At 54.2% G+C, this 55940-nt stretch carries 59 protein-coding genes, 2 tRNA genes and 3 pseudogenes (2 of these 64 only partly in view); 40 read left to right on the forward strand and 24 right to left on the reverse strand.

Going from position 1 to position 55940, the window contains the following annotated elements; genetic code table 11:
• The 5 genes and pseudogenes from BH712_RS03915 to BH712_RS03935 form a co-directional block, all read right to left on the reverse strand.
• A protein-coding gene (locus tag BH712_RS03915) for a YbcN family protein (RefSeq protein ID WP_006808972.1) crosses the window boundary here: on the reverse strand, positions 1 to 374 show its 5' portion. 82 nt of this gene lie to the left of the window's left edge; 374 of the gene's 456 nt are visible here — the first part of the coding sequence; it begins with the start codon at positions 372 to 374; the stop codon falls past the left edge of the window.
• A gap of 178 nt (positions 375 to 552) precedes the next feature.
• Positions 553 to 795 carry a hypothetical protein gene (locus BH712_RS03920; RefSeq protein ID WP_006808973.1) on the reverse strand — a complete coding sequence of 81 codons (243 nt, stop codon included), beginning with the start codon at positions 793 to 795 and terminating at the stop codon, positions 553 to 555.
• A complete protein-coding gene (locus BH712_RS03925; protein ID WP_006808974.1) occupies positions 792 to 1040 on the reverse strand; it encodes a DNA polymerase III subunit theta in 249 nt (82 codons plus the stop codon). The genes BH712_RS03920 and BH712_RS03925 overlap by 4 nt, the downstream gene beginning before the upstream one ends.
• On the reverse strand, positions 1040 to 1222 hold the full coding sequence (locus BH712_RS03930; RefSeq protein ID WP_006808975.1) for a hypothetical protein: 183 nt from the start codon (positions 1220 to 1222) through the stop codon (positions 1040 to 1042). Before BH712_RS03930 ends, BH712_RS03925 begins: the two co-directional genes overlap by 1 nt.
• Before the next feature lie 33 nt (positions 1223 to 1255).
• Positions 1256 to 1555: pseudogene (locus BH712_RS03935) on the reverse strand (hypothetical protein); the annotation flags it as partial.
• Between the two features lie 168 nt (positions 1556 to 1723).
• Here BH712_RS03935 and BH712_RS03945 point away from each other — a divergent pair.
• From BH712_RS03945 to add, 5 genes and pseudogenes are all read left to right on the forward strand, one after another.
• A protein-coding gene (locus tag BH712_RS03945) for an IS3-like element ISEc52 family transposase (RefSeq protein ID WP_108454466.1) occupies positions 1724 to 2892 on the forward strand; the annotation gives its coding sequence in 2 pieces (ribosomal slippage) (positions 1724 to 1973 and positions 1973 to 2892; 1170 coding nt in all).
• Positions 2893 to 2902: 10 nt separating this feature from the next.
• Positions 2903 to 3901, forward strand: coding sequence for a tyrosine-type recombinase/integrase (locus BH712_RS03950; protein WP_032673502.1), 999 nt, complete (start codon positions 2903 to 2905; stop codon positions 3899 to 3901).
• Positions 3902 to 3945: 44 nt separating this feature from the next.
• Positions 3946 to 5352 (forward strand): annotated as a pseudogene (gene malX / locus BH712_RS03955) (maltose/glucose-specific PTS transporter subunit IIBC); the annotation flags it as partial.
• A gap of 48 nt (positions 5353 to 5400) precedes the next feature.
• Entirely contained in the window at positions 5401 to 6573 is a 1173-nt protein-coding gene (locus BH712_RS03960) for a MalY/PatB family protein (protein ID WP_006808979.1), read from the forward strand.
• Positions 6574 to 6669: 96 nt separating this feature from the next.
• A complete protein-coding gene (gene add / locus BH712_RS03965; RefSeq protein ID WP_006808980.1) occupies positions 6670 to 7671 on the forward strand; it encodes an adenosine deaminase in 1002 nt (333 codons plus the stop codon).
• A gap of 55 nt (positions 7672 to 7726) precedes the next feature.
• Here add and BH712_RS03970 read toward each other — a convergent pair whose 3' ends face one another.
• Positions 7727 to 8767, reverse strand: a complete 1041-nt coding sequence (locus BH712_RS03970) for an oxidoreductase (protein ID WP_006808981.1) — start codon at positions 8765 to 8767, stop codon at positions 7727 to 7729.
• A gap of 238 nt (positions 8768 to 9005) precedes the next feature.
• Between BH712_RS03970 and blr the strand changes: the two genes are divergently transcribed.
• From blr to gstA, 12 genes are all read left to right on the forward strand, one after another.
• The gene (blr, locus tag BH712_RS03975) at positions 9006 to 9131 is read left to right on the forward strand and encodes a division septum protein Blr (RefSeq protein WP_151884424.1); all 126 of its coding nucleotides are present in this window, start codon (positions 9006 to 9008) and stop codon (positions 9129 to 9131) included.
• Positions 9132 to 9360: 229 nt separating this feature from the next.
• Positions 9361 to 9576 (forward strand): transcription modulator YdgT, encoded by a 216-nt coding sequence (gene ydgT / locus BH712_RS03980; protein WP_000217941.1) that lies wholly within the window; start codon positions 9361 to 9363, stop codon positions 9574 to 9576.
• 85 nt (positions 9577 to 9661) lie between these two features.
• The gene (locus tag BH712_RS03985; protein WP_015570663.1) at positions 9662 to 10102 is read left to right on the forward strand and encodes a DUF2569 domain-containing protein; all 441 of its coding nucleotides are present in this window, start codon (positions 9662 to 9664) and stop codon (positions 10100 to 10102) included.
• Between the two features lie 76 nt (positions 10103 to 10178).
• The gene (rsxA, locus tag BH712_RS03990; RefSeq protein ID WP_000133206.1) at positions 10179 to 10760 is read left to right on the forward strand and encodes an electron transport complex subunit RsxA; all 582 of its coding nucleotides are present in this window, start codon (positions 10179 to 10181) and stop codon (positions 10758 to 10760) included.
• Positions 10760 to 11338 carry an electron transport complex subunit RsxB gene (rsxB, locus tag BH712_RS03995; protein ID WP_006808984.1) on the forward strand — a complete coding sequence of 193 codons (579 nt, stop codon included), beginning with the start codon at positions 10760 to 10762 and terminating at the stop codon, positions 11336 to 11338. The genes rsxA and rsxB overlap by 1 nt, the downstream gene beginning before the upstream one ends.
• Positions 11331 to 13352: an electron transport complex subunit RsxC gene (gene rsxC, locus BH712_RS04000; protein WP_006808985.1), complete on the forward strand. Its 2022-nt coding sequence runs from the start codon at positions 11331 to 11333 to the stop codon at positions 13350 to 13352. The genes rsxB and rsxC overlap by 8 nt, the downstream gene beginning before the upstream one ends.
• Entirely contained in the window at positions 13353 to 14405 is a 1053-nt protein-coding gene (rsxD, locus tag BH712_RS04005; protein WP_006808986.1) for an electron transport complex subunit RsxD, read from the forward strand.
• Positions 14406 to 14415: 10 nt separating this feature from the next.
• Positions 14416 to 15036, forward strand: a complete 621-nt coding sequence (gene rsxG, locus BH712_RS04010) for an electron transport complex subunit RsxG (RefSeq protein WP_006808987.1) — start codon at positions 14416 to 14418, stop codon at positions 15034 to 15036.
• A 2-nt stretch (positions 15037 to 15038) separates the two neighbouring features.
• Complete coding sequence (locus BH712_RS04015) at positions 15039 to 15725, forward strand: electron transport complex subunit E (RefSeq protein ID WP_006808988.1); 687 nt, start codon at positions 15039 to 15041, stop codon at positions 15723 to 15725.
• Positions 15722 to 16357, forward strand: coding sequence for an endonuclease III (gene nth / locus BH712_RS04020; protein ID WP_006808989.1), 636 nt, complete (start codon positions 15722 to 15724; stop codon positions 16355 to 16357). The genes BH712_RS04015 and nth overlap by 4 nt, the downstream gene beginning before the upstream one ends.
• 615 nt (positions 16358 to 16972) lie before the next feature.
• On the forward strand, positions 16973 to 18481 hold the full coding sequence (gene dtpA, locus BH712_RS04025; RefSeq protein WP_006808990.1) for a dipeptide/tripeptide permease DtpA: 1509 nt from the start codon (positions 16973 to 16975) through the stop codon (positions 18479 to 18481).
• A gap of 105 nt (positions 18482 to 18586) precedes the next feature.
• The gene (gene gstA / locus BH712_RS04030) at positions 18587 to 19192 is read left to right on the forward strand and encodes a glutathione transferase GstA (RefSeq protein ID WP_006808991.1); all 606 of its coding nucleotides are present in this window, start codon (positions 18587 to 18589) and stop codon (positions 19190 to 19192) included.
• A 60-nt stretch (positions 19193 to 19252) separates the two neighbouring features.
• Here gstA and pdxY read toward each other — a convergent pair whose 3' ends face one another.
• The 5 genes from pdxY to anmK all read right to left on the reverse strand — a co-directional run bounded on the left by pdxY (position 19253) and on the right by anmK (position 23835).
• Positions 19253 to 20113 (reverse strand): pyridoxal kinase PdxY, encoded by an 861-nt coding sequence (gene pdxY, locus BH712_RS04035; RefSeq protein ID WP_032673503.1) that lies wholly within the window; start codon positions 20111 to 20113, stop codon positions 19253 to 19255.
• A 66-nt stretch (positions 20114 to 20179) separates the two neighbouring features.
• Entirely contained in the window at positions 20180 to 21454 is a 1275-nt protein-coding gene (gene tyrS / locus BH712_RS04040; RefSeq protein ID WP_032673504.1) for a tyrosine--tRNA ligase, read from the reverse strand.
• Between the two features lie 125 nt (positions 21455 to 21579).
• A complete protein-coding gene (pdxH, locus tag BH712_RS04045) occupies positions 21580 to 22236 on the reverse strand; it encodes a pyridoxamine 5'-phosphate oxidase (protein ID WP_003857601.1) in 657 nt (218 codons plus the stop codon).
• A gap of 57 nt (positions 22237 to 22293) precedes the next feature.
• Positions 22294 to 22617, reverse strand: coding sequence for a C-type lysozyme inhibitor (gene mliC / locus BH712_RS04050; RefSeq protein WP_006808994.1), 324 nt, complete (start codon positions 22615 to 22617; stop codon positions 22294 to 22296).
• Positions 22618 to 22710: 93 nt separating this feature from the next.
• The gene (gene anmK / locus BH712_RS04055) at positions 22711 to 23835 is read right to left on the reverse strand and encodes an anhydro-N-acetylmuramic acid kinase (protein ID WP_006808995.1); all 1125 of its coding nucleotides are present in this window, start codon (positions 23833 to 23835) and stop codon (positions 22711 to 22713) included.
• Between the two features lie 255 nt (positions 23836 to 24090).
• On the opposite strand from anmK, the gene slyB reads away from it, so the two are divergent.
• Together slyB and BH712_RS04065 are read left to right on the forward strand one after the other, a co-directional pair.
• On the forward strand, positions 24091 to 24558 hold the full coding sequence (gene slyB / locus BH712_RS04060; protein ID WP_003857604.1) for an outer membrane lipoprotein SlyB: 468 nt from the start codon (positions 24091 to 24093) through the stop codon (positions 24556 to 24558).
• Between the two features lie 194 nt (positions 24559 to 24752).
• Complete coding sequence (locus BH712_RS04065; protein WP_006808996.1) at positions 24753 to 26114, forward strand: GGDEF domain-containing protein; 1362 nt, start codon at positions 24753 to 24755, stop codon at positions 26112 to 26114.
• 38 nt (positions 26115 to 26152) lie between these two features.
• On the opposite strand, the gene slyA is transcribed toward BH712_RS04065, so the two are convergent.
• Positions 26153 to 26593: a transcriptional regulator SlyA gene (gene slyA, locus BH712_RS04070; RefSeq protein ID WP_006808997.1), complete on the reverse strand. Its 441-nt coding sequence runs from the start codon at positions 26591 to 26593 to the stop codon at positions 26153 to 26155.
• Between the two features lie 187 nt (positions 26594 to 26780).
• Between slyA and BH712_RS04075 the strand changes: the two genes are divergently transcribed.
• The 3 genes from BH712_RS04075 to BH712_RS04085 are packed head-to-tail and all read left to right on the forward strand — an operon-like array spanning position 26781 to position 29913.
• Positions 26781 to 27017: a DUF1656 domain-containing protein gene (locus BH712_RS04075; protein WP_032673505.1), complete on the forward strand. Its 237-nt coding sequence runs from the start codon at positions 26781 to 26783 to the stop codon at positions 27015 to 27017.
• A 2-nt stretch (positions 27018 to 27019) separates the two neighbouring features.
• Positions 27020 to 27880 carry an efflux RND transporter periplasmic adaptor subunit gene (locus BH712_RS04080; RefSeq protein WP_032673725.1) on the forward strand — a complete coding sequence of 287 codons (861 nt, stop codon included), beginning with the start codon at positions 27020 to 27022 and terminating at the stop codon, positions 27878 to 27880.
• Positions 27880 to 29913, forward strand: a complete 2034-nt coding sequence (locus BH712_RS04085) for an FUSC family protein (protein ID WP_006809000.1) — start codon at positions 27880 to 27882, stop codon at positions 29911 to 29913. The genes BH712_RS04080 and BH712_RS04085 overlap by 1 nt, the downstream gene beginning before the upstream one ends.
• Here the strand turns inward: BH712_RS04085 and sodC are convergent.
• From sodC to BH712_RS04100, 3 genes are all read right to left on the reverse strand, one after another.
• Entirely contained in the window at positions 29892 to 30410 is a 519-nt protein-coding gene (sodC, locus tag BH712_RS04090; RefSeq protein ID WP_006809001.1) for a superoxide dismutase [Cu-Zn] SodC, read from the reverse strand. The genes BH712_RS04085 and sodC overlap by 22 nt on opposite strands.
• 81 nt (positions 30411 to 30491) lie before the next feature.
• Positions 30492 to 31388: an aldo/keto reductase gene (locus tag BH712_RS04095; protein ID WP_006809002.1), complete on the reverse strand. Its 897-nt coding sequence runs from the start codon at positions 31386 to 31388 to the stop codon at positions 30492 to 30494.
• Between the two features lie 48 nt (positions 31389 to 31436).
• Complete coding sequence (locus BH712_RS04100; protein WP_003857614.1) at positions 31437 to 31676, reverse strand: DUF1289 domain-containing protein; 240 nt, start codon at positions 31674 to 31676, stop codon at positions 31437 to 31439.
• A gap of 148 nt (positions 31677 to 31824) precedes the next feature.
• Between BH712_RS04100 and eptA the strand changes: the two genes are divergently transcribed.
• From eptA to rnt, 5 genes are all read left to right on the forward strand, one after another.
• Positions 31825 to 33465: a phosphoethanolamine transferase EptA gene (eptA, locus tag BH712_RS04105; protein WP_032673506.1), complete on the forward strand. Its 1641-nt coding sequence runs from the start codon at positions 31825 to 31827 to the stop codon at positions 33463 to 33465.
• A 26-nt stretch (positions 33466 to 33491) separates the two neighbouring features.
• The gene (locus tag BH712_RS04110) at positions 33492 to 34091 is read left to right on the forward strand and encodes a TetR/AcrR family transcriptional regulator (protein WP_006809005.1); all 600 of its coding nucleotides are present in this window, start codon (positions 33492 to 33494) and stop codon (positions 34089 to 34091) included.
• A gap of 53 nt (positions 34092 to 34144) precedes the next feature.
• On the forward strand, positions 34145 to 35242 hold the full coding sequence (gene nemA / locus BH712_RS04115) for an alkene reductase (protein WP_006809006.1): 1098 nt from the start codon (positions 34145 to 34147) through the stop codon (positions 35240 to 35242).
• Between the two features lie 99 nt (positions 35243 to 35341).
• Positions 35342 to 35749 (forward strand): lactoylglutathione lyase, encoded by a 408-nt coding sequence (gene gloA / locus BH712_RS04120; protein WP_003857623.1) that lies wholly within the window; start codon positions 35342 to 35344, stop codon positions 35747 to 35749.
• Positions 35750 to 35845: 96 nt separating this feature from the next.
• Entirely contained in the window at positions 35846 to 36505 is a 660-nt protein-coding gene (rnt, locus tag BH712_RS04125; protein WP_003857625.1) for a ribonuclease T, read from the forward strand.
• Positions 36506 to 36582: 77 nt separating this feature from the next.
• Here the strand turns inward: rnt and grxD are convergent, their stop codons facing one another.
• Positions 36583 to 36930: a monothiol glutaredoxin 4 gene (gene grxD / locus BH712_RS04130; RefSeq protein ID WP_006809007.1), complete on the reverse strand. Its 348-nt coding sequence runs from the start codon at positions 36928 to 36930 to the stop codon at positions 36583 to 36585.
• Positions 36931 to 37268: 338 nt separating this feature from the next.
• Here grxD and BH712_RS04135 point away from each other — a divergent pair, with 338 nt between their 5' ends.
• Together BH712_RS04135 and sodB are read left to right on the forward strand one after the other, a co-directional pair.
• Positions 37269 to 38027: a C40 family peptidase gene (locus tag BH712_RS04135; protein WP_032673507.1), complete on the forward strand. Its 759-nt coding sequence runs from the start codon at positions 37269 to 37271 to the stop codon at positions 38025 to 38027.
• 122 nt (positions 38028 to 38149) lie between these two features.
• On the forward strand, positions 38150 to 38731 hold the full coding sequence (gene sodB, locus BH712_RS04140) for a superoxide dismutase [Fe] (protein WP_006809009.1): 582 nt from the start codon (positions 38150 to 38152) through the stop codon (positions 38729 to 38731).
• A 37-nt stretch (positions 38732 to 38768) separates the two neighbouring features.
• On the opposite strand, the gene BH712_RS04145 is transcribed toward sodB, so the two are convergent.
• Positions 38769 to 39935: an MFS transporter gene (locus tag BH712_RS04145; RefSeq protein WP_006809010.1), complete on the reverse strand. Its 1167-nt coding sequence runs from the start codon at positions 39933 to 39935 to the stop codon at positions 38769 to 38771.
• Positions 39936 to 40096: 161 nt separating this feature from the next.
• Positions 40097 to 40186 (reverse strand): cytochrome bd-I oxidase subunit CydH, encoded by a 90-nt coding sequence (gene cydH, locus BH712_RS24515; RefSeq protein ID WP_003857632.1) that lies wholly within the window; start codon positions 40184 to 40186, stop codon positions 40097 to 40099.
• Positions 40187 to 40483: 297 nt separating this feature from the next.
• Here cydH and purR point away from each other — a divergent pair, with 297 nt between their 5' ends.
• The gene (purR, locus tag BH712_RS04160; RefSeq protein WP_006809011.1) at positions 40484 to 41509 is read left to right on the forward strand and encodes an HTH-type transcriptional repressor PurR; all 1026 of its coding nucleotides are present in this window, start codon (positions 40484 to 40486) and stop codon (positions 41507 to 41509) included.
• Positions 41510 to 41526: 17 nt separating this feature from the next.
• Here purR and punR read toward each other — a convergent pair whose 3' ends face one another.
• Positions 41527 to 42438 (reverse strand): DNA-binding transcriptional activator PunR, encoded by a 912-nt coding sequence (gene punR / locus BH712_RS04165; protein ID WP_006809012.1) that lies wholly within the window; start codon positions 42436 to 42438, stop codon positions 41527 to 41529.
• A 113-nt stretch (positions 42439 to 42551) separates the two neighbouring features.
• On the opposite strand from punR, the gene punC reads away from it, so the two are divergent.
• Positions 42552 to 43736, forward strand: a complete 1185-nt coding sequence (gene punC, locus BH712_RS04170) for a purine nucleoside transporter PunC (RefSeq protein WP_006809013.1) — start codon at positions 42552 to 42554, stop codon at positions 43734 to 43736.
• A 298-nt stretch (positions 43737 to 44034) separates the two neighbouring features.
• Positions 44035 to 45183, forward strand: a complete 1149-nt coding sequence (gene cfa / locus BH712_RS04175) for a cyclopropane fatty acyl phospholipid synthase (protein WP_006809014.1) — start codon at positions 44035 to 44037, stop codon at positions 45181 to 45183.
• Between the two features lie 31 nt (positions 45184 to 45214).
• On the opposite strand, the gene BH712_RS04180 is transcribed toward cfa, so the two are convergent.
• Complete coding sequence (locus tag BH712_RS04180; RefSeq protein ID WP_006809015.1) at positions 45215 to 45856, reverse strand: riboflavin synthase; 642 nt, start codon at positions 45854 to 45856, stop codon at positions 45215 to 45217.
• A 225-nt stretch (positions 45857 to 46081) separates the two neighbouring features.
• Here BH712_RS04180 and mdtK point away from each other — a divergent pair, with 225 nt between their 5' ends.
• From mdtK to BH712_RS04220, 6 genes and pseudogenes are all read left to right on the forward strand, one after another.
• Positions 46082 to 47455: an MdtK family multidrug efflux MATE transporter gene (gene mdtK, locus BH712_RS04185; protein ID WP_006809016.1), complete on the forward strand. Its 1374-nt coding sequence runs from the start codon at positions 46082 to 46084 to the stop codon at positions 47453 to 47455.
• A 153-nt stretch (positions 47456 to 47608) separates the two neighbouring features.
• A tRNA-Val gene (locus BH712_RS04190) sits at positions 47609 to 47685 on the forward strand.
• Positions 47686 to 47689: 4 nt separating this feature from the next.
• A tRNA-Val gene (locus BH712_RS04195) sits at positions 47690 to 47766 on the forward strand.
• Positions 47767 to 47847: 81 nt separating this feature from the next.
• Positions 47848 to 48335: pseudogene (locus BH712_RS04200) on the forward strand (DDE-type integrase/transposase/recombinase); the annotation flags it as partial.
• 250 nt (positions 48336 to 48585) lie between these two features.
• Entirely contained in the window at positions 48586 to 49134 is a 549-nt protein-coding gene (locus BH712_RS04205; RefSeq protein ID WP_032673508.1) for a YagU family protein, read from the forward strand.
• A gap of 668 nt (positions 49135 to 49802) precedes the next feature.
• Positions 49803 to 51398: an FAD-NAD(P)-binding protein gene (locus tag BH712_RS04220; RefSeq protein ID WP_006809020.1), complete on the forward strand. Its 1596-nt coding sequence runs from the start codon at positions 49803 to 49805 to the stop codon at positions 51396 to 51398.
• 26 nt (positions 51399 to 51424) lie between these two features.
• On the opposite strand, the gene BH712_RS04225 is transcribed toward BH712_RS04220, so the two are convergent.
• Together BH712_RS04225 and BH712_RS04230 are read right to left on the reverse strand one after the other, a co-directional pair.
• Positions 51425 to 52060, reverse strand: coding sequence for a carbonic anhydrase (locus BH712_RS04225; protein ID WP_003857662.1), 636 nt, complete (start codon positions 52058 to 52060; stop codon positions 51425 to 51427).
• A 72-nt stretch (positions 52061 to 52132) separates the two neighbouring features.
• Positions 52133 to 52915 (reverse strand): MBL fold metallo-hydrolase, encoded by a 783-nt coding sequence (locus tag BH712_RS04230; protein WP_006809022.1) that lies wholly within the window; start codon positions 52913 to 52915, stop codon positions 52133 to 52135.
• A gap of 125 nt (positions 52916 to 53040) precedes the next feature.
• Between BH712_RS04230 and BH712_RS24520 the strand changes: the two genes are divergently transcribed.
• Entirely contained in the window at positions 53041 to 53181 is a 141-nt protein-coding gene (locus tag BH712_RS24520) for a hypothetical protein (protein ID WP_003857665.1), read from the forward strand.
• Between the two features lie 57 nt (positions 53182 to 53238).
• On the opposite strand, the gene BH712_RS04240 is transcribed toward BH712_RS24520, so the two are convergent.
• A complete protein-coding gene (locus BH712_RS04240; protein ID WP_032673510.1) occupies positions 53239 to 54645 on the reverse strand; it encodes a DUF1996 domain-containing protein in 1407 nt (468 codons plus the stop codon).
• A gap of 144 nt (positions 54646 to 54789) precedes the next feature.
• Complete coding sequence (locus BH712_RS24870) at positions 54790 to 54957, reverse strand: hypothetical protein (protein ID WP_032653328.1); 168 nt, start codon at positions 54955 to 54957, stop codon at positions 54790 to 54792.
• 245 nt (positions 54958 to 55202) lie between these two features.
• Here BH712_RS24870 and BH712_RS04250 point away from each other — a divergent pair, with 245 nt between their 5' ends.
• On the forward strand, positions 55203 to 55940 hold the 5' portion of the coding sequence (locus BH712_RS04250; protein WP_045284239.1) for an ABC transporter substrate-binding protein. The gene runs 93 nt beyond the window's last position; only the first 738 of its 831 coding nucleotides appear in the window; it begins with the start codon at positions 55203 to 55205; the stop codon falls past the right edge of the window.

A 55940-nucleotide genomic window follows, 5' to 3' on the forward strand; every position in this document is an offset into this window, starting at 1 on the left:
GCTTCGACTTTGCACAGAAAAATGTACATCTCGCCGGTTTCCAGCTCGGACGTATGGCGGAGAGATTGGACCGTGGTGACCTCGCCGGACACGACGTCTACCCGGTCCTTGCTTTCGTAGCCGAGATAGGTGTGCTTCATCGCGTCTTTAACCCACTCAGGCGTAGCGAAGGCCTTACCGCGGGCGATGAGGTAGTCGCTGATTTCCGTGTACCACATGTGGCTGAGAGCGTTCTGCGACAGGCTGCGCTTCTCGCGCCACGGCTTCACCTGCAGGCGGAAGCATTGCCCGGCATCCAGCAATGGCTGAATCTGCTGGCCTATGGCCGCGAAGTTGCCGCGATGGAGTTTGATGCCGTCTACTGGCAGAGTCATACGGCCTCCTTAACGGAAACCGCAGAATGCAGAAAATCGCAGGTGCATTTCTGCATCTGTGACAAGGTGAGGAGTTCAGATTGTGGTCGCATTTAAGTCCCCTTAAATGCGCAGAAGTCACCGGAGTTGTTCAGACTCCGATGACATGATTATGGACGGTTGATTATGGAAAATCAATTCAATCGAGCGGCTGAATTCCAGATGCAGTAATAGCCGCGTCAACAATTTCAGGCGTTAAGCTTACAGGCGGATGCTCAGCTACAGCGTAGGTAAAGCCTCCCACCATGTATTTTTTAACTTCAAATGGTACTTTTTTAGTAGTTTCAGCAACAGGACCCATAATTCTTTCAACAAAATCACCATCAATAGTGATAGGTGTGCCCTTGTGTCCAGCTCCGAATAATAGGCAATCAAAACTCATTTTACTTCCTCCTTGTTTAAATAATCGGGATCACTACCTTTCGGTAAAGTTATCGACTTCTCGCGATAAAACTTAAGGCGCTCAAGGAAGTAGTCCCGCAAATGCTCCGGTTGCTCTCGCATCACCACCTCAGCGATAACCGGCATGTTCAGGCGCTCTTTGTAGGCCACGCCGGAGGCTGCCAGGTCAACATTAACCTTGTCACGTTCTTCCTGCGGCTTTGCAGCAATATTCCAGTCTGACATTAGTCAGCAGTCCTCCCTCTCTTCTTTCTGGTCTCATAAGGAGATCTAAAACCATCAACAGATTCAACCTCTCCAGCATCAAACCGTTTCGCATTTGCAATTTGTGATTTCCTCCAGAACTTTTTATGTCTTTTCATTGAAGCTTTATATTTTTCTGCTGGAGTCATTTCTTCGTTAGACATAAAACCCCCTCGGTTATTTGAGGGGATTATAGATCACTTCTGCTGCGGTGATGCCGCTATCATCCGGCGATACACATCGTAAGTTCCGAATTGTTCATCACCAGCCTCAAGCATTTCATGGGTGGGTTCTTCTGGCACCAGCACCCATCCATCCGGAATCACCGGAGAGTTGAGTTGTTCGGAATTACCGAACGACTGAAGCATGGCTGCGCGATAGGCGTTCCAGCCGACAGCTTTTCCGTGTTCAAACGCGCTGTCAAAGTCATCATCCATTTCCATCGCAGCGGGCACAGATACCGGCGCTGGATGGGCGGTGTAAAGCGGCGTTACTTCTCGCAGCGGGTCGGCATAAGCATTGCCACTATCGAAGCTGACGTTGTTTTTTGCGCCGCCGCCTGACAGTAGCCACGCCACAGGCTCCGCTTCGAGTGAAGTGGTTTACTGAATTTGGCCACCTGAACAGAGGTGATATGCTCACCTCAGAACAACACAGGTGTCATAATGAAAAAAAGAAATTTCAGCGCAGAGTTTAAACGCGAATCCGCTCAACTGGTCGTTGACCAGAACTACACCGTGGCAGATGCAGCCAGCGCTATGGATGTCGGCCTTTCCACAATGACGCGATGGGTGAAACAATTACGTGATGAACGGCAGGGCAAAACACCAAAAGCCTCCCCCATTACCCCGGAACAAATTGAAATCCGTGAGCTCAGGAAAAAGCTACAACGTATTGAAATGGAAAATGAAATATTAAAAAAGGCTACCGCGCTCTTGATGTCAGACTCCCTGAACAGTTCTCGATAATCGGGAAACTCAGGGCGCGTTATCCTGTGGCCACTCTCTGCCATGTGTTCGGGGTTCATCGCAGCAGCTACAAATACTGGAAAAACCGTCCTGAAAAGCCAGACGGCAGACGGGCTGTATTACGCAGTCAGGTACTTGAACTGCATGGCATCAGCCACGGCTCTGCCGGAGCAAGAAGCATCGCCACAATGGCAACCCAGAGAGGTTACCAAATGGGGCGCTGGCTTGCTGGCAGACTCATGAAAGAGCTGGGGCTGGTCAGTTGCCAGCAGCCGACTCACCGGTATAAGCGTGGCGGTCATGAGCACGTTGCTATCCCGAATCATCTTGAGCGACAGTTCGCCGTAACGGAACCAAATCAGGTGTGGTGCGGTGATGTGACCTATATCTGGACGGGTAAGCGCTGGGCGTACCTCGCCGTTGTTCTCGACCTGTTCGCAAGAAAGCCAGTGGGCTGGGCCATGTCGTTCTCGCCGGACAGCAGGCTCACCATGAAAGCACTGGAAATGGCATGGGAAACCCGTGGTAAGCCCGTCGGGGTGATGTTCCACAGCGATCAAGGCAGCCATTATACGAGCAGGCAGTTCCGGCAGTTACTGTGGCGATACCGGATCAGGCAGAGTATGAGTCGGCGTGGAAACTGCTGGGATAACAGCCCAATGGAGCGCTTCTTCAGGAGTCTGAAGAACGAATGGGTGCCGGCGACGGGCTATGTAAGCTTCAGCGATGCAGCTCACGCAATAACGGACTATATCGTTGGATATTACAGCGCACTAAGACCGCACGAATATAATGGTGGGTTAACGCCAAACGAATCAGAAAACCGATACTGGAAAAACTCTAACGCGGTGGCCAGTTTTTGTTGACCACTTCAAGATGGAGCTTAGCCTCGGGACGTTGAGGCGTTACGATTGCCACCTCACAACCACTATCGAAACAATTGGTGAGCACAGGCATATCGGCAGCCTGAACACTGAAGATATCCTTAGTGCCAGGAAGGAGCTACTGAACGGCTGGCAGAAGACCAGACATGGCCTAAATCATCCACCCAAAAAGGGAAGAAGCGTTCCTACAGTCAATAGCTATATGGCATGCCTTGGCGGGATGCTGAGCTTTGCTTTCAAAAGTGGCTACCTGAAAACCGATCTGATGGCAGGTATTACCCCTCTCGCAAAAGAAAGACCCATTCCAGATCCTCTTACTTCTGATGAGTATCAGAGAGTGGTTGCGGCCTGCCCAACGCTACAGTTTCAGAATATGGTTATCTTTGCGGTAAATACAGGCGTCAGGCATGGGGAGCTTAGCGCATTAGCCTGGGAGGATGTGGACACTGTTAACTGGACAGTTACAGTGTCACGTAACTATTCCATGAAGGGTAACTTCACCCTGCCCAAAACCAATGCCGGGATTCGGACTATACAGTTGACCCAGCCAGCAATTGACGCGCTTAAAGCGCAGATGCCACTGACCAGAATGATGGCATCCCACAAGGTAAGCGTCAGCCTACGGGAATACAAAAAAAAGAGAACCGATGAATGCACCTTTATATTCTCGCCGTCCATTACTTCAATGAATGGTAAGAAGACGATGTGCTACGTCCCCGGGTCTATTAATTCGGCCTGGCGCACTGCCCTGCGTCGTGCAGGCGTCCGGCAAAGACGATCTTATGAAACCAGAAACACATATGCTTGCTGGGCACTGGTAGCTGGAGCGAATCCAAACTTCGTTGCGCACCAGATGGGCCATTCGTCAGCGCAAATGCTCTTCACGGTTTACGGTAAATGGATGACCGAGAATAACCATGACCAGGTGGGCATTTTGAACGCATCATTTACTCAAAATGCCCCACTGATGCCCCATAGAAAAACCGCATAACCTCAAGTATCTGATTTTAAATATCAATATCACTTCAATCATGATTCATCTGGATGAGCAAGGTCGGATCGTTTGCCTTTAGTTTCCTGCCGGTGATGTTCTGTATTGCGATTCCTCTGGGTCTGGCACGTGAGAACAAAGGCGTGGCGGCGTTTGCGGGCTTCGTTGGCTATGCGGTGATGAACCTTGCGGTTAACTTCTGGCTCACCGCCAAAGGGATCCTGCCGACGACCGACGCGGCGGTGCTGAAAGCCAATAACATTCAGAGCGTGATTGGTATTCAGTCCATCGATACCGGGATCCTTGGCGCCGTGATCGCCGGGGTGATTATCTGGATGCTGCACGAGCGCTTCCATAACATCCGCCTGCCTGATGCGCTGGCCTTCTTCGGCGGCACCCGCTTTGTGCCCATCATTACGCTGGTTGTAATGGGCCTGTTTGGTCTGATCATCCCTCTGATTTGGCCGATTTTTGCTATGGGGATCACCGGCATTGGCCGCATTATCAATGGTGCGGGTGATTTCGGCCCGATGATTTTCGGTACGGGCGAACGTCTGCTTCTGCCGTTTGGTTTACAGCATATTCTGGTCGCCCTGATCCGCTTTACGGAAGCGGGCGGCACCATGGACGTTTGCGGCCATTCCGTCAGCGGCGCGCTGACCATCTTCCAGGCTCAGCTGAGCTGCCCGACCACTCACGGTTTCTCTGAAAGTGCGACGCGCTTCCTGTCTCAGGGTAAGATGCCTGCCTTCCTCGGCGGCCTGCCGGGCGCTGCGCTGGCGATGTACCACTGCGCCCGTCCGGAAAATCGGCATAAAATTAAAGGCCTGCTGATCTCCGGCGTTATCGCCTGCGTAGTGGGCGGTACGACAGAACCTATCGAGTTCCTGTTCTTGTTCGTGGCACCGGTACTGTACCTCATCCACGCTGTGCTGACGGGCCTGGGCTTTACCGTAATGGCTGTGCTCGGTGTGACCATCGGTAACACCGACGGTAACGTGATTGACTTCGTGGTATTCGGCATCCTGCACGGCCTGTCCACCAAGTGGTATCTGGTGCCGGTTGTGGCCGCTATCTGGTTCGCGGTTTACTACGGGATCTTCCGCTTCGCCATCACCCGCTTTAACCTGAAAACGCCTGGCCGCGATACCGACACGGCCACCAGCGTTGAACAGGCGGTGGTCGGTTCCGTTGGGAAATCCGGATATAACACGCCAGCTATTCTGGCGGCGCTGGGTGGTGCGGATAACATAACCTCTCTGGATAACTGCATCACCCGCCTGCGTTTGTCGGTGGCGGACATGTCCAAAGTGGATACCAACGCACTTAAAGCTAACCGGGCTATTGGCGTGGTACAGTTAAATCAACACAATTTGCAGGTCGTCATTGGCCCGCAGGTACAGTCAGTGAAGGATGAGCTGGCAACCCTGATGCGAACCGTCGAAGCCTGATGCCTCGCCCCCTCGTCATGAGGGGGTTTTACTTTACGGAGCACCGTCATGTTTGATTTTTCTACCGTCGTGGATCGACACGGCACCTGGTGTACCCAGTGGGATTATGTCGCAGACCGTTTTGGCGCTGCCGACCTGCTGCCCTTCACCATCTCTGATATGGATTTCGCCACCGCCCCCTGCATTACCGAGGCGCTGCACCAGCGAATAAACCACGGCGTGTTTGGCTACAGTCGCTGGAAAAATGACGAATTTCTGGCCGCCGTGGCGCACTGGTTCCGGCAACGCTTTAACAGTCAGATTGATACCGAAACCGTGGTGTATGGGCCTTCAGTCATCTATATGGTCTCGGAGCTGATCCGCCTCTGGTCCGCGCCCGGCGACGGCGTGGTGATCCATACCCCGGCTTACGATGCCTTTTATAAAGCCATCGAAGGCAACCAGCGCACCGTTGTCTCTGTGCCAATGCAGAAAACAGCGCAGGGCTGGGAGGGCAATATGGCCGCGCTGGAGGCGGCGCTGGCAAAGCCAGAAAACACGATTCTGCTGCTGTGTAGCCCGCAAAACCCGACCGGCAAAGTCTGGACGCGGGAGGAGCTGACCACAATGGCGGCCCTGTGTGAACGTTATGGCGTAGCGGTAATCAGCGACGAAATTCATATGGACATGGTATGGGGTACGCATCGCCATACGCCGTGGAATGCGGTGGCGCGCGGTAAATGGGCGCTGCTGACCTCGGGTTCAAAAAGCTTCAACATTCCGGCGCTGACGGGTGCCTGGGGGCTTATTGCCGATGACGACAGCCGTAACGCCTATCTGCATGCTTTGAAAGGTCGGGACGGACTCTTTTCCCCTTCCGTGCTGGCGCTGACCGCGCATATCGCCGCTTATCAACAGGGCGAACCCTGGCTGGACGCGCTCCGGGCATACCTTGAAGCCAATCTGCGTTATGTTGCCGACGAATTGAACCGCGCTTTTCCGAAACTCAACTGGCAGCCGCCGGAGGCAACCTATCTGGCATGGATTGATCTCAATCCGCTGAAGATTGACGATTACGCCCTGCAAAACGTGCTGATTGAGCAGCAAAAAGTGGCCATCATGCCAGGATATACGTATGGAGATGAAGGGAAAGGCTATGTGCGTCTGAACGCCGGATGCCCGCGCAGTAAGCTTGAGCAGGGCGTTCAGCGCCTTATCGCTGGCATCAGCACCCTGCTGTAAATCATTTGCGCAACGGAATATTCCCTTGCGCAAATAGCTTTTTACCCCGTTTTGTTTTTATAATATGGCGCACTTTAACCAGAAAAGAGTGCGACCATGATTGATACACGCCTGCCTTTAACTGATATTCACCGCCACCTCGACGGTAACATTCGTGCCCAAACCATTCTCGATCTTGGCCGCCAGTACAATTTAACGCTTCCTGCCGAAACGCTTGAAACCCTGATCCCCCATGTCCAGGTCACGTCGAACGAACCGGATCTGGTGAGTTTTCTGAGCAAGCTCGACTGGGGCGTGAAAATGCTGGCCTCGCTCGATGCCTGTCGTCGTGTCGCCTTTGAAAACATCGAAGATGCCGCGCGCAACGGCCTGCACTATGTCGAACTGCGTTTCTCTCCGGGTTATATGGCGATGACCCACAACCTCCCCGTAGCGGGCGTGGTTGAAGCGGTCATTGAAGGCGTACGTGAAGGCTGTAAAACCTTTGACGTTCAGGCGCGTTTAATCGGCATTATGAGCCGTACCTTCGGTGAAGCGGCCTGTCTTCAGGAGCTGGAAGCGTTACTTGCGCATCGCGACCAGATTACCGCCATCGATCTCGCCGGTGACGAGCTGGGCTTCCCAGGCAGCCTGTTCCTGTCTCATTTCAATCGTGCACGTGATGCAGGCTGGCATATTACCGTTCACGCGGGTGAAGCCGCGGGCCCGGAAAGCATCTGGCAGGCCATTCGTGAGCTGGGTGCGGAACGGATTGGACACGGCGTGAAAGCGGTTGAAGATCGCGCGCTGATGGATTTCCTCGCCGAGCAACGTATTGGGATTGAATCCTGTCTGACCTCCAATATTCAGACCAGTACAGTGGCGTCGCTGGCGCAACATCCGCTGAAAACCTTCCTTGAACACGGCGTACTGGCTTCACTGAATACAGACGATCCGGCGGTGCAGGGGGTGGATATTATTCACGAATACAACATCGCCGCACCGCAGGCCGGACTGAGCCGCGAGCAGATCCGCCAGGCGCAAATCAACGGGCTGGAACTCGCCTTCCTGACGCCTGAAGAGAAACAGGCGCTGCGCGACAAGGTTGCAATCGCGTAACCCTTCATGCCGGGTGAAGGCTACGCCTTACCCGGCCTACAAAAACGTTTAGCACTTATGCCAGACAGAGCGTTGCGCGATGTTTGGCAGATTCAATGCCCAGCTCAATGAGTTCCATAATCTGGATGGCCTGGCTCGCCGGAACCGGATTTTCACCGGAACCGTTCAGCGCGTCACGAATGGCGGCGTAATAAGCCGGGTAGTTCCCTGGCAGGGTCAACACCGTTTCCTCAACCAGCGCCTCCCCCTCCGCACGCGTCACTACCCCGTCCCGCATGTCGTAACCCCAGTCCTCCTGCGGCAAGCGTTCGCCGTTTTTGAGGCGCTCTTCCTGCGGATCCAGACCGAACTTCACATAGCTGCCGCGCGCCCCGTGAATGATATAGCGGGCCGATTCCGCAGCCGCAAGCATCGTCCCGTGCAGCACAATGCGGCGCTGCGGATAACTTAAAATGGCGTGAAAATAGTCGGTAGTCTGCGCGCCTGGCCTGAGCTGCGCTAAATCGACCGTCATGCTCACGGGCAGACCAAACAGATGGACGGCCTGATCGAGAAGATGCGGCGCCAGGTCATACCAGATGCCGCTGCCCGGCCCCGCCTGCTCGCGCCAGCGATCTCGCACCTGCGGACGATAACGATCGAAATGCGACTCAAAAAAGGCAATCTCGCCGAGCGTGCCTTCGTTTATCAGCGTTTTGACCGTCAGGAAATCGCTGTCCCAGCGTCGGTTGTGAAAGACCGACAATAACCGACCCAGACTTCGCGCCAGCGCGTCCAGTTCGCGCGCTTGTGACAACGTCACGGTAAAGGGCTTATCGACAACCACATGTTTCCCTGCCTCCAGTGCCGCTTTCGCCAGTGGGAAATGAGTGTCGTTAGGGGTAGGAATGACAATAAGGTCAATATTAGGATCGTTGAACAGATGCTTAGGCTCCGTGACTACCGGCACGGCAGGCCAGTCGGCGCGGACCTTGGTTTCATCGCTGCTTGTGATAGCCGCCAGTTCCATGCCCGGCGTACCGGCAACCAGAGGTGCATGAAAGGTTTTACTTGCGTACCCGTAGCCAATAAGACCGACGCGGATGTTCTCACTCATCGTATGCCCCCTCGCTGTGCGCTTATTTATCACTGGCCTTATGCTTAACGCACGGATTAATAATGTGCCCTGTAACTTAAAATAGCATCTTACGGCAGTGTTTTTTGTCACCCGGCATTAAAGTGTGCATCGTGGTCCGGGAATCGTTCCCAAAACCCTTGCTCTGTCGAAAAGGGCGCTGTAACATTTGTAATCTGTATTTATGGATAAATTACAAACACAAATTATGACGTCAATAATTAATCGAATCATCGAATTAGCGGGATGGATTGTCCTTGGAGTTTCGGTCGTGTTGCTCGGCATTGCCAGCCATATCGATAATTACCAGCCGCCGGAGCCTGTTACTGTCGCACAACAAAAGTAAGCCGTAGCGTCATAACGCGTGACACATTACGTCATGGAACGTATTGCCAGCCGTAATGAACGGGGTTACCCTTCTCTTCCAGGCATCTGCTGATGCCTGATTCTTCGCAAAGAAAACTCCTAATTTCGTCGCGTTACTCGAGTGGACAGTTTACGTCTTTATTAATCCGTTTATTATTCGAACGCATTACCTTTATGGGTATTACCCTTTTATATGGAAACTTATTAATATGACAGTTCAGGACTATTTATTAAAATTTCGCAAGATCAATTCCCTTGAAAGCCTGGAAAAACTGTTTGACCATCTGAACTACACGCTGTCGGATAATCAGGACATCATCAATATGTACCGCGCAGCTGACCATCGTCGCGCCGAACTGGTCTCTGGCGGTCGTCTGTTCAACGTAGGGGAAGTGCCGAAATCTGTCTGGCGTTACGTTGTATAAGAAAGTAGCCTTCGGCGTGAAATGTTATATACTCTCCGCCCTGCAAATTTCTGTATAACATTTCGCGCAGACTATGGGAGAGCGTATGACCGCATTGCCTGGAGAGAGAATTGGGGGCTGGTTAATCGCCCCGCTGGCATGGTTGCTGGTGGCATTATTAAGCGCTTCACTGGCGCTGCTGCTTTACACCACCGCCCTGGTTACGCCTCATGCTATCCAGACACTCATGTCCCAGAGTGCGCTCAATATTGCGACGTGGTTTGTGTCGTTCGTTTTCGCCATCGCGATGTGGTACTACACGCTGTGGCTGACTATCGCCTTCTTCAAACGCCGCAAAAGCGTGCCGAAACACTACATTATCTGGCTACTGGTCTCCGTGCTGCTGGCCGTCAAAGCGTTTGCTTTTTCGCCAGTTTCTGACGCACTGGCGGTTCGCCAGTTACTGTTTCCGCTACTGGCGACGGCGCTTCTGGTGCCCTACTTCAAGCGTTCGACGCGGGTAAAGAAGACCTTCGTTAACCCGTAATAACCTTACAGTTAACCTGTTGTGACCTGTTGTCGTTTATCCGATAATAGGCGGCTATTTTATTTCAGGCTAAATAATGACCGATTACTTACTGCTCTTTGTCGGAACTGTGCTGGTGAATAACTTCGTACTGGTGAAGTTCCTTGGCCTGTGCCCGTTTATGGGTGTCTCCAAAAAACTGGAGACGGCAATGGGCATGGGGCTGGCGACCACCTTCGTGATGACGATGGCCTCCATTTGCGCATGGCTGATTGATACCTGGATCCTGATCCCACTGGACATGCTCTACCTGCGCACCTTGTCCTTTATTCTGGTCATTGCGGTTGTGGTGCAATTTACCGAGATGGTCGTGCGTAAGACCAGCCCTGCCCTGTATCGCCTGCTGGGCATTTTCCTGCCTCTCATCACCACCAACTGTGCGGTGCTGGGCGTGGCGCTGCTCAATATCAACCTTGGGCATAATTTCCTGCAATCGGCGCTGTACGGTTTTTCCGCAGCAGTTGGGTTCTCTTTTGTTATGGTCCTGTTCGCGTCGATTCGCGAGCGTCTTGCGGCGGCGGATATCCCTGCGCCGTTTCGCGGTAACGCCATCGCCCTGGTGACCGCCGGTTTAATGTCTCTGGCCTTTATGGGCTTTAGTGGTCTGGTGAAGTTGTAATGAGTGCTATCTGGATTGCCGTCGCGTCCATCAGCGTGCTGGGACTCGTCTTTGGCATCATTCTGGGTTATGCCTCCCGCCGTTTTGCGGTGGAGGACGATCCGGTTGTTGAAAAAATTGATGAACTTTTACCGCAGAGCCAGTGTGGGCAGTGCGGCTACCCTGGTTGCCGCCCTTACGCTGAGGCGGTGGGCGTGCAGGAAGAAAAGATCAACCGCTGCGCGCCGGGCGGCGAAGCGGTCATGCTCAAAATAGCTGCCCTGCTTAACGTCGATCCGCAGCCTGTCGACGGCGATGAACAGGCCCAGGAGCCGGTTCGTGCCCTTGCGGTTATCGACGAGGCCAACTGCATTGGCTGCACCAAATGTATTCAGGCGTGTCCTGTTGACGCCATTGTGGGCGCAACACGCGCGATGCACACCGTTGTGGCGGATCTGTGCACCGGCTGTAATCTCTGCGTGGCACCCTGCCCGACGCAGTGTATAGAACTACGCCCGGTTGAAACGACTACCGAAAACTGGAAGTGGGACCTTCAGACCATTCCGGTTCGCAATATTCCTGTGGAACAACATGCTTAAGTTATTTTCTGCTTTCAGAAAAGAGAAGATCTGGGATTTCGATGGCGGCATTCATCCGCCTGAAATGAAATCACAGTCTAACGGCACGCCGCTGCGCCAGATCCCGCTGGCAACCCGTTACGTTATGCCGCTGAAACAGCATATCGGCGCGGAAGGCGAACTGTGCGTGAAAGAAGGCGATAGCGTTCTTCGCGGCCAGCCGCTGACCTTTGGTCGCGGACGGATGTTGCCGATACATGCCCCGACGTCCGGCAAGGTGGTGGCTGTAGCTCCCCATACCGTTGCCCATCCGTCAGCACTGTCTGAGCTGAGCGTGATCATTGAAGCCGATGGTGAAGACCGTTGGATCGATCGTGACGGCTGGAGCGACTACCGTTCCCGCGGCCGTGAAGCGCTGATTGAACGCATTCATCAGTTCGGCGTGGCGGGTCTGGGGGGCGCTGGCTTCCCGACCGGCGCCAAGCTTCACGGCGGTGGTGATAAAATCGAAACGCTGATTATCAACGCCGCCGAGTGCGAACCGTACATCACCGCCGATGACCGTCTGATGCAGGACTGTGCCGCGCAGATAGTGGAAGGTATTCGCATCCTTGCGCATATTCTGCAACCCCGTGAAGTGCTGATCGGTATTGAGGACAATAAGCCGCAGGCCATTTCGATGCTGCGTGCGGTACTGGCGGACAGCCATGATATCGCCCTGCGCGTGATCCCGACCAAATACCCGTCCGGCGGGGCAAAGCAGCTGACGCAGATCCTGACCGGAAAACAGGTCCCCCATGGGGGCCGTTCGTCCGACATCGGCGTATTGATGCAAAACGTGGGCACCGCCTACGCGGTGAAACGTGCGGTGATTGACGGCGAGCCATTGACCGAACGCGTCGTCACCCTGACCGGCGAGTCCGTCTCCCGTCCCGGCAACGTCTGGGCGCGTCTGGGTACGCCGGTGCGTCATCTGCTGGAACAGGCTGGCTTCTGCCCGGGTAGCGATCAGATGGTCATTATGGGCGGCCCGCTGATGGGCTTTACCCTGCCTTGGCTGGATGTGCCGGTGGTGAAAATAACCAACTGCCTGCTCGCGCCTTCCCCAACGGAGATGGGCGAAACGCAGGAAGAGAAGAACTGTATTCGCTGTAGCGCCTGTGCGGACGCCTGCCCGGCAGATTTGCTGCCGCAGCAGTTGTACTGGTACAGCAAAGGCCAGTTGCACGATAAAGCCCAGGCGCATAACCTGGCTGACTGTATTGAATGCGGTGCCTGCGCCTGGGTCTGCCCAAGCAATATTCCGCTGGTGCAGTATTTCCGTCAGGAGAAAGCTGAAATCTACGCGATCTCCATGGAAGAGAAACGTGCCGCTGAAGCGAAGGCCCGCTTTGAAGCGCGACAGGCGCGACTGGAGCGCGAAAAACAAGCCCGTCAGGAACGTCATAAGCAGGCTGCCGTGCAGCCTGCGGCGAAAGATCAGGATGCTATTAACGCAGCCCTGGCCCGCGTGCGCGAGAAGAAAGCCACCGCCTCCCAGACCGTTGTGATTGCGGCGGGAGAAAAACCCGACAACCGCGAAGCGATTGCGGCCCGCGAAGCGCGTAAAGCCGAAGCACGTGCGCGTCAGGCGGAGAAAGCGCAAAACGCCAAACCGGAAGCCGACATCGACCCGCGTAAAGCAGCAGTGGAAGCGGCTATCGCCCGGGCAAAAGCCCGCAAAGCCGCTGAGCAGACGGTGGTGGTTGAACAGAACGCGACGGATCCTCGCAAGGCCGCCGTTGAAGCCGCTATCGCCCGTGCAAAAGCGCGTAAAGCGGCACAGCTTCAGCCTGCCGAAGAGAGTGAAGCGCCTGTCGACCCGCGTAAAGCCGCCGTTGAAGCGGCCATCGCCCGTGCCAAAGCACGAAAAGCGGCGCAGCAGGACGAGCTGCCTGCGGCCGCTCACGACGATCCACGCAAAGCCGCAGTCGCCGCCGCGATTGCGCGCGTTCAGGCAAAGAAAGCCGCGCAGCAAGCCGTTAACGAGGATTAAATGGTTTTCAGAATTGCAAGTTCCCCCTACACCCACAACCAGCGTCAGACGTCGCGCATTATGATGCTGGTATGCCTGGCCGCGCTGCCGGGCATTGCCGTTCAGTGTTGGTTCTTCGGCTGGGGCACGCTTTTCCAGTTGGTTCTTGGCTGTGCCAGCGCCGTTACGGCGGAAGCAGCGATCCTGAAGCTGCGCAAAATGGAAGTGACTCGCATCCTGAGCGATAACTCCGCGCTGTTGACCGGTCTGTTGCTGGCCATCAGCATCCCTCCGTTCGCCCCGTGGTGGATGGTGGTGCTGGGGACAGTCTTTGCGGTGATCATCGCCAAACAGCTGTACGGCGGGCTGGGACATAACCCGTTTAACCCGGCGATGATTGGCTATGTGGTGCTGCTAATCTCCTTCCCGGTACAGATGACCAGCTGGCTGCCGCCGCATGAGATCGCCGCTACGGTGCCCGGCTTTATGGATGCCCTGCACGTTATCTTTACCGGCCACACTGCGCTGGGCGCGGATATGAACGCGCTTCGCATGGGTGTGGATGGCATCAGCCAGGCGACCCCGCTTGATACCTTCAAAACCGCCCTGCGTGCCGGACACAGCGTTGAGCAGGTGATGAAATCGTCCATTTACCACGGCGTTCTGGCGGGTGCTGGCTGGCAGTGGGTCAATCTGGCCTACCTTCTGGGCGGCGCGTTCCTGCTGCAACAGAAGGCGATCCGCTGGCATATTCCGGTGAGCTTCCTGGTCACGCTGGCCGTCTGCTCGACGCTCGGCTGGGTTATCTCACCTGAGTCACTGGCCAGCCCGCAGCTCCATCTGCTCTCCGGCGCAACCATGCTCGGGGCATTCTTTATTCTGACCGATCCGGTCACGGCCTCTACCACCAACCGTGGCCGTCTGATTTTCGGCGCGCTGGCGGGCCTGCTGGTCTGGCTTATTCGCAGCTTTGGCGGTTATCCGGACGGCGTGGCGTTTGCCGTGCTGTTGGCTAACATCACCGTTCCGCTCATCGACTACTACACGCGTCCGCGCGTCTACGGTCATCGCTAAGGGTCACGCCATGCTTAAGACAATGCAAAAACACGGCGTCACGCTGGCGATCTTCGCCGCCGCCCTCACCGGGCTGACCGCGCTGGTAAATGAACTGACGAAAACCACCATTGAAGAGCAGGCAATTAAGCAGCAAAAAGCGCTGTTCGATCAGGTGATCCCCTCAGACTTCTACGATAATGACCTGCAACAAAGCTGCTTTGTCGTGCAGGCCCCGCAGCTCGGTAAAGGCCCCCATCGCGTTTATATTGCCCGTAAGGGCGATAACCCGGTAGGCGTCATTATGGAAGCCACCGCGCCGGACGGTTACTCTGGCGCCATTCAGCTGCTCGTGGGCAGCGATTTTTCCGGCACCGTCCTGGGCACGCGCGTGACGGAGCATCACGAAACGCCAGGTCTTGGCGACAAAATTGAAACGCGCTTAAGCGACTGGATTTTACACTTTGCCGGTAAAATGATTCATGGCGAGGACGATCCTGCTTTCGCGGTAAAAAAAGATGGCGGCGAATTTGACCAGTTCACTGGCGCCACCATTACGCCCCGCGCGGTGGTTAACGCCGTCAAACGCGCCGGGCTGTATGCCGAAACGCTGCCCGCGCAGATCAATCATCTTTCCACCTGTGAGGAGTGACCATGAGCCAGGTTAAAGAGGTTATCGTCCAGGGTCTCTGGAAGAACAACTCGGCACTGGTACAGCTGTTGGGGCTGTGTCCGCTGCTGGCGGTGACATCTACCGCCACCAACGCGCTCGGGCTGGGGCTGGCGACCACGCTGGTGCTGACCCTGACCAACTTCTCCATTTCTGTTTTGCGCCGCTGGACGCCGTCAGAAATCCGTATTCCGATTTATGTCATGATCATTGCGTCGGTGGTCAGCGTCGTGCAAATGCTGATTAACGCTTACGCATTTGGTCTGTACCAGTCGCTCGGGATCTTCATTCCGCTTATCGTCACAAACTGTATTGTCGTGGGCCGCGCTGAAGCCTTCGCGGTGAAAAACAACCCGGCCATATCCGCACTGGATGGATTTTCGATTGGCATGGGCGCCACTGCCGCCATGTTTGTCCTCGGCTCTCTGCGTGAAATTCTGGGCAACGGTACGCTCTTCGACGGTGCGGATGCGCTGCTTGGCGGCTGGGCGAAGTCGCTGCGTATTGAAGTGTTCCATACGGACACCCCGTTCCTGCTGGCAATGCTACCGCCAGGCGCCTTCATTGGCCTGGGAATGATGCTGGCGTTAAAATACCTGATTGATGAAAAACGTAAACGCCGCGCCGCTGAACGCAGCGTACAGGAAGGGATCCCCGAGAAAGCAGCATGAATAAAGAGAAACGTATTGCGATCCTGACGCGCCTGCGCGATCAGAATCCGCATCCCACGACAGAGCTGAATTTTACCTCGCCGTTTGAACTGTTGATCGCGGTACTGCTCTCTGCGCAGGCCACTGACGTAAGCGTCAACAAAGCCACGGCCCTGCTCTACCCTGTCGCCAATACGCCGCAAGCCATGCTGGAGCTGGGCGTTGAAGGGGTGAAATCCTATATCAAGACCATCGGCCTGTTTAACAGTAAGGCCGAAAACGTCATTAAGACCTGCCGGATCCTGCTGGAGCAGCACGGCGGCGAAGTCCCGGAAGACCGCGCTGCGCTGGAAGCCTTGCCGGGCGTCGGGCGTAAAACGGCAAATGTGGTGCTGAACACGGCGTTTGGCTGGCCGACGATCGCCGTGGACACCCATATCTTCCGCGTCTCTAACCGCACCCGGTTCGCGCCGGGTAAGAACGTGGAAGAGGTCGAAGAGAAGCTGTTGAAAGTGGTTCCTGCGGAATTTAAGGTGGACTGCCACCACTGGCTGATCCTTCACGGGCGCTATACCTGTATTGCGCGTAAACCACGCTGCGGCTCCTGCATCATCGAAGATCTTTGTGAATACAAAGAAAAGGTCTATCCCTGAGCGTAACATCGCCCTGACTGCTTACCTGTTCAAGCCCTTAAGACTAACAAGGGCTCTGATATCCTCCCCGTTGACCATAAATTGCCCTCTCTTTCTCCATTACGCATTGTCGATTCTTCGGTCATTTAGCACTCAAACAGGTTAATAGTTTTTTCATCACCAAAAATTTCTATACATCTGTGATCGCGATCACTCTGATAACCTGATGTTGGATTTTTGTTGTTAAAACCTGCTTAACCCCTTTGCCAGACAAGATTTCGTTGACCCCGTACCGCACATAAGACCAGTCATTTTTCAGAATATGGGCTATATCACTGCCATTGACCCAAAATAGCAGAACATATCGCCATACAGCCGTTTAACAGGGTCATTTACAGTGAAAAAAACCACCAATTTTCAACGGATGAAATTTAACGCTGCATAACATTTGCGTGAACCGATGATTATACCGCCAGAGTTATATGTAACAGATTATTACAAACGTATTGCCAGATGGGGCTGGATAGTGAACATTACCCGCCGTTTCCCCTCCCAATATAACTATAAAGCGGATGGACTACGGTCATCACGCTATGAACACCCCCGTTAATATGGGATGTAAAAAAAGAGGTATATGTGTCTACTGCAAACAATAAACCAACAGAAGAGAGCGTAAGTCTTAACGCTTTCAAACAGCCTAAAGCGTTCTATCTCATTTTCTCTATCGAATTATGGGAGCGTTTTGGCTACTACGGCCTGCAAGGGATTATGGCGGTTTACCTGGTTAAACAGCTGGGTATGTCTGAAGCCGATTCCATCACGCTGTTCTCTTCCTTCAGCGCCCTGGTATATGGCCTGGTCGCCATCGGCGGCTGGTTAGGCGATAAAGTCCTTGGTACTAAACGTGTCATTATGCTGGGCGCCGTCGTTCTGGCGATTGGCTATGGGCTGGTTGCCTGGTCCGGGCACGATGCAGGTGTGGTTTACATGGGTATGGCTACCATCGCGGTAGGTAACGGCCTCTTCAAGGCGAACCCGTCTTCCCTGCTCTCTACCTGCTACAGCAAAGATGACCCACGTCTGGACGGTGCATTTACCATGTACTACATGTCCATCAACATCGGTTCCTTCTTCTCTATGCTGGCTACCCCATGGCTGGCCGCAAAATTCGGCTGGAGCGTAGCGTTTGCGCTGAGCTTCGTGGGTATGCTGATTACCGTTGTAAACTTCCTGTTCTGCCGTAGCTGGGTTAAAGATTATGGTTCCAAACCAGACTTCGAACCCGTGCATATGGGCAAACTGCTGGCCACCATCGTCGGCGTGGTGATCCTGGCCGCTGTCGCCACCTGGCTGCTGCACAACCAGGGCGTTGCTCGCGCGGTACTGGGCGTGGTTGCACTGGGTATCGTTATCATCTTCGCAAAAGAAGCCTTTGCAATGCAGGGTGCGGCACGTCGCAAGATGATTGTGGCATTCATCCTGATGCTGGAAGCGATCATCTTCTTCGTTCTGTACAGCCAGATGCCAACGTCTCTGAACTTCTTCGCTATCCGCAACGTTGAGCACTCCATCCTCGGTATCGCGTTCGAGCCGGAGCAGTATCAGGCCCTGAACCCGTTCTGGATCATGATTGGTAGCCCGATTCTGGCCGCTATCTATAACAAGATGGGCGACCGTCTGCCGATGCCGCACAAGTTCGCTATCGGTATGGTGCTGTGCTCTGGCGCATTCCTGGTGCTGCCGCTGGGAACGAAATTCGCGACCGATGCGGGTATCGTGTCTGTTAACTGGCTGATCCTGAGCTATGCGCTGCAATCCATCGGTGAGCTGATGATCTCCGGTCTGGGCCTGGCGATGGTTGCACAGCTGGTTCCTCAGCGTCTGATGGGCTTCATCATGGGTAGCTGGTTCCTGACTACCGCTGGCGCAGCCATCATCGCCGGTAAGATTGCAAACCTGATGGCGGTACCAGAGAACGTTACCGACCCGCTGGTTTCCCTGAATGTCTACGGCACCGTGTTCATGCAGATTGGTATCGCGACCGCCGTGATTGCCGTGCTGATGCTGCTGACCGCACCAAAACTGAATCGTATGACGCAGGACGACGACAAATCCGCTAAAGCGATCAAAACCGCGAACGCGTAATGTCATCGGGAAACGACTGAACAGAAGCCGCTAATTGATTAGCGGCTTTTTTTTTATCCGAACGCGCACTAACATAGCTGGAACCTCAGCAAAAAGGAGTTACCGATGAAACTGTTCTATAAACCGGGCGCCTGCTCTCTTGCTTCCCATATTACCCTTCGCGAGAGCGGTAAAGATTTCACGCTCGACGGCGTTGACCTGATGAAAAAGCGCCTGGAAAACGGGGATGACTTTTTTGCGATTAACCCAAAAGGGCAGGTTCCGGCCCTGCTGCTGGATGATGGCACCCTGCTCACTGAAGGCGTGGCCATTATGCAATTCCTGGCGGACAACGTACCGGATCGTCAGCTTCTGGCCCCCACCGGCAGCATTGCACGTTATAAAACGCTGGAGTGGCTGAACTATATTGCCACCGAGCTGCACAAAGGTTTTACGCCCCTGTTCCGCCCGGACACGCCCGAAGAGTACAAACCTACCGTGCGCGCGCTGCTGGAGAAAAAGTTGCAGTACGTTAACGACGCGCTGAAAGACGACCAGTGGATCTGTGGCTCGCGTTTCACCATCGCCGATGCCTATCTGTTTACCGTTCTGCGTTGGGCGCGCGCGGTTAAGCTGAACATGGACGGGTTAGACCATGTGGCGTCGTATATGGCGCGCGTGGCTGAGCGTCCGGCGGTGGCGGCGGCGCTGAAAGCGGAAGGGTTGAATTAACCGAGTGGCCTGTGTTGCCGGGTGGCGCTGACGCTTACCCGGCCTACGAACTCTGGACGGTTATAACCGTGTGGCGCTGAAATAGTGCTCCGGCTTCGCAATGCGATCCTGCGCCGCAACGACCTGTAGCTCATATTCCAGCATCGTTTTGGTCGCAATCATGATTTCATAAACAGCTGCCGTCACGTGCTCCAGCGCATCGCGCAGGCTCGCGCCCTGCAATAACTTCACCAGCAGCAAGCCGCTGGTCACATCACCGACCCCGACGGGCTGACGTGTACCGAAATCCACCAGCGGTCGGCTGATATGCCAGGCTTCATCTTTCGTCACCAGCAGCATCTCAAAACGGTCCTGGCTCAACCCTGCGCGTGCCAGGTGTTTAACCAGTACAATCTCCGGCCCCTGGGCGATCAGCTCGCGAGAGGCGCGTACAGCCTCTTCTACGCTGTTAACCGGATGCTCGCACAGGATCTCCAGTTCAATCAGGTTGGGGGCAATAATATCGCTGGCGGGCAACGCATGACGAACATGGAACTCCGCAACGCCCGGCGCTACGATGCAGCCTTTTTCAGGATGTCCCATCACCGGATCGCAGAAATATTTCGCCGCGGGGTTTGCCGCTTTCACCTGGCGCACAATGCCGAGGATATGCTCCCCCTGCTCCGCCGAACCCAGATAGCCGCTCAGTACGGCATCGCAGCGTTTAAGCTGGTCTATTTCCGCGATACCCTGAACGATTTCCGTCAGATGCGACGGCGGCATCACGCAGCCGGTCCATTTTCCGTACTGGGTGTGATTCGAGAACTGGACGGTATTGAGCGGCCAGACGTTGGCCCCGAGGCGGCGCATCGGAAATTCCGCAGCGCTGTTGCCAGCATGTCCAAAAACAACGTGGGACTGAATGGCGAGGATGTTCTTCATGGTGTACTTACCAAACCCTGTCAAAACAAAAGGGGCGTGGTTTCCCACGCCCCTGCATACTTTTAATTACTTCCAGCAGACCAGGCAGTAATTTTTCTTACCGCGACGCAGCAGCGTGTAGCGACCATAGAGACGGTCGTTGTCGGTAAAGGTGTATTCCGGATCGGCCTGTTTTTCACCGTTAATGGTGATGGCGTTAGAGGCGATGGTTTTACGCGCCTGACCGCGAGACGGCTGAAGCTCGGAGTCTACCAGCGCCTGCATCAGATCGGCGCCTTTTTCCATCTCTACCATCGGCACGCCATCCTGCGCCAGCTGTTCGAAATCCGCTTCGCTTAAATCGCTCAGGGTTCCGTTGAACAGGCTCGCCGTAATGCGCTTCGCCGCCGCCAGACCTTCTTCGCCGTGAACCAGTTTGGTCACTTCGTCCGCCAGCACGTACTGGGCGCGTGGTGCTTTACCGCTGTTCTTGTCTTCTTCTTCCAGCGCATTGATTTCTTCGATATCCATAAAGGTGAAGAATTTCAGGAAGCGATAAACGTCGGCATCCGCCGTGTTGATCCAGAACTGGTAGAATTTGTACGGGCTGGTTTTCTTCGGATCCAGCCATACCGCGCCGCCTTCGGTCTTACCGAACTTGGTGCCGTCTGCTTTGGTGATCAACGGCACGGTCAGACCAAACACCTGGTTCTGGTGAAGACGACGGGTCAGATCGATACCGGAGGTGATGTTACCCCACTGGTCGGAACCGCCAATTTGCAGCGAGACGCCGTGCAGCTTGTTCAGGCAGGCGAAGTCATACCCCTGCAACAGGTTGTAGGAGAACTCGGTGAAAGAGATACCCTGATCGTCACGGTTAAGACGCTGCTTCACGGCTTCTTTGTTAATCATCTGGTTAACAGAGAAGTGTTTGCCGATGTCACGCAGGAACGTCAGCACGTTCATGCCGCCAAACCAGTCGTAGTTGTTCGCTGCAATCGCAGAGTTGTCACCGCAGTCGAAATCCAGGAACGGTGCGACCTGTTTACGGATCTTATCCACCCACTCCTGCACGGTGTCTTCGGTATTCAGCTTACGCTCAGCGGCTTTGAAACTTGGGTCGCCAATCAGACCGGTCGCACCGCCCACCAGGGCAACAGGCTTATGGCCCGCCATCTGGAAGCGTTTCAGGCATAACAATGGAACAAGATGCCCCAAATGCAAGCTGTCAGCGGTGGGATCGAAGCCGCAATAGAGCGCGATCGGGCCTTGCGCCAGTCGCTCTGCTAACGCTTCCTCGTCCGTCACCTGGGCCACGAGGCCCCGCTCTTGCAATTGTTTAATCAAGTTACTGCTTGCCATCAAATTCTCCATGTATTAACGACTGCACCTTTGCCGGTACACGACTTTTCGCCTGATGCGAAAGGAACATAGAATAAAGCGCCAGCGCGGTGTGCGCTAGCGCTTAAATCAACAAATTTTGGGGATTACGGCGCCAGTCGGTCTATTTTCCAGCCACCGTTGTCGCGCTGGTATAAAAAGCGGTCATGCAGGCGGTGCTCGCCGCCCTGCCAGAATTCCATCTGCTCAATGGGGATACGGAACCCGCCCCAGAAACTCGGCAGCGGCACTTCACCCTGCTGAAACTTCTGTTTGAGTTCGAGGAATTTACTCTCCAGCACGCCGCGGGCTGAAATTCGGCTGGACTGTTTAGAGACCCAGGCACCGATCTGACTGTCGCGCGGGCGGCTGTGAAAATATTTCACCACTTCGAGCGTAGAGAGGCGCTCCGCCTTGCCGGTGACCATCACCTGGCGCTCAAGCATATGCCACGGGAAAAGCAGGCTAATACGCGGATTATTTTCCAGGTGATGCGCTTTACGGCTGCCAAGGTTGGTGTAGAACACCAGCCCTTTCTCGTCATAATGCTTGAGCAGTACGATGCGTTGGTACGGCTGACCGTTTTCATCAACCGTCGCAACCACCATCGCCGTCGGGTCGGCCAGTTTCGCTTCGCAGGCCTGCTTCAGCCAGCGTTCAAAAAGCACCAGCGGTTCGGCGGGAAGATCCTGGCGGCGCAGACCGCCTTTGGTGTATTCACGGCGCAGATGCGCAATTTGCTGTAATTCGTCGTTATCTGACATGGCGTTAGCTGAAAGTGAGATTGGGTGGCGCTATTGTGCGCGCCCCCTTAAAAAATCTCAACGCTTCGGATTTTCAAGCTGACAATTGTTCAGCACAATGCGGTCACGCTTGTAGACGGTGGCACTGTCGCCTTTTGACCAGAAGACGTAAATTCCGTCTGAATAGCGCGCACCGGAGGCCGACATCCCCTGCTTCAGCGTTAACAATTTATTGTCGTAAACAAAGCTGGCTTCCTGACGCGGGTTGTTCAGCTTCACCGTCAGCGGTTTTTCATCACAACGATATTCCAGCGTATCGGTCTGCATACGCTCAACGAACTGGTTATAGACGCTGCATCCGGTCATAAGAAAAGGTACAGCAATAAGAAGGAGTTTTTTCATGGGCAGATTCCGAAGACTATCCTGGTCCTGGAGGGCCTAACCGCCCTCCTGTTTTTCCCTATTTTACGGGTTACGCCTCCCGCTGAATTTCAGTTAACTCTGATTATGGCGCGGGTTGGCGGGGAAAATGGCCCCGAGGACGCTCGCCTCCCGCGCACCGGTTACGGAGGGTAAATTCCCCGGCAGACCAGCAACCGTACGCCAGGCAAGCCAGGCGAAGGCCAACGCTTCCATATCGTCTCCGCTGATCCCGGCTTCATCCGTGGTCGTGACTTCGGTACCCGGCAGCAAGGCGGCGAGGCGTGCCATCACCAGCGGGTTGCGGCTGCCGCCCCCGCATACCAGCAAACGCTCACAGCCGCCGCTCAGCAACACCTGTTCAGAAATCGACACGGCGGTAAGCTCGGTCAGCGTAGCCTGCACATCCTGAGGCGCAAGGCCCGGGAACCGTGCCAGCTGACGTTCAAGCCAGCCGTAGTTGAAATACTCTCGCCCCGTACTTTTCGGCGCGGGCAGAGCAAAGAAAGGATCGCTTAACAGGGTTTGCAGCAAGGGAAGGATCACTTTCCCCTGGCTGGCCCACTGCGCGTCTTTGTCGTAGGGTTTACCGCTCTGACGCCAAATCCAGGCATCCATCAGCATATTACCGGGGCCGGTATCGTACCCACGCACGGGCTGACCGGGAATAAGCATCGACAGGTTGGCGATCCCGCCGATGTTCAGCACCATCCTGCGCTCGACAGGGTGCGCCAGCAGCGCCTGATGAAATGCCGGTACCAGCGGCGCCCCCTGCCCGCCGAGGGCCATATCGCGACGACGGAAATCGCCCACCACCGTCACGCCGGTTTTTGCCACAATCTGGTTGTTATCGCCAATTTGCATCGTGTGCGGCGCCTCGCCGACAGGTTCATGCCAGACGGTCTGCCCATGGCAACCTATTGCCACGATATCCTGCGGGTGGAGTCGTTCTTGCTGCATCAGCGCCAGTACCGCATCAGCAAACAGCGCCCCCAGACGCACATCCAGTTGGCCCAGTTGGGAAAGCGTCAGCTGCTGCCCCTGGCAGATGTTCAGGATCTCTTCTTTTAGCGAGACCGGAATAGGCCAGCTCAGGCTTGCCTGCTGCGCCACCATGTTTTCATCAATGGCGGCCAGAACAACATCCACACCGTCAAGACTGGTACCAGACATCACACCGATATAGCGACCCGATTTCATGCGCTTTCCTTACGTTACGTGGGCTAAGTGCAAACACTCCACCATAAATGACGCGGCTTTGCTATGCGGCAATAATAATTTTTAACAATCTCAGATCTGTAACACAGGCCGTTTTTGTTTATGTTCCGTTAAGCTGTATTCAAGTAAAATTTATCTATTCGGCATGCAAAGATAGGAACTGTGGTCAGGAATGCCATATAATTTAGCCATAACGGATGCCCCAACCGGGCGTTTTTTGGTGAACAGGAGAGTCAAATGATTTTACGTGTACTGGGCGTTTCGCTGATTGGTTTAACACTGGCGGGTTGTGTGAATGACAGTTCACTCTCCGGCGACGTATATAGTGCTTCAGAAGCTAAACAGGTACAGAACGTGACATACGGTACTATCGTTAATGCCCGTCCTGTTCAGATTCAGGGTGGCGATGACACGAACGTCGTGGGCGCAATCGGTGGTGCTGTGCTGGGCGGTTTCCTGGGTAATACCATTGGTGGCGGCACCGGACGTTCTCTGGCTACCGCAGCGGGCGCAGTTGCAGGCGGCGTAGCGGGTCAGGGCGTTCAGGGTGCGATGAACAAAACTCAGGGCGTTGAACTGGAAATCCGTAAGGACGATGGCAGCACCATTATGGTTGTGCAGAAACAGGGTAATACTCGCTTCTCTGCTGGCCAGCGTGTCGTTCTGGCAAGCAACGGCAGCCAGGTCACCGTATCCCCACGCTAATATCCTGATGGATGTGGTCTCTTCGGACCGCATCCATTCATAAAACTTATCATTTCAAAAAATGCATTTGTGAAAACACATTCACATGGTGAATATTAAATTTCATCCGTTCTTGTCCGTGCGCAAAGTATTTTTTATCACCCTCCTTTAGACTCTTCGCAATCCCTTTTTCTTTTTTATTTTTAAAATTTTCTATGCTTGCGATCTGTCGATTTGTTAAGAACCGCTTTGTCAGCTTCTCACTTGGATGCATTGTTATCATTGCTCTGTTACAAGGGTTATTTATAAAACTTGTTCAATGGGTGCCTTCGTTTTCTCCCCTGTTTTTCCCTACGCTGACGATATTTCTTTTAGTATTCCATCTGTTTATTGCCTGTTTTATGACTATGAAATACTGGTGCGACAGAAGGCGGTTATATCTTGTTCCCATTGCCCTGGCCTTTGCCGGCTCAGCGTTACTGATGGTAGGGACACTGTCCAGCTTCCCGGCCTGGCTGGATCTCTATCAGTTCAACGAGGCGAATTATAACGACGCAATGATTTTCTATATGTTCCGCCACTTTTTAATGGCGGTGCTGATTTTAGTCTCGGCCATGCTGTATACGCTGCGCGCTTCCCCTGTCTCACGAAGCGCGCATATCGCCATTGTTTTCGGCGCATCGCTTTTCACAGGCTGTATGCTTGGTCTGGCATGGTTCTACTCCAGCCATTCAACCATGCTTGCTCTGGACCTTGTCGATAATGAAACCCGCCAGTTTATGGTGCTCTGGAGCCAGACGATCAATATTATTCTGATCGTCCTGTGGGCGGTCACGCTCATTACGCTTATGACAATAACCAAGGTAAGGAACCTCTTTTGGGTTGGCGGCAATTTTTTGTGCGTCTGTTATATTGTTACGCTATTAATGTTACTGTTAGGTGGATATGCAGAAGATGTGTCATGGTACCGGGCGCGATTATTTGAAACTGTCGCTACGTTAATAATTATTTTCATCCTGCTTTCCGACGTATTTAATTTGTATCGTGACTCTCATCTTAAATACCAGCAGTCTTATCAAAATTCGATCCGCGACCCGCTTACCCGACTTTATAATCGCAGCTATTTTTATGATTCATTAAATCATGCACTCAGTACGGCAACGCCTGCACATCCTGTCTCAGTGGTCGTAAGCGATCTTGACCGTTTCAAGCGGATTAACGACTGCTACGGTCATTTGCAGGGAGATAAGGTCTTACAATTTGTCTCTAACCTGCTGACCGACTCGGTGCGGCCACAGGATATTGCGGCGCGGATCGGCGGAGAGGAGTTTGTGCTCATGCTGACGAATACACCGTCAGATCTGGCGCGCCAGATTGCTGAACGTATCCGGCTTAAACTCAGTGGTTTCGATAAAGCCAGCAGCGGTGGTCATCTTCCGGAACCGATTACCATCAGTATGGGCGTCTTCACCGCAACGTCACCGCAAACCAGTGCGGAAACCTGTGTGGAAAGCGCGGATAAAGCCATGTACGAGGCAAAAGAAACAGGTCGCAACCGGGTGGTGGTATTCAAATGATGACACAGGCCCTGCATGAGCAAGGCCTGTTAACAACGTCAGTCGCGTGACTGTAGGTCATGGATGTTTTGTTCAAGACGGGCGATGAGGCCAATCAGCATCTCCAGCTCGGCCGGGGAAATACCGGCCAGGATCTCCCCTCGCGTTTTACTGATGACGGTTTCCATCTCAGTAATAATCGGGGCTGCTTTTTCCGTCAGTTTAATCCGCTTGGCGCGACGGTCGCTGGCGCAGGTTTGCCGGGAGATGAGTCCCTTCTCTTCCAGCTGGTCAAGGGTACGCACCAGAGACGGCTGCTCAATACCAATCGCCTTTGCCAGTTGGATCTGTGACTGATCGGGCGGGAGCTGGTGAATGTTATGCAGCGTAACCCAGTGCGTCTGTGTGAGTTCCAGAGGTTTCAGGCGATGGTCAATCAGAGCACGCCAGATGCGTACCAACCTTGCCAGATCAGAACCTAATGGCGATTCCAATTTCATCTCCTTATAATTAGCTTGCTAAGTGATTATAGTGATTTTAGAATAGTTTGCAGTATTTGTATTGCCAAAACAAATGCAATCACGGTATTCATCATTCCTGAAAGGATGATTTACACTGATCGGTAATGCGCCATCGCATTAAAAAATGCCGTTGTGGCCCTCATTCCACTGCAAAGGATCGCTGCTTGTGACGTTTTTTTCCTTCTCCGCAGGGTTGCCCCTCCAGGATCTGATTGTTGGCGCTTCGGTCTACTTTCCGCCAGTGTTTAAGGCCGTGATGGTCGGTTTTGTGATCTGGCTCGTTGCCCATCGCCTGCTGCGCGACTGGATGTATTCCGGTGAAATCTGGCACCCCATGTTAATGGATCTCTCCCTGTTTACCCTCTCCGTCTGTCTTGGCCTTGCCGTGTTAACCGTGTGGTGAGAATAGCATTGAAAACCTTAAAATATTTTTCCACTCTTTTCGTTTTAGCACTGGCGCTGGTCGCTGGCTGGTGGCTCTGGAATTATTACATGCAGTCGCCCTGGACGCGTGATGGTAAGATCCGCGCGGAACAGGTCAGCATCACGCCACAGGTGTCCGGTAGTATCAGCGCGCTTCTGGTGAAGGATAATCAGTTCGTTCATGCAGGGGATGTGTTATTTCGCATCGATGAGACCCCTTTCCACATTGCGGTGCTTAATGCCCAGGCGCAGCTCGCTAAAGCTCAGTCAGATCTGGCAAAAGCCAATAACGAAGCCGACCGCCGCCGACATCTGTCGAGAAATTACATCTCTGCGGAAGATCTCGATACCGCCAATATCAATGTGAAAACCATGCAGGCCAGCCTGAAGGTTGCTGAGGCAACGCTGAAACAGGCCGAGTGGCAACTCACCCAGACCGTGGTCAAAGCCCCGGTAGATGGCTGGATCACGAGCCTGTCTACCCGTGTAGGGGATTATGCCACCACTGGACAGCCGGTCTTTGCTCTGGTCGATAGCCACTCTTTCTATGTTGTAGGTTATTTTGAAGAGACCAAGCTGCGCCATATCCGCGAGGGCGCGCCTGTCCGGATCACGCTTTACAGCGGCTCCGAAACGTTACAGGGTCACGTGAGCAGCATCGGTCGGGCAATTTACGATCAGAGCGTGGAAACCGATTCTGGCCTGGTGCCCGACATCAAACCCAACGTACCGTGGGTACGTCTGGCTCAGCGTGTGCCTGTTCGCGTCGAGTTTGATCACCTGCCGAAAGACATTACCCTGGTCTCTGGCACGACCTGCACCGTCGCCATCGGGTCGCGATAATGAACCTGGGGGCTTTCTCCTGGCGCAATACGCCCTGGATAAAAGCGACACGTCCGCAGTGGCGTTACGCGCTGCGCAACGGCATCGCCATGTGCCTTGCGCTTACGGTTGCCTACTATCTGAATCTGGATGAGCCCTACTGGGCGATGACCTCTGCGGCGGTCGTCAGCTTCCCTACCGTCGGTGGCGTTATCAGTAAAAGCCTCGGGCGCGTGGCGGGTAGCCTGCTGGGGGCGACCGCCGCCCTGCTCCTTGCAGGCCATACCCTGAACGATCCCTGGCTCTTTCTGTTAAGTATGTCGGCATGGCTGGGGCTGTGTACCTGGGCCTGCGCCCATTTTACCAATAACGTTGCCTATGCGTTTCAACTGGCGGGTTACACCGCGGCCATTATCGCCTTTCCGGTCGTCAACGTGCTGGATACCACCGAACTGTGGGATATCGCTCAGGCACGCGTGTGTGAAGTGATGGTCGGCATTCTGTGCGGGGGCGTGATGATGATGATCCTGCCCAGTACCTCAGATGGCACTACGCTTATCACCGCCCTTAAAACGATGCATGCACGTTTGCTGGAACATGCCAGCCTGCTCTGGCAGCCTGACAGTAATGATGACATCCGTCTTGCGCACGAAAAAGTCATCGGCCAGATCCTGACCATGAATCTGTTACGCATCCAGGCTTTCTGGAGCCACTACCGTTTTCGCCGCCAGAACACGCTCCTGAACTATTTGCTGCACCAGCAGCTGCGAATGACCAGTGCGATCTCAAGCCTACGTCGAATGTTGCTGAACTGGCCTGCGCCGCCAGCCCATACCCGGGAGGTTATCGAGGCGCTGCTCGCCACCCTTGCGCGTCCGGATGCCGATATCTATACCGTGGCGCGTATTATCGCGCCGCTCGCCCCAACGGATGAATATGACTACCGCCACCGCGCCTTCTGGCAGCGTCTGAACTATTTCTGCCGCCTGTATCTGCGCAGCAGTCGCTGGTTAAAAGCCGTCGAAAATGCCACGCCCGTCACCGAATTTTCCGTTCCCGGTAGTCCCGCTCTGGCGCGCCATACCGACGCAATGGAGGCGCTGTGGAGCGGTTTTCGTACGTTTTGCGCGTTGACGACCGTGGGCGCGTGGGCCATCACCACACAATGGGATGCAGGCAGTGCGGCCCTGACGCTGGCGGCAATCAGCTGTGTACTCTATTCCGTCGCCGCTTCCCCCTTTAACTCCCTGACGCTCCTTCTGCGTACGCTGGTGCTGCTGTCGCTGTTCAGCTTCGTGGTGAAATTTGGCTTGATGGTGCAGATAACCGATCTCTGGCAATTTTTGCTGTTTCTCTTCCCGCTCTTAACCACTATGCAGTTGCTCAAGCTGCAAATGCCGAAACTTGCCGGTCTGTGGGGCCAGTTGATTGTTTTTATGGGCTCATTTATCTCAGTAACGAATCCACCCATTTATGATTACGCTGAGTTTCTCAATGACAACCTGGCGAAGATCCTCGGCGTGGGGCTGGCGTGGCTGGCTTTCGCCGTGTTACGCCCTGGCTCTGACGCGCGTAAAAGCCGCAGGCATATTCGGGAATTACGCAGAGGGTTCGTGGATCAGCTGAGCCGCAGGCCGCACCTGCGCGAAAGCGAGTATGAATCGCTGGTCTATCATCATGTCAGCCAGTTGAACAACAGCCAGGATTCACTCTCCCGTCGCTGGCTACTGCGCTGGGGCGTGGTGCTGTTAAACTGTTCGCACGTGGTGTGGCAGCTGCGCGCCTGGGAGACGCGTTCCGATCCGCTGTCGCAGGTCCGTGATAATTGTATTTCCATGCTCCGCGATGTGATGAGCGAGCGCGGAGTTCAACAGCGCCCTCTGAGCGTCACGCTCGCCGAGCTTCAGCGTATTTGCGACACGCTGGCGCACCATCATCAGCCTGCGGCCCGCGATCTGGCGTCCATTATATGGCGGCTGCACTGCTCCCTGTCACAGCTTGAACAGGCGCCGCCACCCGGAACGATTGGCGATCAAATTACCCCGCAGGCATAGCGCGCCCCGCCGCCGCCAAGCGGTTTAGGTTGATCGGACATGTTATCGCCGCCCACGTGGATCATCAGCGCCTTGCCTTTGACCTCTTCAAGCTTTTTGAGTCGAGGCGCAACAACGGGATCGGTGGCTTTACCGTCGTTATTCACCACCAGCACGGGCAGATCGCCGAGGTGCCCCATCCCATCCGGGCCTTCATGCTTACCGGAATTGTGCGGATCCAGATGCCCCCCTGCGGCTTCCGCAGCTGTTGGTTTCCCCTCTTTCATCGCGGGTTGACAGCTGCCTTTAGCATGAACGTGAAAACCATGTTCACCAGGTGGGAGTGCCTTGAGATCGGGTGCAAACTCCAGTCCTTTACCGGTTTCGGTGATTTTCACCGTCCCGATGGACTGACCTACACCCTGAGAAGTGACGAGATTCATTTCAACGTCCTCGCTGGCTGCCTGCGCCCCTGCGCACACAACCAGCGTGACCATTGCCAGAGCAAAACGCTTCATATGACCTCCACGGGTTATTTTTTGCACCTTAAGTCTATACCAGAGGCGCAGATTTCACCGGAAAGTCAGGCTCAGGTATGCTCAGGGTACGTCGTAGCCCAGCGCCGCCTTACGGATACGGAACCATTGCTGACGCGACATTTCCAGCTCTTCAGCGACAAGCGCAGCACGGACGCGCTCAATTTTGCCAGAGCCAATAATCGGTAGCGGTTTAGACGGCAGACGCAGGATCCAGGCGTAAACCACCTGCTCGATACTCTCCGCATTCAGTTCGCGGGCCACCGTTTCAAGCTCGTTACGCAGCGGCTGGAATGCCTCATCATTAAACAGGCGACCGCCGCCCAGGCAAGACCAGGCCATAGGACGGATACGCAACTGTTGCAATTGGTCGAGCGTACCATCCAGCAGCAGCGGCTGATGAACAGGCGAGATCTCCACCTGATTCGTCGCCAGCGTAAACGGCAGACGAGACTGCAATAGCGCAAACTGTGCCGGAGTGAAGTTAGAAACGCCAAAATGACGCACTTTGCCGCTCTGGTGCAGCGCCAGGAAGGCTTCCGCAACCTCATCCGCATCCATCAACGGATCGGGACGGTGGATCAGCAGCAGGTCGATACGATCGGTCGCCAGGTTAACCAATGACTGCTCGGCGCTTTTAACGATATGCGCGCTGTCAGTGATGTAATGCCCAAGGGCATTCTCCGGTTTTGCTGTGGTGGCAATACCGCATTTGGTCACAATTTCCATACGTTCACGCAGCGCCGGGGCACGCTTCAGCGCGTCGCCAAAGGCGGCCTCGCACTGATAGCCGCCATAAATATCAGCGTGATCGACGGTGGTGATCCCGAGATCGAGATGCTCTTCTATGAAATCCGCCAGCTGGACCGGAGACATATTCCAGTCCATGAGGCGCCAGTAGCCCATGACAAATCGGGAGAATTCCGGGCCCTGTGGGGCAAGGGTAATACGCTGAACCATAACATTTTCCTCAAGGAAGTCATGTCACCAGTATACGCAATTACCCTGCTAAAACAGTGAAGGTTGCTGGGGTTCTTCGGGTTCAACCGCTTTGTTTGCACGTATTTTACGCAACAGACGCTGTCGGCAGAGCCGTAAGACCTCCTGCTTTTGCGCGTCGCTGAAATTTTGCCAGTTAAAACGTTCATCGCGCGTGCGCATGCACCCGCGGCAGTATCCTCGTTCATCAACCTGACAAATACCCCGGCACGGGCTCTGGACAGGGAAAAATTCCAGTTGCTCTGCCACACCTACCTCCACAACGTGATTATTCCCTACAGTGAAGACCCTAAATGGCTTGCATGCAAGCAGTGTCTGCCACAAACAGGGCATTAAGGTTTCGCTAATCTTCCATTCTTATACTCGCCACATTGATATAACGAATGGTCTGGTTATCATGTGGCTCACTAAAAAGTTACACTGTAACGATATAAAATTTACGCTCGCCTGTGCACTTTTCTTCACCGTATTGAATGCACTGTTTATCCAGCGCAGCTGGTCAATCATTGCGCCTGCGCATCTGCACGATGTCCTGTTTGCTGCCAGCGTGCCGCTGGTGCTGTTCTGCGGCTGGATCATTGTTTTTAGCCTGCTGAATATTCCCTATATTCGCAAGCCGCTCATGATCGTCCTGACCATGGGATGCGCCGCCGCGACCTGGTTTATGTATACCTATGGCACGGTTATCGATCAGAACATGATTGTGAACGTGTTCGAGACGAATTCTCAGGAAGCGACTGCCCTGGTGACGCCACAGATGATCCTGTGGCTGGTTGTGGCGGGTCTGGTTCCATCGATTATTTTAGCCCTGACGCGCATTCGCACCGGAAAATGGTGGTATGCCCTGCTGACGCGCTTCGCCGCGATGCTCGGCGCGCTGCTGGTGATCATCCTGGTCGCAGCGGTGTTCTATAAAGACTATGCTTCGCTGTTCCGCAACAATAAAAGCATCGTCAAAATGGTCACCCCGGCGAATTACGTGAGCGCCGTGGTGAAGTACAGCAAAATGCGCTGGTTTGCCGGCGACCAGACCCTGGTCCGCATTGGCGAGGATGCCCATAAAGGCGCGCTGATTTCCGGTCAACACAAGAAAACCGTGCTGGTTCTGGTGGTGGGTGAAGCCTCCCGCGCCGCAAACTACTCGTTAAATGGTTACCCGCGTGAAACCAACCCCGAGCTGAAAAAGCAGGATGTCATCAACTTCCCGCAGGCCACCTCCTGCGGAACCGAAACCGCCGTCTCCGTCCCCTGCATGTTCTCTGGTATGACGCGGAAAAAATATGACGCGGACCTCGCCCACCATCAGGAAGGTCTGCTTGATGTACTTAACCACGCCGGGTTTAACCTGCTGTGGCGCGACAATGACGGCGGGTGTAAAGGGGCCTGCGACCGCGTGCCGCACACGGACATGACCCAGTGGAAGCTGGAACAATTCTGTAAAGATAAATCCTGTATCGACGACGCCGATCTCTACCGTCTGGATAACGTGCTGGACGGTCTGAAGCAGGATACGGTCCTGGTGATCCACCTGATGGGTAGCCACGGTCCGGCCTATTACAACCGTTATCCGGCCAGTTTCCGTAAGTTCACTCCAACCTGCGATACGAACGAAATCCAGGATTGCGATCACCAGTCGTTAATCAATACCTATGACAACTCGATTCTGTATACCGACAGTGTGGTCAGCAGAACCATCGACGCGCTGAAAGCCCGTCAGGCCAGCATGAACACGGCGCTGATTTACCTCTCCGATCACGGTGAGTCGCTGGGCGAAAGCGGAATTTACCTGCACGGCACGCCGTATATGCTGGCCCCGGAGCAGCAAACGCATATACCGTTTATGTTCTGGCTCTCCCCGGATTATGTGAAAAACTTCGGCGTAAACACGAACTGCCTGCGTAGCCATGCCGCAAAAGAGGCGGTTTCACAGGACAATTTATTCGCTACCGTGTTGGGGATGATGGACGTAAAATCAACGGCTTATCAACCACAGCTGGATATTCTGTCGCAATGTCGGCGTGAAGCTGGCTTGCATTAGACCGAACGGTCTATTAGAGTAAGGACATGAGCAGACACACTGAACACGATACGCGCGAACATTTACTGGCTACCGGCGAGCGCCTTTGCATGCATCGCGGGTTTACCGGGATGGGGCTGAGCGAGTTGTTAAAAACCGCTGAAGTGCCTAAGGGATCGTTTTATCACTATTTCCGATCCAAAGAGGCGTTTGGCGTCGCCATGCTGGAGCGGCACTACGCCAGCTACCATCAGCGGCTGGCAACCCATTTCGCCAGCGGTGAAGGCAACTACCGGGATCGTGTTCTGAACTACTATCAGGAGACGCTGACGCAGTTCTGTCAGCAGGGCATCATCAGCGGCTGCCTGACGGTAAAACTCTCTGCCGAAGTGTGCGATCTCTCCGAAGATATGCGCACCGCCATGGATAAAGGGGCCAGCGGCGTTATCGCCCTGTTGGCCCAGGCGCTGGAGAACGGGCGCAATGAACAAACGCTCTCCTTCTCCGGCGATCCGCTCACGCAGGCGCAGGTGCTCTATTCCCTCTGGTTAGGCGCCAACCTGCAAGCAAAAATGTCTCGCAGCGCCGTGCCGCTCGAAAGCGCGCTGGCGCATGTGAAAAACTGTATTACCGCGCCAGGCGTGTAGCTGGCGTTTTTATTTACTGTTTTACTAGTCGACTGGTCTACTCAGGAGCCATTATGTCCGCTGAAAAGCTATTTACTCCACTGAAAGTGGGTGCTGTTACTGCCCCAAACCGCGTGTTTATGGCCCCACTCACCCGTTTGCGCAGCATCGAGCCGGGCGATATTCCAACACCATTGATGGGTGAGTATTACCGTCAGCGCGCCAGCTCGGGCCTGATTATTTCTGAAGCCACGCAAATTTCTGCCCAGGCAAAAGGCTACGCCGGTGCGCCGGGTCTGCACAGCCCGGAACAGATCGCCGCGTGGAAAAAAATTACCGCAGGCGTACATGCTGAAGATGGCCGTATTGCGGTTCAGCTGTGGCATACCGGTCGTATCTCACACAGCAGCATCCAGCCTGGCGGTGAGGCACCGGTTTCTGCCTCTGCCCTGAACGCCAATACCCGCACTTCCCTGCGCGATGAAAACGGTAATGCGATCCGCGTCGACACCACCACCCCACGCGCGCTGGAGCTGGACGAGATCCCGGGTATCGTGAACGATTTCCGTCAGGCCGTCGCCAACGCCCGTGAAGCTGGCTTCGACCTGGTTGAGCTTCACTCTGCGCACGGTTACCTGCTGCATCAGTTCCTGTCCCCGTCTTCCAACCAGCGTACCGACCAGTACGGCGGCAGCGTTGAAAACCGCGCGCGTCTGGTGCTTGAAGTGGTGGATGCTGTCTGTAAAGAGTGGAGCGCAGACCGCATTGGTATTCGTGTCTCTCCGATTGGTACTTTCCAGAACGTCGACAACGGTCCGAATGAAGAAGCCGACGCGCTGTATCTGATTGAAGAGCTGGCGAAGCGCGGTATCGCGTATCTGCACATGTCCGAGCCGGACTGGGCAGGCGGCAAGCCTTACAGTGAAGCCTTCCGCCAGAAAGTGCGCGAGCGCTTCCACGGCGTGATTATCGGGGCAGGCGCGTATACGGCAGAGAAAGCCGAGGATCTGATCGGGAAAGGTCTGATCGACGCCGTGGCCTTTGGTCGCGATTACATTGCTAACCCGGATCTGGTTGCCCGTTTGCAGAAGAAAGCCGAACTGAACCCGCAGCGCCCTGAGAGCTTCTACGGTGGCGGCGCGGAAGGTTATACCGACTACCCTTCACTGTAATCCCGCTTTGTACATTGATAGCGGCGACCTTTCGCCGCTATACTAAAACATCGTTTCTGTTCAAAAAGATAATCCATTCCACTGGTTAATGAGGAAATTATGCGCCTACTTCACACCATGCTGCGCGTTGGCGACCTGCAACGTTCCATCGATTTCTACACTAACGTTCTGGGCATGAAGCTGCTGCGCACCAGCGAAAACCCGGAATATAAATACTCCCTGGCGTTCGTCGGTTACGGCCCGGAGTCTGATGAAGCAGTCATCGAGCTGACCTACAACTGGGGCGTGGACAGCTACGAGTTAGGTACGGCTTACGGCCACATCGCGCTGGAAGTGGATAACGCCGCCGAAGCCTGCGAACGCATCCGCAGCAACGGCGGTAACGTCACCCGCGAAGCCGGTCCGGTTAAAGGCGGCACTACCGTGATTGCGTTTGTGGAAGATCCGGACGGGTATAAAATCGAACTGATCGAAGCCAAAGACGCTGGTCGCGGTCTGGGCAATTGATCCCGCAGGGCGCACTATGCGCCCGTTGTTTTGCTGCATCCCCTCTCAAAATTTGCCATAATGCGCACTGCTTTTTCCCCCTTGTAAGAGACCCTGATGTCCGATAACGCTCAATTTACCGGTCTGTGCGACCGTTTTCGTGGTTTTTATCCCGTTGTCATTGATGTAGAAACAGCCGGATTTAACGCTAAAACCGATGCGCTGCTTGAGATTGCCGCCATCACGCTGAAGATGGATGAACAGGGCTGGCTTGTACCGGACACCACGCTGCATTTCCATGTTGAACCCTTCGAAGGGGCAAACTTACAGCCAGAGGCGCTGGCCTTTAACGGTATCGATCCGACCAACCCGCTGCGCGGAGCGGTAAGTGAATACGAGGCGCTGCATGCCATTTTCAAAATGGTGCGCAAAGGTATGAAAGAGAATGACTGTAGCCGCGCCATCATGGTGGCCCACAACGCTACGTTTGATCACAGCTTCACCATGGCCGCCGCCGAGCGCGCCTCGCTGAAGCGTAATCCATTCCATCCGTTTGTGACGTTCGACACCGCCGCACTAAGCGGCCTGGCGCTGGGGCAAACCGTGCTGTCCAAAGCCTGTATCACGGCGGGTATTGCGTTTGACGGTACCCAGGCGCATTCCGCGTTATACGACACCGAGCGTACGGCGGAGCTGTTCTGCGAGATCGTCAACCGCTGGAAGCGTCTGGGCGGCTGGCCGCTGCCGATGGGCGACGAGGCCGATCTTCAGTCGTAGACCGGGTAAGCGACAGCCCCACAGGACAAAAAAAGCGACCAACATACTGTGGTCGCTTTTTTATATCCGCAGAAAACTTACTCTGCGTCCGGCTCTTCGGATTTATATTTCGCCGCAGTCTCTTTGATCAGCTGTTGCAGTTCGCCGCGCTGATACATTTCAATCAGGATGTCGCATCCGCCAACCAGTTCACCATCAACCCACAGCTGCGGGAAGGTCGGCCAGTTGGCGTATTTTGGCAGCTCAGCGCGAATGTCCGGGTTTTGCAGGATATCAACGTAAGCAAAACGCTCACCACAGGCGGACAGCGCCTGAACCGCTTGCGCGGAGAAGCCGCAGCTTGGCAGCTTCGGAGAACCTTTCATGTACAGGAGAATCGGGTTTTCAGCGATCTGGCGCTGAATTTTTTCAATAGTGGTGCTCATGTCTTGCTTCCTTTAACTTCTGTTACGGCATCAGTCTGACATTGTAGCGGGTCAGGCCGACATCGGAAAATAACATTTTTGTCACGTCTAATGATTTTATCGTTTATTGCATAAAGTTGCATTGCTAATGACGTTTATCGCCAGACGCGACGCTGTTTTGCTTAAGGAGCGAACAAGAGTGCTTCACAACGGTGAATTTTTTTGCACTTGCTAACGAAACACGCGTTTTGAATGAAAAATGCTATTAACTTCTTCTGATTTTATGGATTAGAATCGACAGGTTTTGTAAATCTTACGCGGGTATGCATTGTGGCCTGCACTTATCAGGGGACTGCCCAGTGGCGCGGATAACTAAAATCTCGATGACGCTCTGTGCTTTACTGTTTACCACACTCTCATTGACGCCAGCGGCGAACGCCTCTGAACAGGCGCGGCATTCTGCCGTACAAAAAACGCATCTGGCAAAAAGCACAGAACGTAAGAAAAAAACCACCAGTAAGACAGTTAAGAAAAAAACAACCGCTCAGACCAAAAAGACCGCCTCCAGCAAAAGCAAAACTCTCCGTTCCGGCACGCACAAAACCACCCGCAAAACCGCCAGCCTGGTTAATGAAAAATGCACCGTGCGCAAAGGCCATAAAACGAAATGCGCTAAAGTGACGAAGCTGGCTGACGTGCATAAAGCGCGCATGCAGAAAGCGCAAAAAACGGCGATGAATAAACTGATGGGGCAAATTGGTAAACCGTATCGCTGGGGTGGCACCTCTCCCCGCACTGGTTTCGACTGTAGTGGGCTGGTCTATTATGCCTATAAAGATCTGGTGAAGTTCCGCATTCCGCGCACCGCCAATGAAATGTATCATCTGCGCGACGCTGCGCCTGTAAACCGTGGCGAACTGCAAAATGGCGATCTGGTGTTCTTCCGCACCCAGGGTCGCGGCACGGCCGATCACGTTGGGGTGTATGTGGGTAACGGTAAATTTATCCAGTCACCGCGCAGCGGTCAGGACATTCAGATCACCTCCCTCAGCGAAGATTACTGGGTGCGCCACTATGTGGGTGCGCGCCGCGTAATGACGCCAAAAACCATCCGCTAATCCCTGCCCTGCCGCCTCCGTGGCAGGGTAAGTTCCTCTTTTGCATACCCTTTCAATTTGCTATTCTGTCCTTGTTGTCTGTAGGGTTATTGGCAACGTATAAAACTATAAGGAGAGAAGCAATGTCGTTCGAATTACCTGCACTACCGTATGCAAAAGACGCCCTGGCCCCGCATATTTCTGCGGAAACCCTGGAGTACCATTACGGCAAGCATCACCAGACCTATGTCACCAACCTGAATAATCTGATCAAAGGTACCGATTTCGAAGGCAAAACGCTGGAAGAGATCGTGCGCAGTTCAGACGGTGGCGTATTCAACAATGCCGCTCAGGTGTGGAACCACACCTTCTACTGGCACTGCCTGGCACCGAATGCAGGCGGGGAACCTACCGGTGATCTAGCCGCAGCGATTAACGCCGCGTTCGGCAGCTTCGCGGATTTCAAAGCGAAGTTTACTGACGCCGCCGTTAAAAACTTTGGCTCCGGCTGGACCTGGCTGGTAAAAGAAGCCGATGGCAAACTGGCTATCGTATCCACCTCGAATGCGGGTACCCCTCTGACCACCCGCGCAACGCCGCTGATGACCGTGGACGTATGGGAACACGCCTATTACATTGATTACCGTAATGCGCGCCCGAACTACCTGGAACACTTCTGGGCACTGGTAAACTGGGAATTTGTTGCGAAGAACTTCGCCGCGTAAGAGACACGCAGAAGGGGCAGCCCTTCTGCGTTTTTGTTTATTCCGCCGTACACACCGCTTCAGGCTGTTTACGACCAGACATCATCACCAGCAGCAGGCCGAGTGCGGCAATGATTGCCCCCATCACCGGCACGAAGCTGTAACCCAAACCACCTGAGATGACCGCCCCGCCCGCTGCGGCCCCCAGCGCATTGCCCAGGTTAAACGCGCCGATATTAACGGACGAAGAAAGCCCCGGCGCTTCGTGTGCGACGCGCATCACGCGCATCTGCAACGGTGGCACCACGGCAAAGGTTGCGGCGCCCCACACCACCATGGCAATCGCAGCGCCCACTTCGTTACGCGCCAGCCACGGAATAGCGACCATGATGACAATCAGCAGGGTTAAGAAGCCTTTTAACGTCCCGCTGACGGAGTGGTCGGCAAATTTTCCGCCGAGATAGTTGCCAATCGAAAATCCGACGCCAATCAGCACCAGCATCGCGGTAACAAAGAGTGGCGTTGCGTGGGTAATGTCGTGCAGCACCGGGGAGATATAGGTATAAAGGGTGAACATCGCCCCCGCCCCCAGCACCGTGGTGAGCAGCGCGGAAAGCACCTGGGGACGCATCAGCACCGCCAGCTCCTTACGCACTTCCGGACGTTCTCCGGCACTCCCCTTTGGCAAAGAGAAGAACAGCGCGACCATGGCGACCACGCCCAGCACCGCGGTGGCGAGGAAAGACATACGCCAGCCGATGGCTTCTCCCAGCCAGGTGGCTGCCGGAACGCCGCCGATATTAGCGATGGTCAGGCCCATAAACATGGTGGCAACCGCACTGGCCTGCTTATGTTTTGGCACCACGCTGGCAGCAACAACCGAGCCCAGTCCGAAGAAGGCGCCATGGTTCAGGCTGGTCAGAATGCGCGAAAGCATCAGCGTGGTGTAATCAGGCGAAATCGCGGAAAGCACATTTCCGAGAGTGAAAATTGCCATCAGGAAAATCAGCGCATTGCGGCGCGCACGGTGCGAAAGCAGCAGCGTCATCAGCGGCGCGCCCACCATTACGCCGATCGCGTAGGCGCTGATTAACATACCGGCCGCAGAGATAGAGACGTCCACCCCCCGGGCGATAACAGGCAATAACCCCATTGGGGAAAATTCAGTGGTGCCAATCCCAAAAGCGCCAATCGCCAGGGCCAGCAGGGGAAAATTGATTTTCATGAATGAACTCCGGATGCCGTGTCCTGACACGACACAGAACTAAGAAGTCAAAAGCATGACATCAATCACAAAAAATGAGAAGTTAACATTTTGGCAAAAGATTTTTGCCGGAGAAGGAACAGTTGCAGAAAGAGAGGGAGAAGCGTCTCCCCCTGTGTAAATCAGTGCAGCGCAGCCGTTAATCCACCGGCGACGATTAGAGCAAGAACAACAATGGTGGTAAACAGCGAAAACTTCAGATCGGTACTCATCAATTTTTCTCCTTTTATTCACCCTACGAAAAGTGAGCTTGCTCATTTTTACACAGTTCAGGTCAAAAATCTTCCAGGATTTAAACGGATATCCACTTTACCTCTTCCCCTTTTCATCAAGATAGGACAAAATTCCACGCTAAATTTATTAGCGTACCGGCCACTGACCCCCTCCTGACGTCCTGTGTCGTTTTCCCGGCGTGTCGCAACTCATGTTTGCGTAATAAGGGTGAGAGAAGGCAAACGTTTACCTTCATATTTTTCAGGAGCTTAGGATATGGTCTGGAGTGACATTTAATGGCAACAATTAAAGACGTAGCAAAACGCGCAAACGTTTCCACTACAACCGTATCACATGTTATTAACAAAACGCGTTTTGTCGCTGAAGAAACACGTAATGCCGTCTGGGCGGCAATCAAAGAACTGCACTACTCGCCGAGTGCGGTCGCCCGTAGCCTGAAGGTTAATCACACCAAATCGATTGGCCTGCTGGCCACCAGCAGTGAAGCGGCCTACTTTGCTGAAATCATCGAAGCCGTAGAAAAAAACTGCTTCCAGAAAGGCTATACCCTGATTCTGGGCAACGCGTGGAACAACATTGAAAAACAGCGCGCTTACCTGTCGATGATGGCGCAAAAGCGCGTGGACGGCCTGCTGGTCATGTGCTCTGAATACCCGGAGTCGGTCCTTTCCATGCTGGAAGAGTATCGCCACATTCCAATGGTGGTGATGGACTGGGGCGAAGCCCGCGCAGACTTCACCGACTCCGTGATTGATAACGCCTTTGAAGGCGGTTACATGGCGGGGCGTTACCTGGTAGAACGGGGTCACCGTGAGATTGGCGTGATCCCGGGGCCGCTGGAGCGTAACACCGGTGCTGGCCGTCTGGCCGGTTTCATGAAAGCGATGGAAGAGGCGCTGATCACCGTTCCGGAAAACTGGATTGTTCAGGGCGACTTTGAGCCGGAGTCGGGCTATCGCGCCATGCAGCAGATCGTCTCCCAGCCACATCGCCCTACCGCGGTGTTCTGCGGCGGCGACATCATGGCGATGGGCGCGCTCTGCGCGGCGGATGAACTCGGCCTGCGCGTCCCGCAGGACATCTCGGTGATTGGCTATGACAACGTGCGCAACGCCCGCTTCTTTACCCCGGCGCTGACCACCATTCACCAGCCAAAAGATTCGCTGGGTGAAACGGCCTTCAATATGCTGATGGACAGGATCGTCAACAAGCGTGAACAGTCCCAGTCCATTGAAGTCCATCCGCGTCTGATTGAACGCCGTTCCGTTGCGGACGGTCCGTTCCGCGACTACCGTCGTTAATCCTGTTACGGGGTCAGCTATGCTGGCCCCCGTAACCACTCCCGGTTCAGCGTTTCGCTGTCACCAAGATAATCCAGCAGCCAGGCCATGGCGGGTGAGACGTCGTTTTGCTGCCACGTCAGACAGCACGCGGCATCCGGGAAGGGATTTTCCAGCGTCAGCGCCACCCACTCCCCCACGTCGATGCGCGGACGCGCAAAATGCACCGGCACCATGCCAACACACAGCCCCGCGCTCAGACAGGTGGCTGACGACTCCCAGTCCGGCGCGACCACGCGGCGCTGATTATCCAGCAGCCAGGTAATGCGCTTGGGCAGCGAACGGGAAGTATCTTCCAGCACCAGCGAAGGCCAGTTGCGCAAGGTGTCATCGCTCAACGGCCCTTCCAGCGCCGCCAGCGGGTGATCGCGCGCGACCACGCAGGTCCAGCTCAGCATGCCCATGTCGCGAAACGCGTAGCGCCCACCCACCGGGATCGCCTGGGTTGCACCAATCGCCATCTCTGCCCTGCCGTCCGCCAGCGCGTCCCAGACGCCGTTGAACACTTCCTGCGATACACGCAGTTCAACGTCGGAAAAATGACGATAGAAATCGACGATCATCTGCCGGGTCCGTTCCGGCTTAACGATATTATCTACCGCGATTGAGAGATGCCCGCGCCAGCCGTTGGCGATCTGCTGGCACTGCTCGCGGGTGATCTGCATTTTTTTGATAACAGACCGCCCTTCTTTCAAAAACCACGCTCCGGCAGGCGTGAGTTCTACATCGCGATGACGCCGCTCAAACAGCGGGACCGCCAGCCATGCTTCAAGCTGACGCACCGTATAGCTGATAGCCGAAGGAACGCGATGCAGCTCCTGGGCGGCACCGGTGAAGCTGCCGTTACGCGCCACGGCATCGACCACTTCAAGGGAATAATCTGACCACATCTTTTGCCTGCAAAATTTTTGAATGGACCCGCCAAATATTAGCGTTTCACAAGCCGCTTTGCACTCCCTACACTCAGCGCCAACGTACACCTGCCTCCTCAGGAGAATAAACAGTGCAACCCAGGAAAGGATTTTTAGTCTGGCTCGGCGGCTTAAGCGTGCTGGGCTTTTTGGCGACTGATATGTATCTGCCCGCCTTCGCCGCGATGCAGGAAGATTTGCAAACCCCTGCCGCCGCCATCAGCGCCAGTTTAAGCTTGTTCCTTGCTGGCTTTGCTTTTGCGCAATTACTGTGGGGGCCGCTCTCGGATCGTTTTGGCCGTAAACCTGTCTTGTTGCTGGGGCTGGCGATTTTTGCCGTAGGCTGTCTGGGCATGCTGTGGGTCCGCGATGCCGCCTGGCTACTGGCGCTGCGCTTTATTCAGGCGGTCGGCGTCTGTGCCGCAGCGGTCACCTGGCAGGCGCTGGTGACCGATTATTATCCGGCCTCGCGCACTAACCGCATTTTCGCCACCATTATGCCGCTGGTTGGCCTGTCACCGGCCCTCGCCCCGCTGCTGGGCAGCTGGATCCTGGCGCATTTCGACTGGCAGGCCATTTTTGCCACGCTCTTTGCCATCACGCTGGTGCTCATGCTGCCCGCATTCGGGCTTAAACCAGCGCATAAAAAAGAGACACATCCGGACGCGAAGCCCATTACTTTTACCTCCTTACTGCGGGCAAAAGCCTATCGCGGTAACGTGCTGATTTATGCCGCCTGCTCTGCCAGCTTCTTTGCCTGGCTGACCGGTTCGCCGTTCATTCTGCATGATATGGGCTACAGCCCGGCGGCTATCGGCCTGAGCTACGTTCCACAGACCATCGCCTTCCTGGTGGGCGGTTATGGCTGTCGCGCCGCACTGCAAAAATGGGATGGCCAGCAGATGCTGCCCTGGTTACTGGTGCTGTATGCGTTAAGCGTGATTGCGACCTGGGGCGTAGGCTTTATTCCCGGCGCCGGGCTGGCAGAAATTTTGATTCCGTTCTGCGTCATGGCAATCGCGAACGGGGCCATCTACCCTATCGTTGTGGCCCAGGCGTTGCGTCCTTTCCCGCAGGCGACAGGCCGCGCTGCCGCGCTGCAAAATACCCTGCAACTTGGCCTGTGCTTCCTGGCCAGCCTCGTGGTCTCTGCGCTGATTGCCACCCCGCTGCTCACCACCACCAGCGTGATGCTGGTTACCGTTGCGCTGGCAGGGCTGGGCTATCGCATGCAATCCTCTGCCCATCGCGCGCAGACAGAAACGTCGCACGCCTGATTGCATGGGAAATTATGTTAATAACCAGTGATTAGGTTGCTAACAATTTTCTGTTGAATCACCAAATTTTGCGGCCTATACTGAATTTGGTTCGATTAAATACGATAAATATTAAGTGTTAACGGGAGCCGGAGTGCTCCCGTTTTACCATGGAAGGCATTTCGGCAAGGGTCATCTCCCTTCCTCTGTTCTACGTCGGATATTAGCCTCACGGGCATTTACCGTGAGATTTCTCACAAACCAAAAAAGCGTCTACGCTGTTTTAAGGTTCTGATCACAGCAAGGTGATGGAGAAGCTATGAGTTCATCGTGTATAGAAGAAGTCAGCGTTCCGGACGATAACTGGTCCAGGATCGTCAGTGAACTGTTGGGACGTGCGGGCATTACGATTAATGGCGCATCCCCCTCCGATCCCCAGATCAAACATCCCGATTTTTTCAAACTCGTTTTACAGGAGGGATCGTTAGGGCTGGGTGAAAGCTATATGGACGGCTGGTGGGAGTGTGAGCGGCTGGATATGTTCTTCTCCAGCGTATTACGCGCCGGTCTTGAAAAACAGCTCCCTCGTCATTTCAAAGATACGTTACGTATCGCCTCCGCCCGCCTGTTCAATCTGCAAAGTAAAAAAAGGGCGTGGATCGTCGGTAAAGAGCATTACGACCTGGGCAACGATCTGTTCAGCCGTATGCTCGATCCTTTAATGCAGTACTCCTGCGGATACTGGAAAAAAGCGACCACCCTGGAAGAGGCGCAGCAGGACAAACTGCAACTGATCTGCGATAAATTGCAGTTACAGCCCGGTATGCGGGTGCTGGACATCGGCTGTGGCTGGGGTGGTCTTGCCTGGTTTATGGCGAAACATTTCGGCGTCAGCGTCGTCGGTGTCACCATTTCGGCTGAACAGCAGAAGATGGCGCAGGAACGCTGTCTGGGTCTGGATGTTGATATTCGGCTTCAGGACTACCGCGACCTGAACGAGCAGTTCGACCGCATTGTTTCTGTAGGCATGTTCGAGCACGTGGGGCCGAAGAACTACAAGACCTACTTCGAGGTTGCCGATCGTAACCTGAAGCCTGACGGAATTTTCCTGCTACACACCATCGGCTCTAAGCGCACCGATAACAATGTGGATCCCTGGATCAACAAATATATCTTCCCGAATGGCTGTTTACCCTCTGTTCGCCAGATAGCGAACGCCAGCGAACCGCACTTTATAGTGGAAGACTGGCATAACTTCGGTGCAGATTACGACACGACTCTGATGGCCTGGCATGAACGTTTCCAGGCTGCATGGCCTGAAATTGCCGACAACTATTCGGAACGATTCAAACGGATGTTTAGCTATTATCTCAATGCCTGTGCGGGCGCGTTCCGCGCGCGGGATATACAGCTATGGCAGGTGGTGTTTAGTCGTGGTATTGAACACGGTTTGCGTGTGGCCCGCTGAAAAATTAACCCCGGTTACCCGGGGTTATTTTTTATTCTTCTTCCACGGCCTTTATTATCGCCGCCTCTTTCGCCGCCAGCACGCGCTCAACGGTATCGACGACCGCCTGGGTCTGCGGATCGATTTCGATATTCACGCGCTGCCCCAGTTTTTTTGCGCCGAGCGTGGTACGTTGTAGCGTTTCAGGAATTAAATGTACGCAAAAACGCGTTGGCGTCACTTCACCGACGGTCAGACTAATCCCATCGATGCCAATAAATCCTTTATACAGGATGTATTTCATTAATGACGGATCCTGCACCTTAAACCAGATTTGACGGTTATTTTCCGAAGTGACGATTTTCGCCACTTCTGCGGTGGTCATAATATGGCCCGACATCAGGTGCCCGCCAATCTCATCGCTGAATTTCGCCGCCCGTTCAACGTTGACGATGTCCCCCACCACCAGCTCACCCAGGTTAGTGATGCGCAGCGTCTCTTTCATTAAATCGAAACTGATCTGGTTACCGTTAATTTCAGTCACCGTCAGGCAGCAACCGTTATGCGCTATCGACGCCCCGGTTTCAATGCCGTCGAGCATATATTCAGGCAGCTCAACCACGTGAGTACGGAAATTTGGTTTTTCATCAATGGACACCACTTTGGCTGTGCCCTGCACAATACCAGTAAACATGCTTACAGCTCCTGTTCATTCCGAACGGCGATGACACCGTATAATCCCACCACAATAACAGTTGAAAAAACAGGTTGCCAGTGATGCGCAATTTCTGGCGATTTTTTCACTAGATAATTAGTTAAACCCCGCTACAATAGCTGGCATCCCTCTGTTTTTTCTTCTTGCTGCCAGTTACGGCGGCCTTTTTAGTCTCTCAAATAACTACAATACAAAGGTGTTCACGTGCAGAAGTATATGATCGAAGCGCGTCAGTTATTGGCACTGGCAATACCGGTGATCGTCGCGCAGGTAGCCCAAACCGCAATGGGATTTGTGGATACGGTAATGGCCGGTGGTTACAGCGCCACCGATATGGCCGCCGTGGCGATCGGAACCTCAATCTGGCTCCCGGCCATACTTTTTGGTCACGGCCTGCTGCTGGCGCTGACGCCTGTCATTGCACAGCTTAATGGCTCCGGTCGACGCGACCGCGTGGCCCATCAGGTGCGCCAGGGCTTCTGGCTGGCCGGAAGTGTCTCCGTGCTGATTATGATCGTCCTGTGGAACGCCGGGTATATTATCCGCGCCATGCATAATATCGACCCGGCCCTGGCAGATAAGGCGGTCGGTTATCTGCGCGCCCTGCTTTGGGGCGCCCCCGGCTATTTGTTCTTCCAGGTGGCACGTAACCAGTGTGAAGGGCTGGCAAAAACCAAGCCGGGCATGGTGATGGGTTTTATCGGCTTGCTGGTGAATATTCCCGTGAACTATATCTTTATTTACGGTCATTTTGGCATGCCGGAACTCGGCGGCGTGGGCTGCGGCGTGGCGACGGCTGCGGTGTACTGGGTGATGTTCGGCTGTATGATCACCTACATTAAACATGCGCGATCCATGCGTGATATTCGTAACGACACCACGTTCAGCGCGCCTGACTGGACGCTCATGACCCGTCTCTTTCAGCTGGGGCTGCCCATTGCGCTGGCGCTGTTCTTCGAAGTGACGCTGTTTGCCGTCGTCGCCCTGCTGGTATCGCCGTTAGGGATTATCGATGTGGCAGGACACCAGATCGCGCTGAACTTCAGCTCTTTGATGTTCGTCCTGCCGATGTCCCTGGCAGCTGCGGTGACGATTCGCGTGGGCTTTCGACTGGGACAAGGCTCAACGCTGGATGCACAAACGGCGGCCCGCACCGGACTGGGCGTTGGCGTCTGCATGGCAGTTTGCACCGCGCTCTTTACGGTGCTGTTGCGTGAGCACATTGCCCTGCTCTATAACGACAACCCGGAAGTAGTGACCCTGGCCTCACATCTGATGCTGCTGGCCGCCATTTATCAGATCTCAGACTCCATTCAGGTGATTGGCAGCGGCGTGCTGCGTGGCTATAAAGATACGCGCTCTATCTTCTTTATCACCTTTATCGCTTACTGGGTGCTGGGCCTGCCGTGTGGGTACATTCTGGCGCTCACGGATCTGGTGGTGGATCGCATGGGACCAGCCGGATTCTGGATGGGCTTTATCATCGGCTTAACGTCAGCGGCCATTATGATGATGCTGCGCATGCGCTTCCTGCAACGTCAGCCGTCTGCGGTTATTTTGCAGCGCGCTGCACGTTAATGACACAGTAGCCGCTGGCTGGCGGCTACTTTCTCTTCACTTTGCGCGGTAATGAAGCAATCGCGTGAAATCAGAGAGAAAAATGCATTTTCCCTCTTGCCACCTTGGTGCTGTGCCGCTAATATTCGTCCCCGTTGTCACCGACAACACAATGCGTTCATAGCTCAGTTGGTTAGAGCACCACCTTGACATGGTGGGGGTCGTTGGTTCGAGTCCAATTGAACGCACCATCCTGCGTCTGTAGCTCAGTTGGTTAGAGCACCACCTTGACATGGTGGGGGTCGATGGTTCGAGTCCATTCAGACGCACCAATCTGTTTTCTCTCTGTAATTCCTCAATTTTATCCTCTGATATCCCGTGACATTGCTGACTTATAATGTCGAGCGTAGGCAGAGCGTTTTTCCTCGCATATTCGTTTGCTCTGTCGGGTTCTGGATGTCCATCCGAGTGGATTTTATTTCTGGCTTAAGCAGCCACATTCACAGCGTCACCAGACAAACCAGATGCTGACCGGGCAGATCAAACAGTTCTGGCTTGAGTCTGGCTGCTGATGAAGCGTGCCGGAATAAAAGCTCAGGTTGGGTACCGTAGCCCACGTGCACGTAAAGGCGAAGCCAGCATCGTGACACCCAACAGGCTCCAGCGGCAGTTCAATCCGGACTCACCGGATGAGCGTTGGGTGACGGACATAACCTGCATCCGAACCCACGAAGGCTGCCTGTATCTGGCCGTGGTGGTTGACCTGTTCTCCCGAAAAGTTATCGGCTGGTCAATGCAACCCCGCATGACAAAAGAGATTGTCCTGAACGCATTACTTATGGCGGTGTGGAGGCGTAATCCTCAAAAGCAGGTACGGGTTCACTCTGATCAGGGCAGTCAGTCAGATACCACCGGCTGAATATGAAAACCTATATTATCAACGGCTCAGAAGTGTCTGGACTATCCGTGGCAATTCAGTGGACGACAATACGTCGGTCACTTTTTATATAAGAAGCAAGTTAACCTTTCCAGCTCAGTAACGTTAACTTCTTTTATAACTTATTGAAATTCCTTCCTTTAATGCACTCTAAATACCCGCTGCTAAAATATAGACGATGCAATTAATAAACAAATCGCTGGAGATCTACGCTATGACAAGAAGTAAAGTGAATCTAAAAATTCTGTTCTGGGGCACTATTATTGGGGGATTTATGAGTTCCTTGATAAAGTCCGGAACTGAAGCCAATATGCCACCTCGTATCGCCGGGGAGATATCGCCACCAGCGGCCCATATAGACGCCTGGCTTGGGTGGGCAGGAATCAACTCCCATTCACTGGATTACGTTTATCAGGGCGTAACTATTCCGGGTGCAGTCATGCTATATCACTGGTTGTTCAGCTTTGCATTCGCCTTCCTCTATGTCCTCATCTCTGCATACTGGCCCAAAATCAGGTTATGGTATGGCGCTGCGTACGGGCTAATCATTACTATCGTTATGCATGGTTTCCTTATTCCTGCATTAGGCTTCAGACATCCAGCTTATTTAAATGGCGAAATCGGCTGGCTATGGAACCTTAATGGTTATGAATTATGGAGCGAAATATTAGGCCATATATGCTGGTCAGTATCGATTGAGATTTGCTTAATTGCCGTGCTGGCTTACTTCGCAAGGCCAATCAAAGGCAAATGGACCATTTGATGAAGCATGATTTATTGTGAGGTCAGCAACAATAAAATATTCCACGCAGACAGACAAAATATGCTGCGCGTAAAAGGCCTAAAGGGAGAAACTGCAAAGGAAGGGCGACAAGGGCAAAGGGGCCTGCCCGGAAAGGGGAAATATGCTGAAGTGGCTACAAAGACCATCCCAAAGCCAGCCACCTGCACCAGACACTACGCTGCCGGAGGGCTGGTAAGCACCATAATCCGCAGAACAGTTGCTGGCGACGCCCTTACGCGCCTTTTGTGAGCCTGACAAAAAGTTGTTCAAAAAGTTGGCTACCAGATTATTTTGTTACTTTACAGAAGGAATGGAATAGTTCAATGCTGGATTATTCCATCACTCACAGTTATAAAAATAAGGATATTATTGGCCCCATTATATATTTAAATATCCTAGCTCTTTTTTTAACCCCCCATCACATACAAATAATCGATAAACCTGGAACTAAACAGTCTTTCCTTTCAGAAAATCAGGCAGAATCATATCTAATCAGCCAGGGTCAATTGCCATTCACTTTCCCATAAGTTGAGGTAAGAGGGGCAAAATCCCCTCTTCTAAACGTCTTAATTTCTCCCTTCATTGAATGACTTAACCGTTCTCCTGCTACGCTTATCTTATGGTTCAGAAACGCAGGAACGCTTTCGATGAAAAAAATCGCCATTATCGGCTCAGGCCCAACAGGGATTTATACCTTTTACTCACTTCTTAGCAATGTGGCACCGCTTTCGATCACCGTGTTCGAAAAAGCAGACCAACCCGGTGTCGGCATGCCCTACAGCGACGAGGATAATTCCCGGCTGATGCTGGCGAACATCGCCAGTATCGAAATTCCGCCTGTTTTTATCACCTACCTCGACTGGCTCAAACAACAGAGTCCGGCCCATCTTGCCCGCTATAACGTCGACAGTGAGAAGCTGCATGACCGGCAATTCCTGCCGCGTATTCTGTTGGGTGAATATTTTCACGATCGGTTTCTTGCCGTCGTTGCTGAGGCGAAAAAGGCGGGCTTTCATGTCGAGGTTCATCCCAACGCTGAAGTAACAGATATTAAAGCTGATGCAGATGGCGTGGTCTTTTCAGTGAACGATGCCCCTTTCTCAAGACGGTTTGATCTGGCGGTGGTCGCCACCGGTCACGTCTGGCCTGATGAAGATGAAGCCACCCGCACCTGGTTCCCCAGCCCGTGGTCGGGGTTGATGGACGCGAAGATCCGAGCCTGTGAGGTGGGGATTATGGGTACTTCTCTCAGCGGACTGGACGCTGCGATGGCGGTTGTGATGCAACATGGTCGGTTTACCGATGAGCAGTTCGTTGTCAATAAAGGCAGCGAGGGGCTAAAAATTACGCTGATGTCCCGCACGGGCGTACTGCCGGAGGCCGATTTTTACTGCCCTATCCCTTATGAACCGCTGTCGGTGCTAACGGAGTCAGTGGCGGAAAGCGAAATCGCCAAAGGTCCGGACAGGCTGCTTGATCGCATTTTTGCGCTGATGGTGCAAGAGCTTGAGCTGGCCGATCCGCACTGGTGCCAGTCGATAGCGCTCAACACACTGACTGCCGATACCCTTCGTGATGTCTGGTTTGAGGATCGTAAAAAGCATGGTCCTTTCACCTGGGCCGAAGCGAATCTGAAGGAAGTGGAGCGCAATAAGCGTGAGAAACGCACCGTTGCCTGGCGCTATACCGTGCTTCGTCTGCATGAAGTGGTCCAGGCCATCGTCCCTTCACTCAATGAGCGTGACAGAGAACGGTTTAAATCCGGGCTGGAGCGCGTGTTTATTGATAACTATGCTGCCATTCCACCACAGTCTATTCGCCGGTTACTGGCACTACGCGAGGCAGGGATCATTAGCGTGGTCGCGCTCGGTGATGATTACGACCTGGATATCAGCAGCGATCAGACCGTCATCACCACGTCAGAAAAGCGTTACCGCTTCGACGTATTTATTGATGCGCGCGGGCAAAAACCGCTTAAAAACAAGGATATTCCCTTCCCTTCGCTGCGTAAACAGCTTGCGGAAACCGGCGATGACGTCCCGGACGTGGGAGAGGACTATACGTTGCTGGCGCCCGCATCACTGCGGGGGCGCATCGCTTTTGGGGCGATCCCCTGGCTGATGCACGATCATCCGTTTGTTCAGGGTTTGTCAGAGTGCGCTGAAATTGGTAAAGCGATGGCGAAAGCAGCAGGAAAACCGGCCTCAGCCGTGCGACGGAAGTTACCGTTCATGGAGTTTTAACAGGGCTTCCCTGCCCCGGTGTCGGATTACTCGAAGAAGACTTCCGGGTTTTCCGACAGCGATACGAATGATTTGGTGTTTTTGTCCAGGGCAAGGATTTTGCCGCTTTCAATATCATACACCCAGCCGTGCAGGCGAATGGCGTTGTTGCGCAGGCCTACCGCCACGGACGGATGGGTCTTGATGTTGCTCAGTTGCGCAAAGACGTTCTCCTGCACCATCGCATTCACTTTATCGATTGGCTTATCCCAGGTTTTTTTCTCAACGACCGCTTTTGCCGCATCGGAGTAGCGCAGCCAGTGGGAAACCGCTGGCATCGGCTCCAGATCGGCGTTGTCAGCAATCGCCTTCATCGCGCCGCAGTTGGAGTGGCCGCAAATAACGATATCAGTCACGCCCAGGGCGACAACAGCGTATTCAATGGTCGCAGAGACACCACCAGGCTCCGGCCCGAACGGCGGCACAATGTTGCCCGCGTTACGAATGACAAAGAGCTGTCCTGGCTCCTGTTGCGTAACCAGTTCCGGAACCAGACGGCTGTCGGAGCAGGAGATGAACAGCGCTTTGGGATTCTGACTGGACGCTAAACTACGAAAAAGCTCTTTACGTTGCGGGAAAATCTCTTTTTGAAAGCTGAGAAAACCTTCAATGATATGTTGCATAGCCATTTCTCTTTTATCTGTTTTAGTTTAGGTATGATCGCGATCACACTCGTAAAATTTAACCACCGTGACTTAGCGGAGACAAGCAATATATTTCTGGCCCGACCGCTGCACGATCTCATCTGCGTTCGCCGAAATGTTTTGCCCCTCAAAGGCCCCGTACAGGCGCTGGTACGTTTTCCCTGTCAGTCGGCTGGTCACCGACTCCACGGTGCGGGCAGGCAGCGGCAGCATATTCGGATAACTCCACATAAACGACACGGCATCTTTACCGGGCGTGACCTGTAAGATATCCCCGGCCAGCAGTACGCCATCGCCTGACTGCCAGTGCAGCACCGTGCCGCCTGCAAAATGTCCGCCCAGTCGCAGCAGCGTCACCGACGGCATAATCTCCAGGGCATCTCCCTCCCAGAAGCGTATCGCCGGGCTGTCACGCATCACCCAATGCCGGTCGCTCGCGTGCAGATAAATCGGAGCGTTAAACGCGGCCGCCCACTCCTGCATGGTGGTGTAGTAATGCGGGTGCGAAATCGCAATGGCACAGATACCCCCGAGCGCATTGACTAACGCTCTGGTCGCCGGATCGAGGTTGGCGATGCAGTCCCACAGAATATTGCCCTGCGGCGTACACAGCAGCAGTGCCCGCTGGTTGATGGCAAAAGAGGGAACGGTTTTGATGCTGAACAGCTGCGGCTCCAGCTGTTGCCATTTGTTGGTATGCGTGGCCGTAAGACTGTCGAAATCCGTCCACGCCTGGCCCGTCACCGGGACATACTGCCGCTCATCATCGCAAATGGGGCAGTTGTCAGGCCGTTCATCGTAAGCGGTACCGCAGGTTTTACACAGAGTAATCATCGGCTTTCCTCAGCAATTAAGCAGTGAGTATGGCAGGGATTATCCATATGTGCTGCGGGGTGCCTGGCCCGCTTTTTTTGACTTATACTGTGCCGGTATCAAAAACTGAATAACGCAGGTGGCACATGGAAATTGATCTCGATAACTTAGTCTTTAACGGGCTGGATGAAGCAGAAGAACGTAACGCAGAACGTCTCGACGACGCAGATAAAAAAGCCCAGGCGATTGTCGCCGATGACGACTGCGGCGATGCCTGCAAGATCTGACGAAAAAGCACCGGATGCCCCGGTGCTTTTTTTATGAATGCCTTTTACAACCCGTCATCAGATCTCCGGCGTTTTGCTAAAGCCGGTCAGCATCAGGATCAGGCTTTGTGGCGAAGAAGCTGACTCAAACTGATAGTGGTTCCCCTGCCGATCGCCGCCGATGTACCACGAAATTTCGGTTTTCCCTTCTGCCAGCGCCTTGCGCACGGCTTTATCCACATCCACCATCCGGTATTCGCGGGAGTGGTTCAGGTAAAGCACTGCATCCGACCGATAGTTACAGGACGGTCGCGACTGCCAGCTCACGGTAGCCGGATCCCAGTCGTTGCTTGCCGGATAGAAGAAAATTTGGTCCGCCCCGTTGGTTTCCACTTTCCCGCCATAAATCCGCACGCGATATTTAAACTGGGCTGGATCCTGTCCGGCTGGCAGCGGAGGAATGTGGAACTTCACCAGCGACAATGTTTCGCTGTTTTTTGTCCGTCCGCCGTTCTGCCAGTTATCCTGCACCAGTAAGACCTGAGGTTCAGGCTGTGAAAGGGCGGGTTCCATACTGCTGAGCCAGACGTTGGCCTTCGCTTTTGAATAACCATACGGCACGGTAGTGCCGCAATCCATTCCGCGGTTCATGCACAGGTCGGTCATAAAGCGCGCGGCATCTTCCGTCCAGCCGTTCATGAAGTCAGCATGCGCCGTATACAGGCTCCCCCACCGCTCTTCCCGCTCACTGCCATGCATGATGGGGTCGAGGGAAAGCTGGGCTTTGCTGGTATCCAGAGAGCTGATGGTCGGGAGCACGTACGCGATATTCATGTTCACCGTCGGGATTTTCACCGGGAAGGCGGACGGGCACTGTCCTTTCGTGTCGTAGGTGGCGTTAGTCAGGCCGTGGGCGGGCTTCAGGTTGACCCCGTCCCAGCAGTTCGGGAATTGAATCCCGATATTAAACTGCACGGCATCGTTCGCCTTGCGCAAACCGCAAACTTCGCCCGTTTTGTTGGTGTAGCCCCGGCCATTGGCGCATAAGAAGGTGATATGAGGGTTCGGCGCGGTGCCGTGGTGATCGCCCGCCAGCAGCGACAGCCCCGCCGGGAACGGGTGCAGCGGCCAGGCGTCTACGTTGGATGCCTGATAATACGTTTTTTGATAGGCGGGTTTGACCACCGTTCCGTCCGGCAATTTCAGCGACGGAGCCCAGTAGGCTGAGCTGTCTGCTTTGTTATCGCAGGTGGTCTTTTCCTGATTACGCAGCGATTCACGGCTGGAGTAAGCATCCGTGTGTACGTTACCAAAAAAGTCATGGAGCATGGCCTCGTTGGGCATGCCGTACATCATAATGGCGTCATCGCCGAGGGTGTGGGAATAACTGCAAACAACATGCGCCTGCGGCCCAGCGTGTGCCGCCTGCATGGCAAGCAGAAGTGCGGTGGCAGAAAGCGCGGGGGTTAATACTGTCCGTTTCATTATCATCTCCATCTGTGAAAGGAGATAGTGGTAACAAAACGGCCATCATTTACCGAGGATTAGCCTGGGTATTTTTCCCCTTGTCCTTGCTTTACAGACACCACGCACAGTTCATTCCAGTACATTTCGCGCATCCGGCGCAGTTCAGCGTGACGTTTTATCATGGAACCACTCCGGGTCGATGTTGGCTACGTCCACGCCATACAGGCTGGCGACAGGCAGTATTGACTCAAGAACACGTTGCGCGCTGTTCTCCGCATTCACTGGTCGGGGCGCAAAAAACCGCCGTAACGTGCTTATCCATTTTTTCATCGTCATTACCCTTCTCGCTTAACCTGTCCTCAGTTAAACACCCAATTTGCGCCCGGGGGAAATATCAAAATCCACTGTCGATGTGCAGGATCTGCAAATAGCGCCCCGCCGTCTGCTCTCTTCTTTAACACCTTGTTCAATCATGCTTTTTTTCTCATAGCAAAGAACGATTTCTTATTTGGCGATAGCTTTCCTTTATGGGAGCGTAACGGGGTAAAACAAAAACAACGGGATGGCGTATGACTATGGCTGCAAAAATGAAAGGGTTTAAAAAACGGGCGCAGGTGCTGGGATTAGTGGCAGCCTGGGGCCTGGTTTCAGCGCAGGCGCAGGCCGATCGGCTGGCGGATATTAAGGCAGCAGGCGTGGTGAAAGTGGCCACGTTTGATGCCAATCCACCCTTTGGCTCGATTGATGCCAAAACACATGAGATCGTGGGTTACGACGTGGACTTCGCCAAAGCGCTGGCGAAATCGCTCGGCGTAAAGCTTGAACTGGTCGCCACCAATCCGGCTAACCGTATTCCACTGCTACAGTCCGGAAAGGCGGATCTCATCGTGGCGGATATCACCATCACCCCGGAACGCGCACAGGTCATTGATTTCTCGACGCCTTACTTCGTCACCGGCCAGCAGTTCCTGGTTCCGGCAAAATCACCGGACAAGCTTGATGACTATAGCCGGGCACGCATTGGCGCCGTCAAAGGTACGACGGGTGAACAGGCGCTGCACCAGCGTTTTCCGCAGTCCCGCGTCCTCTCTTACGATGACATCCCGCTGGCGCTGACGGCACTGCGCAATGGCAACGTGCAGGCCATTACCCAGGACAGCACCATTCTGGCCGGTCTGCTGGCGCAGGCGCCGGATAAAGCCGACTTCAAAATCCTGCCCGACCTGCTCAGTAAAGAAGAGATTGGCGTGGGGGTGAAAAAGGGTGAAACGGCGCTGCTGAAAGCCGTTAACGATGAGCTGGTAAACCTGGAG

This window comes from Enterobacter hormaechei ATCC 49162 (assembly GCF_001875655.1).
Taxonomy (GTDB): domain Bacteria; phylum Pseudomonadota; class Gammaproteobacteria; order Enterobacterales; family Enterobacteriaceae; genus Enterobacter; species Enterobacter hormaechei.

Bases quoted from the DNA above. Each gene is read 5' to 3' on its own strand.
- BH712_RS03920 (WP_006808973.1), bottom strand. From the start codon at position 795: ATGAGTTTTGATTGCCTATTATTCGGAGCTGGACACAAGGGCACACCT.
- BH712_RS03925 (WP_006808974.1), bottom strand. From the start codon at position 1,040: ATGTCAGACTGGAATATTGCTGCAAAGCCGCAGGAAGAACGTGACAAG.
- BH712_RS03930 (WP_006808975.1), bottom strand. From the start codon at position 1,222: ATGTCTAACGAAGAAATGACTCCAGCAGAAAAATATAAAGCTTCAATG.
- BH712_RS03950 (WP_032673502.1), top strand. From the start codon at position 2,903: ATGGAGCTTAGCCTCGGGACGTTGAGGCGTTACGATTGCCACCTCACA.
- BH712_RS03960 (WP_006808979.1), top strand. From the start codon at position 5,401: ATGTTTGATTTTTCTACCGTCGTGGATCGACACGGCACCTGGTGTACC.
- add (WP_006808980.1), top strand. From the start codon at position 6,670: ATGATTGATACACGCCTGCCTTTAACTGATATTCACCGCCACCTCGAC.
- BH712_RS03970 (WP_006808981.1), bottom strand. From the start codon at position 8,767: ATGAGTGAGAACATCCGCGTCGGTCTTATTGGCTACGGGTACGCAAGT.
- ydgT (WP_000217941.1), top strand. From the start codon at position 9,361: ATGACAGTTCAGGACTATTTATTAAAATTTCGCAAGATCAATTCCCTT.
- BH712_RS03985 (WP_015570663.1), top strand. From the start codon at position 9,662: ATGACCGCATTGCCTGGAGAGAGAATTGGGGGCTGGTTAATCGCCCCG.
- rsxA (WP_000133206.1), top strand. From the start codon at position 10,179: ATGACCGATTACTTACTGCTCTTTGTCGGAACTGTGCTGGTGAATAAC.
- rsxB (WP_006808984.1), top strand. From the start codon at position 10,760: ATGAGTGCTATCTGGATTGCCGTCGCGTCCATCAGCGTGCTGGGACTC.
- rsxC (WP_006808985.1), top strand. From the start codon at position 11,331: ATGCTTAAGTTATTTTCTGCTTTCAGAAAAGAGAAGATCTGGGATTTC.
- rsxD (WP_006808986.1), top strand. From the start codon at position 13,353: ATGGTTTTCAGAATTGCAAGTTCCCCCTACACCCACAACCAGCGTCAG.
- rsxG (WP_006808987.1), top strand. From the start codon at position 14,416: ATGCTTAAGACAATGCAAAAACACGGCGTCACGCTGGCGATCTTCGCC.
- BH712_RS04015 (WP_006808988.1), top strand. From the start codon at position 15,039: ATGAGCCAGGTTAAAGAGGTTATCGTCCAGGGTCTCTGGAAGAACAAC.
- nth (WP_006808989.1), top strand. From the start codon at position 15,722: ATGAATAAAGAGAAACGTATTGCGATCCTGACGCGCCTGCGCGATCAG.
- gstA (WP_006808991.1), top strand. From the start codon at position 18,587: ATGAAACTGTTCTATAAACCGGGCGCCTGCTCTCTTGCTTCCCATATT.
- pdxY (WP_032673503.1), bottom strand. From the start codon at position 20,113: ATGAAGAACATCCTCGCCATTCAGTCCCACGTTGTTTTTGGACATGCT.
- tyrS (WP_032673504.1), bottom strand. From the start codon at position 21,454: ATGGCAAGCAGTAACTTGATTAAACAATTGCAAGAGCGGGGCCTCGTG.
- pdxH (WP_003857601.1), bottom strand. From the start codon at position 22,236: ATGTCAGATAACGACGAATTACAGCAAATTGCGCATCTGCGCCGTGAA.
- mliC (WP_006808994.1), bottom strand. From the start codon at position 22,617: ATGAAAAAACTCCTTCTTATTGCTGTACCTTTTCTTATGACCGGATGC.
- anmK (WP_006808995.1), bottom strand. From the start codon at position 23,835: ATGAAATCGGGTCGCTATATCGGTGTGATGTCTGGTACCAGTCTTGAC.
- slyB (WP_003857604.1), top strand. From the start codon at position 24,091: ATGATTTTACGTGTACTGGGCGTTTCGCTGATTGGTTTAACACTGGCG.
- BH712_RS04065 (WP_006808996.1), top strand. From the start codon at position 24,753: ATGCTTGCGATCTGTCGATTTGTTAAGAACCGCTTTGTCAGCTTCTCA.
- slyA (WP_006808997.1), bottom strand. From the start codon at position 26,593: ATGAAATTGGAATCGCCATTAGGTTCTGATCTGGCAAGGTTGGTACGC.
- BH712_RS04085 (WP_006809000.1), top strand. From the start codon at position 27,880: ATGAACCTGGGGGCTTTCTCCTGGCGCAATACGCCCTGGATAAAAGCG.
- sodC (WP_006809001.1), bottom strand. From the start codon at position 30,410: ATGAAGCGTTTTGCTCTGGCAATGGTCACGCTGGTTGTGTGCGCAGGG.
- BH712_RS04095 (WP_006809002.1), bottom strand. From the start codon at position 31,388: ATGGTTCAGCGTATTACCCTTGCCCCACAGGGCCCGGAATTCTCCCGA.
- eptA (WP_032673506.1), top strand. From the start codon at position 31,825: ATGTGGCTCACTAAAAAGTTACACTGTAACGATATAAAATTTACGCTC.
- BH712_RS04110 (WP_006809005.1), top strand. From the start codon at position 33,492: ATGAGCAGACACACTGAACACGATACGCGCGAACATTTACTGGCTACC.
- nemA (WP_006809006.1), top strand. From the start codon at position 34,145: ATGTCCGCTGAAAAGCTATTTACTCCACTGAAAGTGGGTGCTGTTACT.
- gloA (WP_003857623.1), top strand. From the start codon at position 35,342: ATGCGCCTACTTCACACCATGCTGCGCGTTGGCGACCTGCAACGTTCC.
- rnt (WP_003857625.1), top strand. From the start codon at position 35,846: ATGTCCGATAACGCTCAATTTACCGGTCTGTGCGACCGTTTTCGTGGT.
- grxD (WP_006809007.1), bottom strand. From the start codon at position 36,930: ATGAGCACCACTATTGAAAAAATTCAGCGCCAGATCGCTGAAAACCCG.
- sodB (WP_006809009.1), top strand. From the start codon at position 38,150: ATGTCGTTCGAATTACCTGCACTACCGTATGCAAAAGACGCCCTGGCC.
- BH712_RS04145 (WP_006809010.1), bottom strand. From the start codon at position 39,935: ATGAAAATCAATTTTCCCCTGCTGGCCCTGGCGATTGGCGCTTTTGGG.
- cydH (WP_003857632.1), bottom strand. From the start codon at position 40,186: ATGAGTACCGATCTGAAGTTTTCGCTGTTTACCACCATTGTTGTTCTT.
- purR (WP_006809011.1), top strand. From the start codon at position 40,484: ATGGCAACAATTAAAGACGTAGCAAAACGCGCAAACGTTTCCACTACA.
- punR (WP_006809012.1), bottom strand. From the start codon at position 42,438: ATGTGGTCAGATTATTCCCTTGAAGTGGTCGATGCCGTGGCGCGTAAC.
- cfa (WP_006809014.1), top strand. From the start codon at position 44,035: ATGAGTTCATCGTGTATAGAAGAAGTCAGCGTTCCGGACGATAACTGG.
- BH712_RS04180 (WP_006809015.1), bottom strand. From the start codon at position 45,856: ATGTTTACTGGTATTGTGCAGGGCACAGCCAAAGTGGTGTCCATTGAT.
- BH712_RS04205 (WP_032673508.1), top strand. From the start codon at position 48,586: ATGACAAGAAGTAAAGTGAATCTAAAAATTCTGTTCTGGGGCACTATT.
- BH712_RS04220 (WP_006809020.1), top strand. From the start codon at position 49,803: ATGAAAAAAATCGCCATTATCGGCTCAGGCCCAACAGGGATTTATACC.
- BH712_RS04225 (WP_003857662.1), bottom strand. From the start codon at position 52,060: ATGCAACATATCATTGAAGGTTTTCTCAGCTTTCAAAAAGAGATTTTC.
- BH712_RS04230 (WP_006809022.1), bottom strand. From the start codon at position 52,915: ATGATTACTCTGTGTAAAACCTGCGGTACCGCTTACGATGAACGGCCT.
- BH712_RS24520 (WP_003857665.1), top strand. From the start codon at position 53,041: ATGGAAATTGATCTCGATAACTTAGTCTTTAACGGGCTGGATGAAGCA.
- BH712_RS04240 (WP_032673510.1), bottom strand. From the start codon at position 54,645: ATGAAACGGACAGTATTAACCCCCGCGCTTTCTGCCACCGCACTTCTG.
- BH712_RS24870 (WP_032653328.1), bottom strand. From the start codon at position 54,957: ATGAAAAAATGGATAAGCACGTTACGGCGGTTTTTTGCGCCCCGACCA.